Genomic DNA, 48,899 nt, shown 5'->3' on the forward strand with positions numbered 1-48,899 from the left:
TGATCGACGGTTTCTTCAAAAGGAAAGCTACTGGCAAATTGCGCATATTCTTGCGCTTCCAGTTTACACGCATCACCAGGCCTTGCTTGGCGTCTGGCATACACGTCCAGCAGTTCAGCCGCAACATCACGAATTTTCTCAATGGCTTTACGTTTGGCTTTAGTCCAGCTTTCATTACCCAATTTGTTAAGGGTGGCGTCTTCATCGGGCCCGACGCTGTAACGACTGATCAAATGCAAAGAGGCAACGGGCACATAGAGCTTATCACCGCCAGCATATTCAAGGACTAAATATTCAGCCACAAGGCCGCCTGTGTCTAAGGTTTCTAATCCTTGATAATGGGCAACACCGTGATCAAGGTGCACGATAGGTTGGCCGACCTTTAATTCAGCGAGGTTTTTAACTAATGCATCTGAGCTGATCTGTTTTTGTTTTTCGCGGCGCCTGTGCTGAGAAATTCGGTGTCCAAAGAGCTCTGTTTCACAAATTAAGCTAAAGTCATTGCCTGAAGGTGGGCTGATAATACAGCCTTGAGACAGGGGGGACACCATCAATGCCACGGGGGCAGGGTTGGCCAAATAATCATCGAAATGATCAAATAGTACAGGTTTGAGATTAATTTTACTTAAGAGTTCTAAAATGGCTTGGCGTCGCCCTTCTGACTCCGCACTGAATAACAAATGTACTTGAGTCGCCGCGTAGTCCTGCAATGCCGTTAATGGTTGTTTGAGTTTATGATTAGCAGTCAGTTCAGGTAACGGAGCGGTTTTCGCACTGATATGTGCGCTGGTAATGTCACCTGTTTTTATTTGTAATTGAGGCATTTGTTTAAATGCCGCAAAGACTTGTTCGGTGAGTAAGTATAAGTCTTTTGGTGGCAGCAAAGGCCTCAGTGGGTCAACTCGCCTTTCTTCATAGCGGGTGTGGACTTCTTTTAAGTGATTATTGGCTGCTAAGGTTAAATCGCCAAGTGAGACAAGTTGTGTTTGGCTGGGTAAATAATCAAATAAACTGGCGGTGTCATCAAAAAAGAGCGGCAGGTAATTTTCGATGCCCGCAGGCAGGGTGTGTTTACTGACCATTTGGTAGACAGAGCCGGGCTCTTTGACCAGTACTTCAAATTGACGACGATAACGTTGTCTAAAGCCTTCTATGGCTTTGTTGTCAGTGGGGAACTCTTTGGCAGGCAATAAACGAATACTGGCTATTTCATCGCTTGAGCGCTGGGTTTCTGGGTCAAAATGACGAATAGACTCGACGTCATCATCAAACAGCTCAATACGAAAAGGCTTATTGGATCCCATGGGAAATATGTCAACAATAGCGCCTCTGACAGCAAATTCGCCATGTTCGTACACTTGCTCGACTAAGTGGTATCCCGTATTAACTAACTGTTGCCTCATCTCACTAAGATGGTAAGTGTCCCCTTTTTTTAAGATCAGGACATTGCCGCTTAAAAAATCTTGTGGGGGCAAACGCACCATTAAGGTGGCCATCGGCACGATGACTAATCCTTGTTTGGCTTGCAATAGTTGTGACAAGGTGGCGAGACGTTGGGAGACCAAATCCCTATGGGGTGAGAAGGCATCATAGGGTAAGGTTTCTCTATCGGGAAATAACCAAATAGGAAGGTTTTTTTCTTTTAATAAATAAGCAAGCTCAGCTTCAAGTGCGATTGCGCTGGGGGTGTCATGGGTAACGACAAGCGTGAGTCCAGAATATTGCTGAGCAATATTGGCAAGGGTGATGGCTTGTGCAGCGCCCGCTGACGTTCTCAAGGTTTGTATTTGAGACGCAGTTTTAACGCCGGGTGGAGTTAATATTGAAAATGCATTCATGAAGTCGAGATAAACCAGTCAATTGACAACAAATTGGGTGGCCATAGTATACCCAAATGGTTGGAATATACTATAGCTAACCTGAAGCTTAGCTTGCCTGAGATGGAGAAAGCCGAATATTAGCCTTACAGCCCCAATTTACGTAATTTCAGTTGTTTTTGTTGGATATTTAAACTGGCTTTGACCAATTGTTCAATATCGCTGTCTTGTATCATGTTGAAGCTAAATTCGGTAAGGTATGAGCTTGTGGGGTCATCGCTTAATGAAGTCTCTTCATTTAAGGCTTCTTTATTTAATGCTTGTTTGCTGAAAGTTTGAGTGTCAATATCGCTTGTTCCGTCGACCAGAGTGGTCTGTTCGACTGAGTGGGAGTGAAGGACTTTGGCGAAACACATAATCGAAATCAGCTCTTCTTTTATATAAAGGGTGGCTTTAAATTGTGCTGTTTTAGAGAAAGGTGAACGGCTTAATATTTGGAACCCACTGCCGCCAAAACGAATGCCTTCAAAAGCGTCTCCAGAGTGTGGTGCTTGCGCAAGCACATGTTGTAATACCAAGTCTATTTTACGTGATTGTAATTTTAAGTAATCAATAATGGTCTTACTTTCATCATCTAAATGACGCAATTGAAGTAAGCAATCGGCTTCGAGTGCTTTGACATCACTCAGCAGTTGCATACCTGTGGGCAGCAAATGATGCAACTGAGCTTCCGTTGGAAGGGGGCGCTCTGCGGGCCATGTTTCAAGGAAAACCTCAAAAGCATGAGTGACACTAAAATAAGGGGTTGAGTCTGTGAACAAGGCATTGCCTCTTGTTTTTATATCTATTCCCTCTATTATTGTTCCTATCCCTATGATTTAGCAAGGCTGTACGATAAAAGTACAACATTGTCCATGAATTTAAAATTACCTTTATACATAGGCTTTCGATACTGGAAAGCAAGAAAAACCAATAGCTTTGCTTCTTTTATTACTGTTTTTTCCGTTTCTGGGATTTTACTCGGTGTCGCGGCGCTCATTGTTGTGAGTTCGGTCATGAGTGGGTTAGAAGGTCAATTAAAACAGCGTATTTTAGGTGCTGTGCCACAGTTAACCGTTCATGCGAATGCACCTTTAACGGATTGGAAAGCGCAAATAGAAAAGCTGACACATTTACCCGGCGTGATTGGGGCGACACCAAGCGTGTCGACTCAAGCGATGGTGCAATCAGCAAATAATATCCGTGCGGTTCAGGTTTATGGCGTTTATCCGCAATACGAAGATCCATTATTAAGTGCAGCAAAGCATACTTTTTCGGGTAATTTTGATGCATTAAAGCCTAAACAATATCACGTTATTTTAGGTGGTGAATTGGCTCGACTGTTAGATGTATCAACTGGGGATAAGGTGCGCTTATTAAGCGGTGATGGTGTGGTTTATTCGCCTTTGGGGCCTATGCCCAGCCAACGAAAATTTACGTTGGCTGGGATCTTTGAAATGGGATCTCAAGTCGATGCGAGTGTAGCATATGTGAATTATGAAGACGCGCAACGTTTAATGCGGCAGACTCCAGGAGAAGTGAAGCAGTTAAGGTTATATTTAACCGATCCTTTCAGTGCGGCTCAGTTAGCGCCTCAAGTGAAAGCTTTATTTGCTGATGAAGGCATTACAGTGACAACCACTGATTGGCGCCACACTTACGGGGATTTATTTAGCGCTGTTAAAATGGAGAAAAATATGATGTCGCTGATGCTCTGTTTGATCATTGCAGTGGCAGCGTTCAATATTGTGTCGGCATTGGTCATGATGGTGGTCGATAAAACCACCGATGTGGCTGTACTGAAAACCCAAGGATTGCCCACGAGCCATATTATGGGCGTGTTCGTTATTCAAGGGTCTTTAAATGCGATAATAGGTTTGATTGGTGGGTTAGCTATTGGTGCGATATTAACGACTTACCTCAATGAGATCACACAGGTTTTAGGCTTATCTATTTTGGGGGCTGGACAACGTTTACCTGTGTTGTTACAGACGAGCCAACTGATGAGTATAGGACTTGGCACGTTAGCAATTAGTGTGATTGCGACGATTTATCCAGCGATGAAAGCGGCCAGAGTCGAACCTGCGAGCGCATTAAGGTATGAGTAATGGAACGCAAAGATGTGAGCGTTACTTTGACATTGAATCATTAAGCTATCTGAATAATTATGTTATCACTAATCAGTGATAAGAAATGAGTCTAAAGATGAAGCCAGAAATTTTATTAGAAGTCAGTCAAGTGAGTAAGGTGTATACCGAAGGCCGTCTTGAGACAAAAGTATTGCATCAAGTGGATCTGCAAGTTTTTAAAGGTGAGCAGTTGGCCATTGTGGGCAGTTCGGGATCAGGAAAAAGTACTTTATTACATATTATGGGGACCCTCGATAGTCCAAGTGAAGGACAAGTGTTATTAGAGGGAGAAAATATTTATGCGTTATCGAACAAACGTCAAGCCATATTGAGGAATAAAGACTTAGGGTTTATTTATCAATTTCATCATCTTTTACCAGAATTTTCAGCCCTTGAAAATGTCGCAATGCCAGGATTCATTGATGGCCGAAATCGCCAACAAGTTTTGCTTGAAGCGAAGGCGTTACTTTCTCGAGTGGGACTTGAACATCGACTTAATCATACCCCCGCAGAGATGTCTGGCGGAGAGCGTCAACGGGTTGCGATTGCTCGTGCACTTATTAACCAACCTAAATTAGTCTTGGCTGATGAACCGACGGGAAATTTGGATGCGAAAAGTGGAGAAGATGTTTACGGGTTGATCAAAGAGTTAGCATTGCAATTGGGGACAGCCTTTGTTGTGGTCACTCACGACCTTCAATTAGCAGCAAGAATGGATAGGCAATTACATATGAAGGATGGCCATTTAAGCCAACCAAAGGTTACTGAAATAAAAGCGCATACTCAAATAGGTAATAATACATGAATAGAGGATTAGCGCTATGGGTGGGGTTACGATTTTATCTTGCTAGGCAATCTAATCGTTTTATTAGTTTCATTTCGTTTGCATCTACCGCAGGTATTGCGTTGGGGGTGGCGGTACTGATTATTGTGTTATCTGCGATGAATGGGTTTGAGCGTGAATTAGAACAACGCCTGCTTGCGGTTGTGCCTCACGGAGAACTTTCTGGAGTGAATAGCGGGATCAGTGATTGGCAAGAGATTGTCAAAGAAGCAACGAAAATTCCAGGTATCGTGGCAGCGGCGCCCTTGATACAAATTCAAGGGTTAGTGCAAAAGCCCAAAGGTTTCCAAGGTGTGTCAGTAATTGGTATTGAGCCTCAATTAGAGTCTAAGGTGTCCAGTATTAGTCAGTTTATGTCAGCAAAGAGCTGGCAGAGCTTAAGTCAGTCTGACAGTAATAATATTGTACTTGGAAAAGGGTTGGCAAAAGCTTTAGATCTCAAAGTGGGTCAGTCTTTGAGCCTTTATACGCCTGAATTAGGCACAAAATCGCCTAATGGGGAGATCCGTCAAGCCAAGAGTCATCGTTTTGTGGTGTCTGGGATTTTTTCCATTGGGGGAGAGCTAGATTTAACCACCGCTTATATTCCTATGGCATATGCTAGCCAGTTATTAGGTTTGGGCTCAGAAGTGACAGGCGTCCGCATTAAAGTGGATAAAGTGTTTGATGCGCCTCGTTTAATAAGAGAGTTGGGTTACAGTCAACAACAATATTTATATATTAATGATTGGACTCGAACCCAAGGTAATTTATATTCCGATATACAGATGGTTAGAATGATCATGTATTTAGTGCTTGCGCTAGTGATTGCCGTTGCCTGCTTTAATATTGTTTCAACATTGGTGATGGCGGTGCGAGATAAACAATCTGAAATTGCGATTTTATTGACCATGGGAATGAAACGAAGCAGTGTTATGGGCATTTTTGTCGTACAAGGTGCACTTAATGGTTTGTTAGGCTGTGTAATCGGGGCGATATCGGGGTGTTTAATTGCACTGAATTTAAGCAGTATCGCTAAGAGCATTGAAAGTGTACTGGGTATACAGTTATTATCTGCCGATGTTTATTTTATCGATTTCCTCCCCTCAAAACTACTCGGTTCTGATGTAGTCATTGTTATTTCTTTAGCGTTTATCATGAGCCTTATTGCGACACTTTATCCTGCTTTTAAAGCGAGTAAAACAGAGCCAGCCCGTGCATTAGCCGGATGGTAATGATGTGTAAAGTGGTCTCTCTTAAGGGGGAAATAAGCCTGAACTCGGGAGAGTAATTGCCAATGAGCTTGACTCGAGTTTAGGTTAATTAAGCATTAAAAGAGCTTGATTGATTAATGCTTTTTGCGATGTGAGATTGAGACTCTTGAACCGAGCCCATCCATGCTGACTGATCATTTAGTGAGAATGACGTAAAATAGGCAATTCTAGCGCCAATAATCACAGCAAGATAAAGAGAGATAAATAAAGTGACGAATAAAAGCACTGGAGTGATGATATTTTTCCATGACGTTTTTAGCTTTGGCTTGTGGAAAAAAAGTTTGGCTTTTCTTCTCGATTTATAAAGCGAAGATCCAGATATCGACGTTGGTTGATAATTTATTTTCTTTGCTGAATATATTTTACTTTTGATCATAATATTGAATCCAGTTAACGCTATTGCGGCTTGTGAAGATTGCGCCTTCAAAGCTGAATATATCCTGAATATTGCTTTCTACGGTACTGTCGATTGTAATTTTTTATGAATGAGTATTTATACTAACCGTCTTTTTATATGAAATAACAATGGACTAATTTAATCATAAATTTTAATTAATCCATTGTTATTTTTTCATTTATTTATTGTATGAGCATTAAAAATGGTGCTGATCCGTTCCTTTACCGTTATTTTGATTGGGCATTTTTGTAATGAAAAAAGTTTTGGATAAGTAAAATGCCGATGACAATGATCCCAATATTTCTGGGCATACCCTGAGTCAGTAAAAGGGTAAAATTTGCACTTAATAGTATTATTCGTTGCCAAATCAGTAATCGATGAAAAAAGACCCCTTCAATGGAGGCCGCAAAGCCGAGAATTAGCATGGTTGTGAGTAAGATAGCGTAAAGATATTGGCTAAGAGACACGTCACCATAAAAAATCAATCCTGAAAATGCCATCATCAATGGAATAAGGAAGAAACCTTGAGAGAGCTTAAAGGCTTGTATGGCAGACTTCATGGGTGAAGCTTTAGCTATCGCTGCACCAGCGAAGGCGGCGAGTGCGATAGGCGGGGTGACATTTGAGGTTTGTGATAACCAAAAAACAATCATATGAGCCGTAAGCAATCCAACGCCAAGATCAGTCAGTGAAGGAACAGCCATAATGGATAAGACAATATAGGCAGCAGTAACGGGTAATCCCATACCTAAGATGATGGCTGCTATGGCAATAAGTGCCAATACTGACCATAAGTATCCACCAGAAAGTACCATGAGAAATTGGGTAAATTGCAATCCAATACCCGTTTGTCCCACGACGCCGACAACAATACCTGCTGTACCACAAGCGACTGAGATAGGTAATGCTTGTAGGGCACCTTGCTTCATACCAGAGAAAAAGGTACTGATTGTAATACGGGTTGATTTTCGGCACATTGCAGAAATAATGACAGCGGCACAACCTGCAATACCCACCCAAACAGGTGAATAACTCAGTAAAAGTAAGCTGGTAATTAAAACTAACGGAATTAAAAAATGCCAGCCTTTAGCCATCACAGTTCGAATTTGCGCTATTTTATCCATGCCTTTGAGATCCAGCTTACAGGCCATTAAATGGACATAAAGCAAAGTACAACCGAAATATAAAATGGCTGGCGCAATGGAGACAAGTAAAATGTCACTGTAAGCAATTCCTGTGAATTGTGCCATGACAAAGGCCCCAGCGCCCATGACTGGAGGCATGATTTGTCCACCTGTTGAGGCTGATGCTTCAATGCCCGCCGCTTCTTCAGGTTTATATCCCAGCTTTTTCATCATAGGGATGGTTAATGCACCTGTGGTGACTGTATTGGCAATAGCTGAGCCTGAAATGGATCCCAGTGCCGCTGAGGCAATAACACTGGCTTTTGCTGGACCTCCTCGATACTTTCCTGCGATAGCAAATGCACAATCAATGAAGAATTGTCCAGCTCCGCAGACTTGTAGAAATGCACCAAATAACACGAAAATAAACACCACGCCTGCAGCGATGGCTAATGGCGTACCAAATACACCATTGGTTGAAAAAATATGAAAACGAATAATTTCTTCCAGTGAAAAGCTTTTACTGGCCACAACCGAAGGGAGCATGTCTCCAAACATGGCATAACCAAGGAAGAAAATCGCAATCCCAACCATTACCATGCCAACGGTACGGCGTGTGGCTTCAAGTAGTAAGAGGATTAATAGTCCTCCGGCGATCCTATCTTGTAGATTAAGCCCGTTAAATAAAAAGCTCAAGTCATCATAATCAAAAGAGATAATTGTCCAACCACTGTAAATTACGGTTGCAATTAAACCAAGATCGATTAATCGAGCTATTGGGTATAAACGGGGAGAGGTTTCATGTTTTATAGCAGGATAGACCAAAAATACCAGCACTAACACCCAAGTGAGATGGATGGGTCGAAAGCTGGTGGCAGGCAAGTCGGCGGTGAGTCCTTGCCAGAGTTGAAAAGCGGAAAGTAAAATGGCTATGAGACTGGCAAGTTGCACTAATTTATCGGTTAAAAAGCGGCCAGATAATAAAGGGTTGGACATACTTATCTCCATTTGTGGCAGATGCATTTTATTCTGAAAATAAATGAAGCATGCTGATGGTATCATTACTCTCAATAAATAAGAGGGGACGCTTAATGTCAGGTTCCCCTCCTGTTTAGATCATGTTTTTGTCATAAAAAGCGTCTTTAATTTCCTTAGGGGTTGTTGACCTTTAGCGATGATGATTGCTGTAAAAAGGCTGTTTGTCAGTTCAGTCTAAACGTGTTGTCCCCTTTACTGTAGACCGCTTCATTAAAGAAAAAGGGTTTAGATGGCCTGGCTATACTCACTGTGACACGATGAAAACACGTTTAGTTTGGACATCAGTTAATCATAAAAAAAACAATAACTCTTAAGTGCTATTTGAAGGTTTTATGCTCATCGAAATATTTTTGTGAACCCGGATGTAAAGGCACCCCAGCTAATTCATCCATATTATCAACTGTGGTGGAGTGAGTGACATGAATGGCACTGCGTAATGTCTCTATGTGTTCAAAAGCAACTTTGGTCATTTGATAGGCTAAGTCATCATTGAGGTTTTTATTTACGACTAACACATTCCACACAGCAGGCACAGTAAATGAACCGACATTATTATAACTTCCTGCTGCTGCATTGTAGGGATAATAAGCAGGGTTAACATTTGAAATTTGTTCAAGTTGCTGTTTAGTAAAAGATAGAATTCGAATTTCTCGTGTTAAGGATAATTCGGTGATAGTCCCAATCCCTAAGCTGCCAACAATGACGCCAGCATCAATTTGTCCATTGGCTAATGCGCGAGTCGTGGCACTAAAATTGAGGGCTTGGCTATCAAGGTCGCTTTTTTTAATTCCTAATATACGTAAAATATTTAAGGCACTGATCCGAGTTCCCGATCCCGGAGCCCCTAAAGATACTCGCTTTCCTTTTAAATCTTCGATGTTGTGAATATCTGAATTAGCGGGCACGATAAATTGGACTAAGTTAGGATAGAGTGCAAATAAAACCGATACATCCATTTTTTTGGGGAAAGGTTTGGTACCTTCATAAGCTTGCTCTATGACATTTCCCATACTTATCCCTATCAGTTCACGGCCAGATGCGACTTTAACAATGTTTTCTACTGAGGCTGAAGTGACTTCTGCTCGCATGTCGAAGTTAGGGATATTTTCAGTCCAGATTTTGGCAAGCATACCGCCCAGAGGGTAATAAGTGCCACTTTGACTTCCTGTACCGATAGTATGGGTTTCTGCCGCTGCATGAAAAGAGAAGGTCAGTGTTAAAATTAATGCAATATATTTAGTCAGCGCTATCATAGGAATAACTCCATGAGAGATTGTTTTTATAATAATTGTTAATGTATAAGCCTTTTGTGTATATCAGTCAATGAATGTACAGCCTAGAGACATTGAATTGGGTAAAAAAAGAGAGAGGTAATGTAAAGTTAAGGTGTTTTTTTTATGATTACTCAATGATAATTATAGCTAAATCTTAAAGGCTCATGATGGATTTTAGGCGAGGCATTGTTGGTGTTTCATTTATGATAAATTTGAAAGAATATGTGTTTAATAACGGGATTTTAATTTTTCATTGATGTTAGGGGCTGTTAATTTTGGTCTAAGAAGCTGCTCATGATCTTATTTTTGCTTCATAAATAGACTGATAAGAAAGACCTACCCCAGCGATATCAGCCGAGAACAATTTGAGCTTATTCGTCCCGTTCTTGAAAGTGCTCACAAAACAACCAAAACCCGTACTGTCGATCTTTACGAGGTGTTTTGTGCTGTGTTCTATTTTCTTAAAGTGGCTGCCAGTGACGTATGCTCCCCAAGAACTTCCCTAAAGGAAAACAACATACTCTTATTTCCTGTAATGGAGTGAGTCTCAGGAAGATGGCCAGCCTAGCTTACTTGAGTAGGCTTTAAAAAAATCAGGTCGCAGCACACAGGGCTAAATAACCTGAGCTTGGGATAAGCAGCGCCGCTTAATAGCGCTATTTTGCCCCTATCTATGTTGTGTTTTCTGCTAATAGCTCACTATTAGGCACGAAATCCTGTCTTGATATAGACAAAAATAGCGGTATTTAGCCAAATCAAACAATAAAGAATAGCTGGACTGATTTTAATCTATTGACTTTAAATGGATTATCAATGTTCTTTGACACTCATTATCCAGAGTTCAGGTTAAATAGGGCGAGAGGAAAAACGCGTTTTCTTATCGTCGATGCTCAAAGTGTAGAATACTGCCGATGCATTGAATAAAGGCTACGATGTCGAAAATAAAGTATCAAGAATTAAGCGACATATCACTGTTGATACAAACGGCTTGCCTCATGCCATTGCCGTTACGACAGCAGAGGTAAACGATAGAGCTGGAGCCAAAGAAGCATGCAAACACCACAAGTCAGCGCTGTCATCTGTTGAATCAGTCTTGGTTGATGGCAGCTATACTGGTGAGCCTTTTGCTAATACAACTAAAGAGCTTTTGGAAGCAACGGTACAGGTAGCCAAAAGAAATGAGCTCCATATTTTTGAATTAAGCACCAGTCTTCAATTTATACATTGTGCCTTCTTGGCTCTCTTATTGAGGAGATCATGAACAGCCTCAAGATAGCCAAGACTTGCTGTATCATACCAAACTGGAAAATTAACTGATCAACTTTGCCCAGTCTCTTGAACACATTTTCGTGATCTTTGCCGCACTCTCGGTAAAGCTATTCCAAGCATGACAAACACTATCGACAATATCCTAGTAATTTTTGAACACTCTATTGGCGAGACAATGCTGACGCATCCAATTCCATACTTGTTCGATTGAATTAAGTTTAGGCCAATAGGGTGGTAATTTGATAATGCAATTATTCTTAAATTCATCTGCAATGTCTTCAATATGCCAACCTGTGCCATCCATGATCCCGCCCTACCGTTTAGATAACATGCTGGATATTTAGATTATATTGTTGATATAGAATATTGAACGCCCTCTAGTATATTTCGAATTCAACTTACTTAAACAATTATATGACTCTTATCTATTAATTACATATTCTTGTTAACTTAAAATTCGGGTTTATTAATTTTTTATTGTATATGTTTAAATTATTAACCTAGAAATGTGATAATTTGTAATTATTCATTTTTTAAAATTCGGTAGATTTAAGCTTCCATTAAAAAGATTTTATAGGTAGTTAAATCAATATATTAATATATTTTCTCAGTTATTTTTCTTTCTTTTCAAGATATCATCATTGATAAAATACTTTCAAATTTATTATCGTATAGTATAAAGTTTTAGACTATTCAACTTTATACTGTAACTTATTATTATGTTTAATATTGACAAGCATAGGTACAACTATTTTTATAATTTTTATACTGTTATAGAACAACTAATACCAGAACGTATCTGTGATAATTTAGCAGAGTCTATAAATTTAGAAATTACTAAAGGTTCTATTCCTTTTGTTGATCATAGCGGCCTAGGAAATAATGCTGTGTCTGATTTTGGTGGCCAATATTTTCATCATATTTTTAAAGGTGAAGATGTTAGGCAATATTTGCCTGAGCTTAATGCTATCTATCATGCTATTTTACCTATAGTAAGCATGATCACTTGCACTGACACGATTGTTTCTCCATATCAGCATTCAGATATTAATATTAAAGCGTATCCTGCTGGAGGAGGAACGCTGGGGCTGCATTATGATACTAACGGTATTACGGTTCTGTTGTCGTTAACTGAGAACAAAGAAGCCCCATTAAGAGTTCAGATCCCTCGTTCTCACCCAAGTCGAGAGAAAAATTGGATTGAACATAAAAAAGTCTACGCGAAAAAAGGTGCCTTACTTATAATGCAGGGTAGAAAAGTACTTCATGATTCTGAGCCTACCTTCTCTGAGCAAAAACTTTCTGTGATTTTCAACTATTACGAGAGCCATGATACTTATCGGCATGAAGATTTTGATGACTTTGTCTATTTTGGTGTTCCACCCAAAGAGTTAAACACAGATTAGTTAACGATTCTAATACTATAAATTGTATTCAATTCACCAGCATGTCATTGGCTGTCACTATTGGTAATAAACAAGATGAATAAAACACTACTTATTATTGATCCTCTGCATTCAAATGCTTATTTTTACAATAAAATGAAGAATCGAAATATAAGAACAATTGCTATATTTTCTAATCTCGACAATATTATGCCATTTAATCGCCCTGGAAAAAACTTGTTCGATCGGCAAATATGTATTGAGAATGAAGATGTTGATGCAGTTATCGATAAGATTGGAGAAAAAATTGATTTTGTCCTCAATGGTTCGGATCAGCATCTCAACTTATGTGAAAAAATATCTAAAAAAATAACACCTAGTCTATCCAATGATCCCCAAACTTCTCACTATAGAAATGATAAATTCAGTCAGCAGGAGTTAATGAAAAAAAATAATTTCAATAGTATAGAACAAATATTAGTGGATATGTCTGACTTAGAGGTCATTGATTTTAGTCGACTTTCTTATCCTGTTTTTGCCAAACCCTCTAATGGGGGAGGATCAATCGGAATATTTAAAGCTGATGATCCCGTTGAACTAAAAGAAAAATTAGAAAGTGCACCCCAAATAGTGAATTTTGATCCGATTACACATTACTTGGTACAAGAGTATATCAATGGGGACGAAATTATTATTGACGCTTTTTCTCATGCTGGAAATCATCACATTGGACATATTTATACCTATACAAAATCTACTTATAAAAATGTGCCTATCTATAGAACCATGTCTACAATAACTCACCGAGAGATGTTAGAGAAAGCGTCAGAATTTACACGTAAAGTGCTAGATTGTTGCCTAGTTGGAAATGGATTTTCTCATATTGAATTGTTCTATGTTAGAGAGACCGAGCAATTTTATCTGATAGAACTTAATCCTCGAATCAGTGGCGCATCTGGTGTGCCAAACATTATGGCAGAAAGCGTTAACTTAAATACGCAGCCCGATATGCTAAGTGACTTTCTTTTTAGTGGAAAAGTAGAAGATAAACCTGTCTCGAACCCGATGGGTTTTGCTAGCAGTGTATTGATGTATAACCATCAGGAGGTTAACTTAGAAAGCATGGCTAGCGTTACTCAGTTGATTGAACTATCGGTTCAAAAACTTGATGTTGAGCGAGCACCTGATCTCACAGATCTACGTAAGATAGTAGTACTTGCTCATGACCAAGAAAATATTCTGAAAAGAAATGAGCAAAATATCATAGAAATGGATATCATATGACCAAATATAAATATACCTTTGCCTATATCCTGCTCAATGCTATATCGGCCGTTGTGATTACCTTTGTGGGGCATACCATTAGCGTAGAGGTCATGATTGCGTTAAGCAGTTTATATGCGCTACTTTTCTTCCATTGTCTTAATATTGGCAACTTTGTTGTTATGTATAAAAAAGTGCTGACGAACTTTAAGCTGTGTAGTTTGATGATTTCAATCTTTGGCTTGATGTGGTGGGTTTGTTTTCTTATTCCTGTCTATTATACACCAGCCATTCTTATGTTTTATGCCACTGCAATTCCTTCACTGCTTGGGCTTTTTTTTACTTTCAAGGCAAAAAAGCAAAGACAGGCTCAAATGGGCTTTTTTGCGATTTTATTGCTTATCATTGGATTTTATGTCGCCCTTAGCCAGTCAGAAACACTAACCTCGATGGCTTTGCTATTATTGCTCACTTTGACCGCTGGTATCACGATGTATATCTATTCGAGATTGTCACAATCGATGAATGAAATAGGATTCAAACCCAGTGAAATTCTAGCTATCAGGTTTACACTACTGACTTTTTTTGCTTTTGTGTATATATTCAAAAGTGGTGCGCTTTTCTCCATTTCAGGCCGTGATGCCATCTTTAGCTTGTTGGTCAGTATTATGAGTCTAATTATACCTATCTACTTTTCTCAGATATCTATATCAAAAGTAGGTGCCAATGATCATTCTATATTGATAGGGTTTACGCCTTTTTTCTGTTTCATCACAGAAGCTATTTATTATAAAGCAACCTATAACCACTCGGTGCCAGTACATGTTGACGGCTATTTTTCAATTGCTCTGGTGATAGTACTAGTGATTTATAGCGTTAAGAACGTCAGCTCTCAGAAAGCATCAATGGGTCTAAGAACACAAGCGGTAAAAAACGACAATATAAACAATCTAAGAGATTGATATTCAATTCCACTTTTTAGTGGTTTCATACTCTGCAAACTCTCCAGCGTTATCCAAAGTCATGGTGTGAACATTGTCTTTATAAGGCTTTATAGTTAAATCAATATAAAATGACATACTCAGCGGGAAAGAAAAGCGTTTTAGGCTAGAGGGGGTTGATCTTTGATGATAATTTCTACAGCCGTTTATGGGGTATTTATACAAGTCAGAGCTTGTGCAGTGTCGTTATTCTCGGCTTTGGTTCCAAACGTCGCTCTATCTTCCTCATCCATGGGGTAGTACATAAAAAATTGATAATGCTGTAAAAAGGCACCACACTCGCTGTTCTGATGATCCGCTAAACGTGTTTTACTCTTTGTTGGGAGCCCCTCGGTTTAAAGAAAGGGCTTAGATCACTAGGCATCACTCCTCCCGCCGAGATTAAAACACGTTTGTCTGAATATAATTTAATCACACAAGATCAATAGCCCCTAGCCGAATTGTTGAAGACATAGGGATTCTACCAAGAGACAAATCAACAACGCATCAATCGTTTTTTAAAACAGCCTTTCAGGCACGTCAGTTGAGTAACACTTCTTTGTTGCATGACTTCGAAAGGGACCCACATTTTATCATTAATGCGCCTCGAATTACTGCTCGCTCAGAGCACTATCATTTAATATTGATTTAGCTATATTATCCCCGAACTGATGTCAATGAATATGGAGTATTGACTGGGAACCGGAATATTTATGACTTGCTTGTTCATTGCGATTTCCGCCCAAAGCAAAGTGAATTGTTTTAATTCTTGTTTATATTGGGTCACAATTATTGCTTTGACCTTCTTGATTAAAAAAAGGAAACTGAAAAGAGTTGATTGTGCTCACTCTGGCGTGGCTAAAATACGTTGAATCTGGATGTAATTTAACCACAAAAAAGCAATCGTCTCTATTATTGGATATACCGACTCTAGGGTAATGTTCCCCTTTATATTGTTCCTTATGCAGGTTTAAGCTTCACTTTCTGAGCTGATGATAGTGTGAATATGGTGGGGGTGTATTTTTATACAAACATTATTCTTTTTAAAGGCGATAGTGGGATTAGCTAGTCGTTCTTTTTCGCCTTTTGGTGAGCTCATTTTGACTTGAATCGCTGTTTGGTTGGCAATAACCGGGGCTAAAGTCGGAATGGCTTGCTGTAGTTCATGACTGAGTGTTTGGCAGTCTTTCGCATGGGAAGGAAAGACTAATTCTATATGCTCCCAGCCTTCTATTGGATACCGTTTATGGCTGGGAAAAGGCAGTTCTAAATAGTCAATGATTAAGTGATTAAGTTGAAGTGATTGATTGAGTTTTATGATTAAAATCGGGCGGCCGTTAATCATGTTCTCGGAGATGATTTTACCGTATTCATGGACATGGGTTTTGAGCTGATTGGCAAGGGACAGCTGGTTAACGCGAATGGCAACATGATCGCAGATTAGTGAGTGAGAAGTGAGGCCCAGCTCTTCCATAAAAGCATCGATATTGGCACAAAAAGTAGGCCAAGAATCCAGTAAAAGTGAAAAAGGTGTTTTTGAAACCATGATGTTAAGTGCCTGCTATTTGCTAGTATGAAGTGTTATGGGTGGATGACTATTGGCGTGCCTTCATCGAGTAATTGCCAGAGTTCATCGATATCCTTATTGGTAAGGGCGATGCAGCCATCGGTCCAATTAAACTTTTGTCTCTTAGAAACGGGAATAGTGGAATTAGGATCTTGTCCATGGATCATAATTTGTCCGCCAGGATCAAGTCCATTGATTCTTGAGTGGCGTAAATCTTCTGCATTGGGGTAAGAAATATGGATTGCACGATAATAAGCGCTGTCTGTTTTCTTATAATCTAAGGTATAACGACCTTCAGGCGTGCGTTTGTCACCTCTTGCTCGTTTTGGCCCAATAGGGTTACGTCCTAATGCGATATGAAATTGTTTGAGTAATTTACCCTTTTGAAAAACGGATAACTCTAATTTAGATTTAGTTACAATGACTAAGTCGGCTTTATTGGGAGAACGGGCGTGTGCTGATAATGAGATGAGAAATAATCCAATAAAAACATAAAAACGAAACGCCATAAATTCTGCCCAATAAGGATGCTCTCAAAGTGAACTCATTATACTCAAAGCCAGTAAAATTACGAGTTTCCGTGAGATGAGTTGAATACTGCGTATTTTGCGGCGGTCATTTTTTGAAATAAAAACCTCAAAGTTCAACAGCCTCTACTACAAATAAATCATAGTCTATTTTTAAATGATTGATGCCCAGCTGAACCCTGCATCTTCAAGTATCACAGGTAATTAAGTGGATAAAATCCATTGTGATGTTGGATTTTTTGTTAGTATGACTGTCTATTCAGCGGAGATGATATTGCTATGCCAAAAGAGCGAGAGAAGACATTGGATTTGAGGTTAAGCTTAAGACGGATCATTTTTGGTACGGAAACACCACAAGGTCGTTATTTTGATATTTGTTTAATCATTTGTATAACGTTGAGTGTGCTCTTAGTGTTTTTAGATACCATAGTATCAATTCATGGTGCCTACGGTAATCTGATTATTAAGTTAGAATGGTTTTTTACGATTTTGTTTACCATTGAGTATTTTACTCGGTTGTACTGCTCTGCCAATCGATGGCAATATGCCAAAAGTTTCTACGGTGTGGTAGATTTATTATCCATTTTACCCAGTTACTTAATTTTATTTTTCCCTGGTGCAAATTTCGCAATGGTTATTCGAGTATTGCGCTTATTTAGAGTGTTCAGAGTGCTGAAATTGCTGCGTTATCTCAGTGAAGGCAATGTCCTTTTACAAGCGTTAACGCAATCTTCTCGCAAAGTGATTATGTTTTTCTTTTCGGTGAGCCTAATTGTGGTTGTATTAGGCTCTGTGATGTATGCAGTAGAAGGGCCAGATAACGGGTTTACATCGATCCCTAAATCTATCTATTGGACCATAGTGACCATCACGACAGTGGGGTATGGTGATATTACGCCTGTAACAGAGTTGGGGCAAGGTATCGCCGCACTGACGATGTTAATAGGTTATTCGATTATTGCCATTCCCACAGGGATTATTTCTGCTGAGATATCTCAAGAAATGCGCCGAAATAGGGATTTAAGGCGTTGCAGTAATTGCTTGAAATCTGGACATGATACGGACGCAGGTTTTTGTAATCAATGCGGTAATGAATTACAAGATGTTGTTTAACAATAATACTGAAAAAAGGAAGTGTATGGCAACGGCTAAGTTTGTACAGGGATCGATTTTACAACACATTCTAGTGATGAGTTCAACAGCTGCAGTTGGAATTTCAGCATTATTTGTCGTTGATTTACTCGATATGTTTTTTTTGAGCCTGCTGGGCGAAATAGAGTTAGCAGCTGCGGTAGGTTATGCAGGAACGATTTCATTTTTTACCACAGCAATCGGTATTGGATTATCCATTTCTCTTGGGGCGTTAGTTTCACGTTCGATTGGGGCTAAAAAGGTAGAAAAAGCAAAACGATTATTAGTAAACAGTGCTGTGGTGACTGCCATTGTCAGTGTGCTGGTGGCAATCATTGTGATGATTTTTATTCCTCAATTATTAGCATTGATTGGCGCGAAAGGGCGCACTGCAGAACTGGCGGCTGATTATTTATATATTTTAGTTCCCTCCTTGCCCATTATTTGTTTAGCCATGTCTTTTGGCGCCGCTTTGCGTGCAGTAGGTGATGCAAAACTGTCTATGGTATCCACGCTTGTGGGGGGGGGAGTGAATGCCGTTTTAGATCCCATTTTTATTTTTGCTTTAGCAATGAATATCGAGGGAGCAGCCATTGCTTCGGTATTGGCTCGTCTAGCCGTTTTAATCGTTTCTGGTCATGGGATCATTGTTAAACATAAACTTGTTGCTCGTTTTACCTTACATGAATTTAAGACCGATCTGAAGCCCATTTTTAGCATAGCCGGTCCCGCAATGTTAACCAACGTAGCGACGCCCATTGGTAATGGTGTGATCACACATACTATTGCTGATTTTGGTGATGGTTATGTAGCAGGTTGGGCCGTGATAGGTCGATTAATTCCTGTATCATTTGGGATGATTTTTGCTTTATCTGGCGCGATAGGGCCCATCGTTGGACAAAATTATGGTGCTTTATCTTTCATGCGAGTCAAAGAGACATTGACGAAAGCATTACAGTTTTGCGCGGTGTACGTATTGGGTGTCTCTCTTTTACTCCTAGTATTAAGACATGAGATTATCTCTTTATTTGATATGAAAGGTGATGCAGCAGATATTATTGACTTTTTCTGTCAGTATATGGCTATCTTTTTTGTTTTTTCCGGGGCTTTATTTGTTGCTAATGCGTCTTTTAATAATTTAGGAAAAGCAAAATATTCAACGGTCTTAAACTTGGGTAAAGCGACCTTAGGCACCATGCCTTTTGTTTATTTTGGTGCGAAGTGGGGGGGGATCCAAGGTGTGCTAATAGGTCAAGCATTAGGCTCAATTGCATTTGGCATTATAGGCATTTGGATTGCTTATCGCTTAGTTGATAAAGTCCATCTTGCTCATCAAACAGCTTCAACGGAGCAAGAAACCCTAGTTTATATTGAAGCGTCTAAGCTGAAAGAAGAAGCTGATTTTTGTGCCACTAGCCAAAATCCCTTATCGTCATCTTGTGCTCAGATGGCACAATTGACAGAAGAGCATGATTTTGATGGTAGTATCGATCTTATTAGTATTAAAGATGATACCAATCTAAGTAAATAAGTGATCATTCAGCGAGAATTAAAAATACGGTAGGCAAGGTCGTTAATTGCTCCTGCTTTAACTGACATTTCCACCATCCATGGCGGTCGCGGCAGTTTGACGCTAATCAACCTGAACTCGGGTTAAGCAGCGCCGTTAAATATCGCCATTTTGGCCCCTATCTGCGTTGTGCTTTCTACTAATAGCGAGCTATTAGGCACGACCCCCCGCCTTGATATCGACAAAAATATCGGCATTTAGTAAAAAGGAAAATAAATAAAAACAAGTAATAAGATTATGTAATTGATTTTAAAGGTATATCTTACACTCATTAACCTGAGTTCAGGTTAATCATTATTCTATATCGAAAAACAGACAACGCAGTATAACGTATTTTAAAACCCGCACAGAGTGAGTCACTCAGGCATTTCACTTCTGTGTTGTATTAATTTGAAAGGAAATGAGCCTTCCTGCATTAATGTGCCTTGAATTGAAAAGCCTGAGTGGCTCTGAACTGATCATTTACTTAGATTGGTATGAGAGGGATTTGAAATAAAATAAATCATGATATGTGCTAATTTAACGGTAATCAATATGACCTGAAATTCAGCTCAGGTCCTATTTTGGGGGATTTACTTTTCTGTTTGGGCGACTGTTTCATCTGCTGGTATCACAGCAGGATCATTCGCTTGGCTGTCGTTGGCTTCTTTTTCTAGCAATGCTTGATTAGCTGCACGTTCTGCTTTGGAAACATATTTTTTGATAGTCGGCGGCGTATGTTTATTGAGTTTGGCTTTAGCACGTTTTGCCGTTTTTTTAATGATCTTTTGTTTTCTATTCATAATCTTTTTTATCTAATACTGCATTCACTTAATACTAATTTTACCTCAAAGTGCTTATTGTCGCTATAGTGGTGTTGTTTACTGGATCTGTTGATTTTACAAATGTGAGGTTAATGGACCGTTTGACTGACAATAATAGTACTAACTGATTATACTTTATTGTTTTATTATAGTATCTTATGTGGACTTAATAGGATGAGTATAAAATGAAAGAATTAATCAGTTGTATTTCTTTTTTTGAACGATTTGAAGCCGATATTTTAGCGCAGCGAAAAACCATTACCTTGCGAGATGAGACTGAGTCACACTTTATTTCAGGACAAGAGTTAAGTGTTTATACTTTTGAATCAAAAAGAAAATTTTGCAATATTCATATTGAAAATGTCACAACCGTTGCCTTTGATGCACTTGACCAAAGTCACGCACAACAAGAAAATATGACATTAACGCAGTTGAAAGAACTCATCCAAGAGATTTACCCTGGGATCCGTGAGCTTTTTCTTATTGAATTTAGGTTGGTAAAATAATTTAGGTTTTTTATATTGAGCTTTTCATTTTAAATGGAAGCTTCTTCCGAGCCAAAGGTTTGTTTATCGAGTAAATTGGCACCTTCTAAACATTCGCCTCTTATCATTCCACGCTCATTTTCAATAAGCCTGTAGAGTTCAATATAACCTGTACGGCAAAAACGGGTCATTTCAAGTGTTTTTTGCAGGCCCAGTTCTGTTTGCTGGGTTAGCAGCTCAAGGGATGTTTCATTTTGTTTCCTTCGTATTTTTGAAGGTAATTGAGTGTTAGATTTGCTGTTCTTTTTCATTAAACCATCTAATCGTGTGGAGGAATGATTATCTATTGAAGGGAAAAATACTCGATACGTAAATAGTTTTAAACCATTATCTGCAATTGAAGTGGTAAATGAATCAGAGATTTTTCCTGAAAAATCTTGGGCATTGATGGGTTTATTACTGCAAGAAAATAGGCAAGGGAGAAAGAATAGTATTATGGGGAATTTATTCATTTTTTCCTTAGTCCTTAGTTTGCAACGTGGATTAACTGCAAGAAACATCTTAAACTAAGTATATATTATTTAAGTATATTTATACTAGTTTATTTCTTATTGATAAAGTGGATTTGTGAAGGCTTTTTATTTTGTGTTAGCGTTAACAGTAGAATGACACTTAAAATCGAGTGATGAATAAGGTGGAAGGAGAAGAGATGATCAAAACAGCGGATGTATTAATCGATGAAGCTAAACTACAAATAAGTTGTCTTGATATTGCTTCAGCAAAGGCACTACATGAACGTTCAGAAGCCAAGGTTATTTTAGATGTAAGAGAAAGTGATGCAGCTAAAAAGATGGCATTGAATGATTCTTTGAACATACCAAGGGGGTTAATTGAAATGAAAATGCCAGCATTATATACAGATCCTAGCACACTAATTTTAGTGCATTGCGCTGGAGGGGGGCGAGCAACGTTAGCGGCATTATCATTACAAAAAATGGGGTACAGTAATGTGCATGCCATTGTTGCTAAATTTGATGATATAAAAGCTGCTTTTGATTGATTTTATAGTTTAAGTCGTAAAGACGTTTATGCCTATTGTGTCCACTTTAAATCGCATGTGGGCACTAATGCAAATTGTTAAAATCACAGTGAACAATAGAGGATATGATAGATGTTCAGGTGGGGCGAAAAATAAGAGATACTGCCTAGATGATTTGTTGGCATGTATTGATAAATGTTAAATAGAAAAGTACGAGTGATTAAAATCAGTGGTTCATAATAATGGGTGAGAAAATGATTTATCCAGAAGATCATTAATGATCTGGTTTAACCATGTTTATTTTATTTGAAGGAATCATGTTTCAGTGTATTTATTTTTTAAGGGGAGAGAAACTGTATTCACTACTCTATTTATTATTATAAACGATTGTCAACAACAGAAATAAACAATGAAATTGACAACTCATCGTCTGTTTAGGTGATTATGATAATACTGTAAAATAAATCAAAGTAATTGATTGGTACTATATTGTTATATTGCAACGTAAAGTTAAGTCATTTAAATTTTATTAGCATAAATAATTGTGTATTTATATCTGATTTAAAATAAAAAATTAATATATAAGGCATTAATTTTTTTTAATAATCTGTTTTATAATTCACTGATTATTTGTTTTGTTTTTTTGTAACTTTATGTAATTATTGATTTTAAATTTATTATTAATGATTTCTAAATACTTTAGTATCAAGCCGTTAGACTTTAGTCTTATGTATTTTAATTCTGTGTTCCTTAATATTAGTCAAAGCTTATTTTCTGAACTGTTTTTTATGATAGTTAAAGAAGTGAAAGTCGCGATTTTGATTACGTTGAGTTTAGTTTTTTTTGATTAATAAAATAATTATAAGGGTATTATTTATGTCGACTGAGATTGATGGAACATCAAGGGATGATTATAATTTTTTTGGTTTGAAAATTGTTGCTGAATGCACTTTGGTTTATACCTATGGCAGTTATACATCACTGACTTTGGGGAATTTTAATGATGTTAAAGTCTCTGGTTCTGTTTCAGCTACATTGGGATTAAAGTTTGAACTTAATGCTGCAGCAAAATTCAGTATTGACTTAAATCTTACTAGTTATTCATTATCTCGAACCTTACTAGAAGGGAAATCTTCAAAAGTGGCTTTTGAACAAACAAAAGTATTGGGTTCAGTCACTAAAGTGGTCGCCGAAGAAGCAAAAGCCAAGTTATCAGATTTAACAGCGCTTCAACTTAAAGTGGGCGTAGTAGAAACGGATTTAGAATCAAAAACAACAGCGATAAAAACAACGGCGACTGAACTGGCGTCAAAAGTGACTAAAATTGGAACAACGGTGACTGCTGTTGAGACAAAAACCACTGCAATTGATGATATTGTGACGCGTATGGAGACTGCAGAAGCAAAAATCTCGGATGCTGGTGTTTATTTAGCGAATCATGAGGCTGCACTCGCTTCTGCTGATATCACAATTAATGATAGTGGTGTTAATATTTTAGGCTAGGTTGTGCTGTGTAAAATATAGCTTCCATATTTCAAATCTCGAATTGAAAAAAGGGCTAGCTTTTGATATTAAGTTTGATAGCACTGACTATGGCTTTGTTTATAATGCCCACTCTTAAATAGAGGCTTGTTACCATTCCAATCAAAGCGCAGCACATAAGCAGTGAAAATAGGTATTGGTAACCTTCTATACCAGAATAAGTATCCAGTAAATACCCTGCAATTGGTGCAAAGAAAACATCGGGAGTAAAACCAATAACAGATATTAAGCCGATGGTGATCCCTGTTTGATGATGAGAAACTTTATTTTCTTCTAACAGTGCAAAATAAATAGCTCGAACGGCAAATACAGTGATGAAGGTCATTATGAGAGTTAAATAGATAAGTGTCATATTCAATGTTAAAGGAGAGGCCATAGTCAATACCAAATAACTCAGTGCCATGATAGTGAAACTGATAGAGATGACTCTACTTGCTGAAAAGCGGTCGGCAAGATAGCCCGCCGTCACAGCGGCAACGGGACGTAAATAAGCCGATATTGCAGTAAAACTAGCAGCATCCAATGGATCAAGGTTAAGAATATCAACAGCATATATACTATAATAATCAATTCCTTTATATCCACAATATGCACTCACAACAATGGCAGTTTGTAGCCAAATGGACTGTTGCTTAAAAATATTGAGATGCTGCAAAATTTGAGGACGTTGTGTCATTGAACCTGAAGCTTTAATCTCGGGCAGCAGTAACCAGATGAAACTTGCACTAAGGGCCGTTATAAAGGTATAGAAATAAATCACTTTTTTAAAAGCAATGGTTTGTTCTTGAAGGCTAGATTGAGCAAGCGTATTTGGGAGTAACTGGCTTAATAGGAAAACGGCAAGTGATGCAGTAATGGCTGCGATTAGCCCTCGACCACCGTCAAGTAAACCAAATGCGCGCCCTTGAGTTGATTCATCACCCCATTCACGAGTGGCTTTTAGCATTGCAGCCCAAAAAAGAAAAATGGATGTCATGCCCCAATAACCATAAAGTAAAATAAGCATGTTTGCATTTGGAATTTGTGCAAGATAGAGTCCGCCGAGACTGGTGCTTAAAAGAGAAATAATGAGCAACTTTTTAGCTGAAATATAATCGGCGATTGCACCGCCCGGAAAGTAGGCTAACATGGCAACAATGCCATAGATGGCGTAAATTTTACCGAGTTCACTATTTGAGAGGGCAAAGACTTCTAAAAATGTCGGTCTAAAAAAACGTGCGATATGAAAAGGCAATGCAAAAATAATCTCACCAGCAAAAATGAGTGCAAAAAGAGATAAGTACTTAGTGAATGTGTTTCTCTGAGCTGTTTTTTTCATCATTAGTCGGCAGTCCTTTGAAACATATCATATTACGACACTTCGCAATGACTGAATACTGTAATTGAGTAAAATAGTCGAAATGGAATAGCAAAAGGATCCTATATGTTTATTGAGATAGTTTCACTGAGAGCTTGTGAATTTCAGGTCCGACAAAAAAAGCGATTATAGCGGCGACAGGCCAAGCCAGAGTGAAGGCATTAAACCACTTTAAATGAAATTCACTACTCCAACCTAAGTTGATCCAAGTCACCCAAAATGTCATAAGAATTGACAGTAATAGAGACATAATAACGGCGAAAATAATACGCTGTTTCATTGTTTAACTCCTTTATTTAAGTTTGAATAGATTTTATTTATTGGATCAGCATGGGCGTAATGGGTGGATAAAAAAGTATTTGTCACTACCCAAGATAAGTATTATTGGGGAAATGGCATCTGATGATGACGTTCAAGTGAATCAATATGCTGCAAAATTGATTCACTCGATGCCGCCTTGTTCCAAAGTCGTGAGCGCTTGTAATACGAGTACAATGGGTTTTATCGTCTCGAAGCTGTGCTTTTGAATGGTTGTTAAGCCCGCTGAAATCCTTAGTGAGGTCATCAATATCCCTTATCGTGTTATGTTATTGAGATAGTCAGTATATGTAAATGCACATTTTATAGATAGATTGATATAATCAATATTAAATTCCATAAATGAAATCATAACGGTATGTTTGATGACATCGCTTTGTTTGTTCATATTGTCCGTTGTCGCAGTCTTGCTCATGCAGCGAAAGAGCTGAATATACCTGCTGCAACCTTAACAAGACGCTTGCAAAAATTAGAACAAACCTTGGCTTGCCAGCTTATTCATCGTTCAGCAAGGCAATTTGTGCTGACTCAAGAAGGGGAAACGTATTACCAAGCTTATGCAGATCTTGTTGAACAATTTGAAGTGACTAAACATAATTTGTCGACACAACAATCTGACATGAGTGGTAAACTTAAGGTATTGGCACCGACAAACATCTCGATTGGTTTTTTACAGCCAATGTGGTCGGGTTTTATTGAGCAGCATTCAGAGCTGCAACTAGAATTGCAGTTAAATAATCAAGTTGAAGATTTATTATCATCTCAGGCGGATTTGGCTCTTCGAATAGGCCCTCAAGTGGATTCGAGTTTATATCAACAGAAACTGGGATCTGTGCCTACCGTCATGGTAGCGTCCCAAGCATATCGTCAGGCTCATGGATTGCCTGAGACTTTGGAAGATTTATTTGCGCATCAATTGATTGGCCATACACATAGTATAATGTGGCAATTGACGAATAAAATAACAGAAAAAAAGCAAGTGATGTACCCTAAATTTAGAAGTACGAGTAATGATATTAGCTTGCTGACTCAGTTTGTGTGCGATGGTTTAGGAATTGCATTATTACCGATGAGCCAAGTGAATACACAAATTAATCATGGTGTGTTAGAGCATATTTTACCCCAATGGCAAGGGCCTCCACGCGATCTGTTTGTGGTATGGCCAAGTGGACGGTTATTAAGTGTTAAGGCTAAGTGTTTACGGGACTATATGAAAGAGTTTATTGGCCAAACTCTCCGGCTATAAAGTGTCTTTGGCTCACTATGTCAGTCAGAGACACTTTTGGAGGGGGCATTTCACTCAATGAGCACGATATCACCATCGACTTCTCCCTCCCCAATATGCATATGCTGAGCCGGGTTTGCTATTGAATGGTATCGATAATTGCTGCCGTCAGAGTGATTTGGTCCATGAGTTTAGTGTTATCTGATATACCACTTAAGAGGGGGTCACTGATATCGGTAAAATCAAGGCACTGATTGGGATAGAGTCACATTTCCCAATGTTCATTATAAGCTCTTTGTACAAATCCAGAGGTGATGATAATTGATATATGACTATAAACGTTTAAAGAGATGGTTTGGGTGGTGAAGTTACTATTGCTATTGGTTCTTCGACTGTTTAAAGGTGTTTTTAAATGAAGTAATGACTATTTTACTCATGTACTCATAATTGGGATCATGCTCATTGAGTTTTTTAGTTAACCCGAGTTCAGATTAGTTAACGAATGTCGTTGATAGTGCTGTTATTTCGATTAATGAAACGTATTTCCATATCACTAGTATCAACATTGTGATTATTTAATATCATGACATAATTTGAACAGTTTAACATGATGATTTTTTTATGCTGATGTCAGACATTTTGACTCATGAATTGTAGTTATTACTGATATAACTTTTCAATAAATCAACTTGTGATAAGAGTAAATGGGAGGGGTATTATCATAAATATCAGTATTAGCTTAAATTAAAATGTATTTTTCAATACGAAAAATTGACGTAATTATTAACTCTGATTATTAATAATAAAATAAAAAATTAAGGTTTAAGGTGGTAAGTAAACCTTAGTTATAATACTTATTGATAATAATAACGTCAAAAAATACTTAATAGCGATTGTTGGATAGATGAAAGTATAATTTTAATACATTTGATGAGCATCTTTTGTGTTATTTAAAAGATTGATTATATGTTGTTTAATCGGGGAGGGAATTTAAATAATGATAAGTGAAACTACTGATTAAACTTCTTAGATTGAATAGGGATAAAGGGGATAGTGAATGAATGCTTTAAAAGTATTGTTGTTAGCGTCAAGTTGTTTGGCGGCTTGTGCTTTTTCGAGTATAGCCATAGCAGATCATCATAAACGCCATTCAGGAAGAATGTCTGAGCAAGGTATTTATGCTCAATTGTCAGTTGGTGCAAACTTTCAATCAAATCAAGATGTTTATTATAATGGTGATGTCACTGTTAGGGGGATTGGGGGCGGATTACAGATAGAATATGATCCAGGATTAAACTTTGGTGGTGCGGTAGGGTATCAAGCTCATGAATGGCGAGGGGCTTTTAGCATTGATCATTACAATAATGATATGAAAACGTCCCAAACTGGCTCTTCATCGCTATCAACAACCAAAAGTAGTGCAACCGCTTATTTAGGCAATATTTATTATGACTGGAAAATAAAACAGTTGCCGATTAAGCCTTTTATTGGTGTTGGAATAGGATTGATTGGTGTCAATATGGACATCAGTAATTATGTTTCACAAGATGATTATGTGATGGCCTATCAATTTACTATGGGTTTTAGTTATGATATTAACCCCAAGCTTAAATTGAGCTTTGAATATAAACACCTTAATTCAAATGAATTAAGTTATGAGATAGAAGATGATAGCGGTTATAAAGATTTTATGTATTATCAAATTAATAGTTTTGGCGTAAATATGAGTTACCGTTTTTAAAATAGTCGATGAAGTAGTCATAATTATATTGGCGTTAATATAAAATTTAATGAATAATTCAAGGAATAATGATGATACGAAAAAAATATTTGTCAATTATGCTGACCTCCATTTTGGCTTTTTTAACCTGCATCTGGGGGACAGGCCTTAATGCCGAAGAACATAAAAGAGGTGAAGCAGACGGTAAGGCAGGGCAAGATAATTTTAAAGTGTATAAAGTGGATTTATCAACCCAATTACAAGGCAAATTGAGTAATAAACCAGTAAGCGCTGAAACCCCCAAAGATGCTAGTGGTTTCGCCGTGGTGACACATGATATAAAGCAAGCAACATTGGCATTTTATATTGGTTATAGTGGATTATCTGGTGATGGATTAATCATGGCTCACTTTCATTCAGTTGATACAAATGGTAATCCAATTATTCAGACCATTTGTGGTAAGCCTATAAAGCCAGGCTTAATTCCAGATTGGCCTAAAAATCCCGTCGATAAAAATCAGCGAGCGTTAAGTGGTGATTGTCCAGTTGGAAACAGTGGTTATCTTGAGGGGCGGTGGGAAAATGTTGATTCGAGTTACCTTGAGATGCTAACGTCAGGAAAAATGAACATGAACTTACATACTCAATTGAATCCGAAAGGTGAAGTGGATGGGTATGTGTTGCCGCTAAGCCAATAAACAGCAATAGAAGCTGAGTATCGCTTGTCTCTTTATTTTGATGAGACAAGCGAGTAGTCATTGGCTATTCAAGCTCCTTTTTTACTTTAGCGAGTGCGGCTTGAATGTCTTTTTGTCTTCCTGCATCAGCTAGGGGACGGGAAGGCCGAGCGGGTGCATTGCGGGCTTTTTTTAAATAGCCTTGAGCTTGAGCATACTCATCCTCTTCCATTAAATATTGGGCATAAAAATAGTTACTATCAATCCCTTTGGGGTTAGCGTCAAGACCTTTTTTAAGTAAATCTTTGGCTTTATCATTATCGCCAAAACCGATTGGCCAACCGGGCACACGCAGATATAGCATGCCTAAGCTTGTATAAGCTGAACCTTTTAATGCCGAAGGGTCTAATGAAAGGGCTTTTTCAAAATCAGCTTTGGCAGATTTGGCGTATTTCAATGCACCTATTCCTCCAGTAATGCCTGCATAAGTCGAATAAATGATCCCGCGCCAAATATGTACCCCAGCATTATCTGAATAGGTTTGTATATCTTTATCTGCTTTATTCATTAGCTGAACGAAGGCACTTTCTTGTGTTGTTGATCAAACCTCTATACGATTTGTTCAACAATGCCATGTTTATTTATGCGATAGGATGATGGAATAAAAATAGGAGTGGATCGAGGATCGGGTGAAATTTTCTTTTAAAAGTAAGTAAAATTGTCCTGGTGAGGTTAAATTATCATCAATAGAGGTCTGTCTATTGATGATAATGAATATTGGTTCTTAAACTATTGTCTGGCCACTCTATGATTATCTGAGGGGGTTTCAAAATCACTGCGATATGGGTTGATATCTAAGCCGCCTCGGCGAGTATATCGAGCATAAACGGTTAATTTAGTGCAGCGACAAAAGCGTTTTAAGTCGACGAAAATACGCTCGACGCATTGTTCGTGAAACTCATTATGCTCTCGAAAAGAAATTAAGTAGCGTAATAACTTTTCTCGGTTAATTTTAGGGCCTTGATAACGGATCATAACACTGCCCCAATCAGGTTGACTGGTGATTAAGCAATTTGATTTTAATAAATTAGAACTCAGCGTTTCTGCTACTATGGTTTTATCATCGGTACTGTTTTGTAAATATTGGGGATTAAAGTCATAGTTATCCACTTCGATATCTAAATTGTCAATATAAGTACCTGGAAGATCGATTATTCGCTGATTCGAAAAATGTCTTGGTTCAATGATATTGACATCGACGTTATGTTTGGCGCAATCGCTAAGGTCTCGAATTAATGTATTTTTAACGCTGGCAAGATTGTCAAAGCGAGTTTGGTTAAAACTGTTTAGATACAATTTAAAGGATTTTGACTCAATAAGGTTATCGCTATCAAAAGGCACTGAAAACTCAGCAATGGCAACCATAGGTTTACCTTTGGCATTGAGCCAAGATAATTCATAGCCTGTCCAGATATCACTGCCATGAAAAGGTAAGCTATCCGCACTGAGTGCAATGGCGTCACGATTCAATTTTCTAGGCACACCTTGAAGCAGATCAGGGTTGTATTTAGATTGGTATTCGCTGGTTTTACCAAGTGAAAGCTCTGAAAGTTCATGAGCGTCACCATAGGGATCATGATCTTGTGTCATCAATACAATTTCCGTGTCAAAATAGGCCACCATTATAACTGATTTTGGAATTATCCTCAGTGTCTTCTTTACCCGCATTAACAAATTTTTTAAAAACCTACCAAGAGGCCTATCAAGCCCAATATAATGAGTTTCCTCGTTTCTTTGCCAAGGGTGAGTATTCTGCTTGTATTGTGAATGAAACAGAGTTAGATGAAGATGTGCCTGTTCAATGGGTTAGTGTAACTAGAGAAGATATTGGTGAGTTTGACAATGTTGCTAATGCATTAGAGATTACTTTGCATCAAGATATCACAAGGTTTTATGGGCACTATTTTTCAGGACCATTAATGTTTGATTCTCCATGGGGAATGGGTGAAGTTTTACAGGTCTGGAACCAAAATGACTTTGAATGTTTACAGCAAAATATCATTGGTCATCTAATGATGAAGAAAAAGTTAAAACAACCCCTAACCTGGTTTATTGGCGTGATGGATGACAATGACACTATGATCACTGTTAATAATGAAGAGGGCAGTGTGTGGATAGAAAAGCCAGGTGACGTGCAGTCCATTCATTTAGCGAATAGTGTGAATGATTTTTTGAGTCAATTAACCCCAAAAGTTATGCCAGCGAAAACTTATCATGAATTGGAAGAGTCCCTTGCTGGTGCAACCGAACACCCGGGTATTTGGCTGCGTCTTAAAATCATGTATCAGAACTTACGCGATATGTTTAAAGGTCGTTAAGTATAAGTTTTTAATCGATTAGTTAAATTGGTTACAAATGATCCCAAGAGATATTTGACACTATACGGCAGTTATCACATTTAAAGTGAAACAGATCCAATAAAGGCACATCGACTCGCCAATGAGGATTACCACAGTGTGGACAAGGCCGATTCATTTCATCTGCTAAACTCTCGCCACCGACACGATATAAGTAATAGTAAGTCGGTACTTGAGTAAGATATTCAATGCGTCCACGTATGTCCCAACCTCGTCTAAACAGATCGCTCTGTGGTTGGGTGAGTTCGTGTAATGCAGAGAATTCAGCTTTGCAACCTGCTGCCATTTGTAATTCATCGCAGGCTTGCCATTCAGTTTGCCAGCGGATAATTCGTTTATGATCGCCATTAAAAGTGGCTGGAATATGATATAGGGGAATGGGTTGTAGGGTATCACCGCTTCGAAGAGGCGAGCACATATGCACGTAGCTTGTATAAATAATTTGCCAAGAAGGGATCTCTGTGCAACTGACTTCAGAATTGATATCTTGACCGATATATTTCTCTCTTGGGGCCAATAGTTTTGCTTCTGTGAGGGAAGATAAAGCCTGTTTAACCCAAGTACTATGATATTTATGACTGAGACTGTGTTTTTCAGGCATTAATAATCTGACTTTAAATTCTCCTTCGTTAAAAGCAACGGCAAATTCTCTGCCCAATATTTGTCCGTTAGCACGTAATGCTTCAAGTAAGTGATTGATGGCTTTTTCTGCCGCAGTGAGAGTCGTGTCGGCAAAGCATTCAAACCTAAGTTCCATTACTTGCATGGGGGCATATTTCCTGTTGAGTATTGATAAACTGACATGCTACTGCATGACGATGGGGTTAAATCGGCTTTGAAGGATTATCTTTACCGATTGTTTTTAAGGTGTGTCACAGTCTCTTTTAAGGCAGAGTGTTCTTGGGTTAATACAGCCAGTTTTTCTGTCAGTGAGGCGACTTTTTGCTGCAGTTGTAAAATAGCTGCTTGTGTTTTTTCTGGTGTGGGCACTGCAGTTTCAAAGTTATGAATATTCGTTTCTTGTTTTATATGGGAGTCATTAAAGGTCAATATAGCTTGAGATAATGCTTGTTTTTCTTGAGCTGACATGGCTTTGTAGCTTTGTAAGCCTTGGATCAGCACAGGCATAGGATATTGAGTACCAAGTTGACGCTTGATTAACGCTAAACTCGGTTGCTTCCCACTGCTGGCAATGCGATGTGCGGTGATCATAATCGTGTCTAGTGGATCCATTAATGCTCTCGGTCGCAAGGTTATCGGTAAATATTAACATGTTTACTCTCTCTTTTTAAATGGCCTTTCTAGGTTGATGAATTTTTCTCAAATAATGTCTAAATATTTCTTAAAAGTGGCCGGAATATTGCTATCTCATTCAGTAGCAATTAATTGCTATCAAGGTGTCAATTTTTTGTCGCTGTATGTTGAAAGAGGCATTTTACTGGATAAATGATGACTCAATTAATAAAAAATGCATGCCAGTGGCTATTAAGGAGAGAATATGCAATTAGGTGGCAATCCCTTACTACAAGAAATGCAAGCTCTAAGTGAGCAACTTGGTACAACAAACAGCGCTGATGAAACACATAAAAGCAGTGTACTACCCAATGTAACCCAGACTATACAAAATACTGCGGGAAGTGATTTTGGTCAGTTGCTTTCAGAGGCGATTGGGCAGGTGAACAGTTTACAGTCTAATGCTGGGCAAATGTCGAAAAAATTAGATATGGGTGATACAAGTGTGACATTAACCGATACGGTTATCGCACGAGAAAAAGCGGGGGTTGCATTTGAAGCAACGGTGCAAGTCCGTAATAAATTGGTTGATGCTTATAAAGATATTATGAGTATGCCTGTTTGATAAATATCGATAAAAACAAGAAATAAATGAACGAAAACGTCAATGATTGTGAGGATAATAAGCGATTGTGAGTAATGATATTGTGTCAGGTAATGATCCTGCTTTAACAGCGAACAATCAGGGGAATGAGGCGACAGTCAACAAACCAGGTATGTTGAGCAGCTTGGGTGGAAGTGATGCACTAAAACAAGTCACCATGATTTTGGCGTTGGCAATTTGTTTTGCGTTAGCGGTGGCCATTTTGTTTTGGGCGCAAGAGAGTGAATTTCGTCCACTTGGCAAAATGACGACAGAGGAAATGATCAGTGTTCTTGATGAATTAGATAAAAACAATATCGAATACAAAATTCAAGGCGATGTGGTTAAGGTACCCGAAGAACACTATCAAGATGTTAAAATGCTTTTGAGTCGAGCAGGTATTGATAATTCGAGTCAAAATGAGGACTTTTTAAATCAAGATAGTGGTTTTGGAGTGAGTCAACGCATGGAGCGAGCACGGTTGAAATATAGCCAAGAACTCAATTTAGCCAGAGCGATAGAAGCCCTCAAAAATGTTGAACAAGCCAAAGTCATCTTAGCATTACCCAAAGAAAATGTTTTTGCCCGTAATCGAGCAAAGCCCAGTGCAACGGTGGTGATCAGCACGCGAAGGCGTCAGCTCGGACAAGAAGAAATTGATGCTATTGTCGATATTGTCGCTTCTGCTGTACATGATTTAACTCCGACAAAAGTGACAGTGACCGATGCCAATGGCCGTTTATTAAATTCAGGTAGTCAAGATGGTGCATCAGCCAGAGCAAGGCGCGAGCAAGAGTTAGTTCAACAAAAAGAAGCAGAATATCGGCATAAAATAGAATCGATTTTAATGCCAATTTTAGGGCCTGAAAACTTCACATCTCAAGTGGATGTGAGTATGGATTTCACTGCAGTTGAAAAAACGGCTAAACGATTTAATCCCCAACAGCCTTCTCTTCGCAGTGAAATGACGGTGGAAAATAATACCTTGGGGGGCATGAATGGGGGGATCCCCGGTGCCTTGTCTAACCAGCCGCCCATGGAGTCACAAATACCTGAAGAAGCCACGCAGTATGATAATACTTTGAACCAAACAGGCACCACCCATAAAGAAGCCACTCGAAACTTTGAATTGGACAGCACGATTAGCCACACTCGCCAACAAGTGGGCATATTAAGCCGAGTCAGTGTGTCTGTTGCTATTGACTTTAAAGCTGGCGCCCCCCTAGAAGATGGCACAATTAACAGAATTGCTAGAACGGAGGCTGAACTTGCGAGCATTCGCCGATTGTTGGAAGGGGCGATTGGTTATAATGCCCAGCGCGGCGATTTGATTGAAGTGGTGAGTGTGCCTTTTTTGAATCAATTGATGCAAGACACACCAGAAAAAGCTCTATGGGAACAAGCATGGTTTTGGCGGGCCATGAAGTTACTGTTAGGTGCCCTTGTTGTCTTGGTGCTTATTTTGGCTGTGATCAGGCCTATGCTGAAAAAATTGGTTTATCCCAATGAGTCTTTGGCGATAGAGGAAAAGCCTAGAGGGGATGAACTGGCTGAAATAGAAGATCAATATGCGGCTGATACCTTAGGCATGTTAGAAAGACCTGAGGCCCAATACAGCTACGCTGATGATGGTTCTATTCTCATTCCTGATCTTCATAAAGACGATGATATGATAAAAGCGATTCGAGCCATTGTGGCGAATGAGCCTGAATTATCCACCCAAGTCGTGAAAAATTGGTTATTAAACGATGAGTAGTACAGTGACAACAGAGACTAAAACCAGTGATGATATTAGCTTACTGACAGGTATAGAAAAAACAGCGATTTTATTATTGAGTTTAAGTGAGTCCGATGCTGCGTCGATTTTAAAGCATTTAGAGCCAAAACAAGTTCAGAAAGTGGGTATGGCCATGGCAAGCATGGAAGATTTTGGCCAAGAAAAAGTCATTGGTGTACACAAATTGTTTCTTGATGATATTCAAAAATATTCATCTATTGGGTTTAACAGTGAAGAATTTGTGCGTAAAGCACTTACTGCTGCGCTTGGGGAAGATAAAGCGGGTAACTTGATTGATCAAATTATTATGGGCAGTGGTGCTAAAGGGTTAGATTCACTGAAATGGATGGATGCACGCCAAGTGGCGACCATTATTCAAAATGAACACCCCCAGATCCAAACTATCGTTCTCTCTTATCTCGATCCTGATCAAGCAGCAGAAATTTTTGCGCAATTCCCTGAAAATACCCGCTTAGATTTGATGATGCGTATTGCTAATCTCGAAGAAGTACAACCCGCGGCACTGCAAGAATTGAATGATATTATGGAAAAGCAATTTGCCGGACAAGGCGGTGCACAAGCGGCGAAAATGGGCGGTTTAAAAGCGGCAGCCAGTATTATGAATTACCTCGATACTGGGGTCGAAAGCCATCTTATGAGTACCATGCGTGAAGCTGATGAAGAAATGGCGCAGCAAATTCAAGATCTGATGTTTGTTTTTGAAAACTTGAATATTGTTGATGATATGGGGATCCAAGTATTACTCAGGGAAGTGCAGCAAGATGTACTACTGAAAGCGCTGAAAGGGGCTGATGATCAGCTTAAAGATAAAATGCTCAATAACATGTCTAAACGAGCGGCTGAACTCTTGCGTGATGATTTAGAGGCCATGGGGCCAATAAGAATAAGTGAAGTGGAAGTGGCTCAAAAAGAGATTTTATCTATTGCGCGGCGATTAAGTGAAAGTGGTGAATTGATGTTAGCGGGTGGGGGAAATGATGAGTATTTGTAAATGGTATCGATCCATCGTGAGCAGTGCGATTGAGCGATGGGATGCAGGGTCAATATACCGTTATACAAATCATTTTTTAGAGTGAGGCAGAGAGGTTAAGCATGTCAGTCAACGATGTAAGTTGCAGTGATTTTAGTCATTGGGAGTTGCCCGATGTGACACTCAGTGTGGATGAAGAAACAGTTGATATTTTTGGTCGTCAGCCTATGCCTGTAGCCACTGACATAGACACTGAGTCTAGCACACAAGAAGAGAGCGTATTACCTCCAACTTTAAGTGAGATCGAGGCGATTCAACAAGCGGCTCAACAAGCCGGTTTTGAACACGGTCAAGCCCAAGGATTTGCTGAGGGATTGGAAAAAGGTCGACTGACGGGTCTTGAGCAGGGGCATAAAGAAGGTTTTGTGCAAGGAGAAAATCAAGGTTTCGATGCGGGTATGGAGCAAGCTCAAGCCAAAATTGATCAATTTGAGGCACTATTATCCCAATTTACGGAGCCCTTAGCCTTATTGGATTTGGATATCGAATTACAATTGATTTCCTTAGTGAACCAATTGGCAAAAGGTGTGATTATGCACGAGTTATCTCTGCCTTCAGAGCATATCGCCTATTTGATCCGTTATGGCCTTGATGCGCTCCCCATCAAAAAAAATAATGTCACTATTCGTGCTAACCCCCAAGATGCGAAAGTGATCAATCAATTATATCAACACACTGAACAAGCAAAGCAGGGCTGGCATCTTGAAGACGATCCCACTGTTACTCAAGGTGGGATCATGATGCACTGTGAGCCCAGTGAACTGGATTTAAGTGTGGAGAGTCGTGTCAAAGCCGTCTTTAGTGAATGGGAACAAGCCCAAGCCGCATTAGCTTTAAAAAAACAGCAAGTTCAACAAAATACTGCGCTTGTAAATGAAGTGAATGACAGTGATTGTCTTGAGTCGAATGGTGTGAAAACAGACAATACTGAGACTCATGGTTCTGCAGCTGACCGCGCTGAGAGTCAAGTTTGAATCATCTATTGACTCGCACTGAAAGGTTACATAACACATTAAACACTTATCAAGTTAAGGTGCCTGCCTTTATTGCCCAAGCCAGTGGGCAACTGGTGCGTGTTGTGGGGTTGACATTGGAGGCAAGCGGCTGCCGCGCGCCCATTGGTAGTTTGTGCGGCATTGAAACCTTATACGGTGAGTTAATGGCTGAGGTCATCGGGTTTAATGAAGGCTTATTGTACTTAATGCCCGTGGAAGAATTGCGAGGCGTGTTACCCGGGGCACGCGTGACGCCATTAGGAGAAAAAGAGAGTTTATCTGTTGGGCTTGAATTATTAGGTCGAGTATTGGATGGCAGCGGTAAAGCGATTGACGGTTTAGGTCCGCTGAATACTCAACGTAAAGCCTCTTCACACATGAGTACCATTAATCCTTTGTCACGTCGCGCCATCAGTGAACCATTGGATGTGGGAGTGCGCGCCATTAATGCCATGTTAACGGTTGGCAAAGGTCAACGTATGGGATTATTTGCGGGTTCTGGCGTGGGAAAAAGTGTGTTACTGGGTATGATGACCAAAGGTGCTAACGCTGACATTATCATTGTGGCCTTAGTGGGTGAGCGTGGTCGTGAAGTGAAAGAATTCATTGAGGATATTTTAGGTGAACAAGGACGGGCGCGATCTGTGGTTGTTGCGGCGCCAGCGGATACGTCGCCTTTAATGCGACTGCGTGCTTGTGAAACGGCCACACGCATTGCTGAGTATTTTAGGGATCAAGGCTATAGCGTATTACTGTTAATGGACAGTTTAACCCGCTATGCCCAAGCACAACGTGAAATGGCTTTAGCCATTGGAGAGCCGCCAGCAACGAAAGGTTATCCGCCTTCGGTTTTCGCAAAATTACCTAAATTGGTGGAGCGCGCTGGAAACGGTGGTGGTCAACAAGGCGCTATTACGGCTTTTTATACTGTGTTAACCGAAGGGGATGATTTACAAGATCCCATTGCCGATGCGTCTCGAGCTATTTTAGATGGGCACATAGTGCTATCACGGGCTTTAGCCGACAGTGGCCATTACCCAGCAATTGATATTGAAGCGTCGATTAGTCGTGTGGCCCCTATGGTGATTGATGCCACGCATTTAGAAAGTATGCGCCGTGTTAAACAAGTCTATTCCGCTTATCAGCAGAATAAAGATTTGATTGCGATTGGGGCTTACAGTCAAGGTAGCGATCCTCGAGTCGATAATGCCATACGTTTACAACCCGCGATGAATGCCTTTTTAAGGCAAAACATGAATGATCCCATTAATTTTGAAAGCAGTGCTTTGATGCTGTCTCAAATAGCAGCGCAATGTAAAGTCTAATGCAGTGAGTCGTTTAAGGAAGTACGAATGAAAGTTGAGCCATTAGCCAAAGTGTTAACATTAGCCTTTGAGGCAGAAGAGCAAGCCCGTTTACAGTTAAAAAATGCGCAATTTGAGTGGCAAAAACAGCAAGAACAATTGGATGCGCTGCAAGCATATCGTCTTGATTACATGAAACAAATGGAAGATAAGCAAGGACAGATGATCAGTGCCAGTCAATATCACCAATTTCATCAATTTGTAAAACAAATTGATGAAGCCATTACCAATCAGCTCAAGGCCGTCAAAGAAACGGACTCAATGAAGCTGCATAGGCAAAATCATTGGTTGTCTTGTCAGCAAAAACATCAAGCGATTAAGATTTTATTAGACAATAAAGCCCGCAAAGCGGCTCTGAAAGCGCAGTTACAAGAACAAAAAATGACAGATGAGTTTGCTATGCAGCAATTTTATCGAAAAAGTCTCTAATTGAGGACAATATACTTGGCATTAGATTTGCTTTTAATCACTTAATTGGCCGTTATTGTCAGCCCAGAGTGTGATGTGAGCCGATAATTTGACGTTAATGATGATCTAGCTTGTTTAAGGTAATAAGGTCGATTTCGTGGGTTGGGGAGTGATGATATAAATGATGAACATTGCCAATATAGGAAAAGAAGCAAGTGGAGCCTTGGGAGTCAAGGCGTCAAGCGTCCATAAAGAAACGGATTTCTCATCGCGTTTATCATTGGCGCTGTCCAGTGAAAGCGGCTCTCTTTCTAATGAAGTACAAGCATCAACGCATTCGACTAAAATGGCGGAAGCGCATGACAGTATCGTGCCGGTTAACAAAGAGGCATTGGAAGCCAGCGCCAATACGACTGAAATGCAACTCAATCATCACCATGCTTTTGAAGATAAAAGCATTGAAAATCCCAACATTAAAAACCCCAGTGCCAATGAAGACCAAGATTTAGAAGAAAAGGAGCAAGTGACGCAGCTATTGTCTCAGTTAGCGTTGGCCAGTCGATTAAATAAAGACCAAGGTGTAGCTGAGGCTGGTAGCATGACCAATGCAGATAAGAGTCAAAGCGGTAATGGTACTGCTAGTGAGACGATAGTTCAGAGTCAAAATGGCGGTAATGAGAAGCTTAAAATTAGAGCTTTTCAACAGGATCATCAGACATCACCAACACCGTTAGATGAAAAAGGCTCGCAGTCTTTTACTTCACAGAACTCATCAAAGAAAGCGGTTACCTTGAATGCACAAGGACAGTGGCACAGTGGTGCGGCGCTTGAGCCATCAGAGCAAGGCAAGCTGAACACGGGGCATGAAAACAATAAAGCCTCGTTGGATATCACGATGAGTTCGAGTCAAACCCAGAATATCAGTACGATATTGAATGCAAATGGTGTCTCAGCGAATGAACAGACTTTGCCTCAGACCCTTAATAGTGTTGGAGAACAGCCAGCTACAGAAGGGATTAATGGACAGAGAAATGCACTTTTGAACACAAATACATCGGCATTAATGTCGCTGAAAGCCCCCAATGATAATCTGCCTTCGATGCAAAATATGATCGCACGTTTTTCACCTGTCATGCAGCAGCAACTCGTCACTATGATCAGTCAAGGTGTCCAACAAGCTGAAATCAGGTTAGACCCTGCTGAACTTGGGCAAATGATGGTGAAAATTCAAGTACAAGGCGATACTACCCAAGTGCAATTTCAAGTTACGCAAGCACAAACTCGCGATTTAATTGAGCAAGCCTTACCACGATTAAAAGACATGCTAGCAGAGCAAGGCATGCAATTGAGTGATGGGCAAGTTTCTTACCAAGGACGGGGTAACGATCAACAGCAAAATCCTGAACAATCAACATCTTCATCTCAAGAGCAGATTGAGCATGACTCTGGAGGAATGGCGATGAGTGAGCATGATCAAAGGGGAGCGTCTCAAAGCAGTAGGGGGGATAGCATATCTTCTCTATACGGGGTTGATTATTATGCTTAAGTACTGAGGTTATTGATAGAAAAGTCAGTGTAGCCCATTAATAAGCACTAACGGTTAAAGGATGAAGGATGGCAGAAGAGTTTTTAACGCTTGAACAAAATGCGCAAGCGACAAAAGGGGAAGCCGAATTGGTGATGAAAAACCAGAAAAAATGGTTAACAGCGAAGCCTTTCATGATTGGGGCAGGGGTCACCAGTTTACTGATATTGGCTGGATTATTAGCTTGGTTGTTTATTGGAACACAAGCTGATAACACTCAAGGGATGATTGAGAGCAATGGGCAAGAGAAGCTGGTAAAAGAAGCCTTGTATGTGGCGATGCCAAGACCCTTTTTATTTAATTTGCCCGGTCATCATCGTATCGCATTAGTTGAAATAAAAGTGCAGTTAATGGTACGCGGTGATGAGCATGATTTACTTGTGAGAAAACATATCCCCCTTATCGAGGATGCTTTACTCACGACTTTTAGTAGTAGCGATCTACAAAGTTTGAGTACGCAATCAGGTAAAGATGAAATGCGTCAGTTAGCTCTGCGACATTTACAAAATACATTGCAACCGGTAACGGGACAAAAAGTAATAGATAAATTATTGTTTACGGGCTTTATTATTCAATAATGAGCCATCCGTTAAACAAGCGTCATTAGCGAGAAATAAACATAGGCATAATTGTGACTGATTTATTGAGCCAAGATGAAATCGATGCCTTATTACACGGGGTCGATGAAGAAGAGGTGGCGGTTGAAGAAAACCAAGATCTGCGGGCATATGATTTTTCTTCTCAAGACCGCATCGTGCGGGGGCGTATGCCCACTCTGGAAATTGTCAATGAACGCTTTGCGCGTCATTTACGGATCAGCATGTTTAACATGATGCGCCGAGCGGCAGAAGTGTCAATTAATGGCGTTCAAATGCTCAAGTTTGGTGAATATGTTCACACACTCTTTGTACCAACCAGTTTAAATATGGTGAGGTTTAGTCCATTAAAAGGTACGGCCTTAATTACCATGGAAGCTAGATTAGTCTTTATTTTAGTTGATAATTTTTTTGGTGGTGACGGTCGATTTCATGCCAAAATAGAAGGGCGTGAGTTTACGCCGACTGAGCGGCGGATTGTACAGTTATTATTAAAAATCATTTTTGAAGATTATAAAGAAGCTTGGGCACCTGTGATGGATGTGGAGTTTGATTATTTGGACTCAGAAGTGAATCCTGCTATGGCGAATATTGTCAGTCCAACCGAAGTTGTGGTGGTGAGCTCTTTTCATATTGAAGTGGATGGTGGCGGTGGGGATTTTCATATCACTATGCCTTATTCAATGATTGAACCCATACGGGAGCTATTGGATGCAGGAGTGCAAAGTGATACTCAAGATACCGACATGCGTTGGTCTCAAGCACTGAAAGATGAAATTATGGATGTGGATGTGGCGATGAATGCCACTGTGGTTGAGCATAAGATGAGTCTTAAACAGGTCTTTGAACTGAATACTGGGGATGTGATCCCCGTTGAACTCCCTGAGCATGTGGTATTAAAAGTGGAAGATTTACCGAGTTATCGCTGTAAAATGGGGCGATCAGGTGAAAATTTAGCATTAAAAATCTGCGAAAAAATCCCTAGGCCTGAAACCGTTAAATCGGAATTGCAATTAGTGACTCGTCATGGACGCACTCGAGAAATGCTGGATATTTAGTATGGGGATTGAATGATAGGTGTGGTATCGAGAATGGTAAGATATAGCTGGGTTGAGTCAGTAAAGACAAGGTAGCGACAAGATGAAAGATGAAGCAGTAACGGATGAATGGAATGCGGCCATGTCTGAGCAAGCAATGAATGAAACAGAAAAAGTGGCCTTAGATGATTTTTCGACAGGTAAAAAAACCCTAAGTGATGATGAAGCGGCAAAGCTTGATGCCATCATGGATATTCCTGTCACTATATCAATGGAGGTCGGACGCAGTTATATTAGCATTCGAAATTTGTTGCAGTTAAATCAAGGATCGGTGGTAGAGCTTGATAGAATTGCAGGTGAACCACTTGATGTCATGGTCAATGGTACTTTAATTGCCCATGGTGAGGTGGTGGTTGTCAATGATAAGTTTGGTATTCGGTTAACCGATGTGATCAGCCAAACTGAGCGAATTAAGAAGCTTAAATAACCCGGAGAGTCTATGAGTACCCTGTTCGTTGCAAGCAGTGCTGCGAGTCAAGTAAGTAGTGATGTCAATCTTGCTGAAAAAAGCCAAGTCGTTACTAGCCAATCGGTAGAGAGCCAAGCAGTAACCCGCCCGGCACTGAAAAGTGAAGTCGCAACGGATAGCGCGAACCAAACGAAGATGGATAGTCCTTACACATTAGCCGCCGATCCTGTGATGGTCGATAATGCTAAGAGCACAACTCAAGCTCAAATGTTAGTCAACCCAAGTCCAGTCAATCCTTCTGCTGTGGATAAAGCAGGTACCGATCCTTCCAGCATTGCCAGCTTAGCGAGCATGTTGGGTGGTTTGGTGGTAGTACTATTGATCATTTTCTTTCTAGCCTATTTAGTGAAGCGTTTTAATTTGGCGCCCAATAGCAATGGTGTTATTAAAACCATTGCCGCCTCTCCATTAGGCCAAAAAGAAAAACTCATGATTGTTGAAGTGGAAGGGCGACAATACTTATTAGGTGTCACCCCCCATCAAGTGAATTTAATTGATAAATTAGAGACGCCCATAGAGCAACAAGCTGAATCTTTTGCGAGTCGATTACGACAAGCAAAATCCAATAAGTCGTAATATCGTCCTAAGGGCTTATCGCTAAGATTTTTCTTAGCGATAACAGCACATTTTTTATGTATAAAAGAATAATAATAAATCGATTTCAGTCTTTAATATCGCTGATTAATAAGCCGTTTTTACTCTTGGCGCTTGGGAGTTTATTGTGTCCCTCTTTGGCTTCAGCCAATAATGGTATTTTACCGGCAGTGACGGTCAGTACTGGGGCAGATGGCTCAACTCAATATTCAGTGACAATGCAAATTTTATTGTTGATGACGGCGCTGAGCTTCATTCCTGCGATGGTCATTATGCTGACGTCATTTACGCGCATTATTATTGTGCTGTCTATTTTACGCCAAGCGATTGGATTGCAGCAGGCGCCATCAAACCAAGTATTGATTGGGATCAGCTTATTTTTGAGCTTTTTTATTATGACCCCAGTATTTGAAAAAATTTATGATGATGCGGTTAAGCCTTATATCGAGCAAGACATGCCCATAGACACAGCATTTGAGCGTGGAAAAGCCCCGCTAAAAGCTTTTATGTTGTCTCAAGTGCGCATGACAGATCTCGATACATTTATGGAGATCTCAGCTTACCCTGATATTAGTCAACCCGAAGACGCCCCTTTAAGTGTGATTATTCCCGCCTTTATTACCAGCGAGCTTAAAACGGCTTTTCAAATCGGTTTTATGTTATTTGTGCCTTTTCTCGTATTGGATTTGGTGGTGGCCAGCATTTTAATGGCCATGGGCATGATGATGCTATCTCCTATGATAGTGTCATTACCCTTTAAAATTATGTTATTTGTGTTGGTGGATGGCTGGAGCTTAGTCATGGGAACCCTTGCTAACAGTTTTGGGTTATAGTCTTAGTGTCTGATGTTACAACAATAAGTCACGTTGCCTTGGCTGGTAAATGGGCCTAAAAATGCCAATAAAAAGGAATGGTTTATGAGCCCTGAGTCGTTAGTGGATGTGTTTCGTGAAGCCTTGAGTGTGATTGTTATCATGGTGTCTATGATTATTGTCCCCGGACTGATTGTGGGTTTAGTCGTGGCTGTTTTTCAAGCCGCCACCTCGATTAATGAGCAGACTTTAAGCTTTTTACCGCGTTTATTAACAACTTTATTTGCATTGATGTTACTTGGGCACTTACTCATTCGCACCATGATGGAGTTTTTTTATGAAATGGTGAACATGATCCCTATGGTGATTGGCTAGTCTTTATGCCAAGAATGATTAAAAAAGTAGTAAGTGCTTACTATCTGTTTTTTGCTTGCATAGTTGAGGGTTAGATGAGTAATGTGTTATAAAAAAGAGTCGCGAGCTAATCAATGTTCTTTCTTCTAGATACTCTTATGCAAGGCATTGCCAGCTACCTTTGGCCCTTTATTCGTGTGAGTAGTGTGTTTATGGTGATAGCTGTGTTTGGTGCGACGACCACGCCAAAACGCATACGTTTATTACTATCCGTTGTTGTGACCTTTACCATTGCGCCGATATTACCGCCAATGATAACGATAGAGCTACTGTCTTTGAGTGCCGTTTTTGTGATTGCTCAGCAAGTGATCATTGGGGTGGCTATTGGGTTTGTGAGTATTTTATTAATGCAAACCTTCGTCCTTGCAGGGCAAATTATTGGTATGCAAACCAGTTTAGGGTTTGCCTCTATGGTCGATCCCAGCTCGGGTCAGCAAACACCGGTGATCAGTAATTTCTTTCTACTGCTGACGACGCTTATTTTTTTAAGTGTTGATGGCCATTTAGTGTTTATTCGTATGTTGGTTGCCAGTTTTGATACTTTACCAGTCTCGATGGCGGGATTGCATTTAAGCGGTTATCAAGCCCTGACGGAGTTTGTGAGTTATATGTTTGGCGCTGCGTTAACCATGTCTTTGTCTGCCATTGTGGCGCTGCTGACCATCAACTTGGCATTTGGCGTGATGACTCGCGCATCACCGCAGTTGAATATTTTTTCCATTGGTTTTCCAGTGACTATGGTCAGTGGCTTGTTTATTTTATGGTTCACTCTTTCGCCTATTATGGCCCACTTTGATGAGATTTGGCGTCAAAGCCAGTTACTCTTATGTGATGTCCTCTTGCTCAGTTGTAATATAAATGGTGGCATGCAATAAGTTGTTTGGTAGTAATAGTTTTTACTTTTTTAATTAGTTCAGTTGCTTAGCTTAGAAAATTAAAAAGGGAGAGCTAAGCAGTCGATAAATCTAAGCTTAGTAAAACCCTGTGACAGAGGAGCTGGAATAAGTTAAAGGGATAAAGAGTGGCAGAGAATGGCTAGCCGCTAAGAGAAAAGTTAGGTAAAACCGCTCAGGTAAAGGTTGAAGGGATAGACAGTGGCAGAGAATGACAGCAGTCAGGAAAAAACCGAACAGGCTTCCGCCCATAAGTTAGAAAAAGCGAAAAAAGACGGTCAAGTTGCTCGCTCGCAAGAGCTAGGCACGTCAGCGGTGTTGATCTCAGCAGGCCTAGGCTTGATGATGACAGGGCAAGAGCTTGCCCTTGCAATGAAGCACATCACCTTTTCACTCATGAGTTTAACCCGAGATCAAATTTATAATGAACAAGCCAGTTTGTTGATTTGGCCTGAAATAGGGCGTGAACTGGTATTGCCATTGTTGGGGTTTATTGCTTTTCTTGCCTTGATTGCCTTTGGAGGAAATATCGCCTTGGGCGGGCTGTCTTTTTCAGTCAAAGCGTTTATGCCCAAACCGAGCAAGATGAGTCCAATTGCTGGATTTAAGCGTATGTTTGGCACAAAGGCCTTGGTTGAATTAACTAAAGGTGTTGCAAAATTCTCAGTGGTGGCCTTCATGGCTTATGCATTATTAACCCTTTACTTAGATGAAATTTTGGCTCTGTCTCAGGAGCATCTGCCTGGAAATATTTATCATGCGCTGGATTTAGTGGTTTGGATTTTTATTCTTTTGTGCGCCTCTACCTTAATGATTGTGGTGATTGATGTGCCTTTTCAGATCTGGAATCACAACAAACAACTAAAGATGACCAAACAAGAAGTTAAAGATGAGCACAAAGACATGGAAGGCAAGCCTGAGGTGAAAGGTCGTATTCGCCAAATGCAGCGTGATATGGCCCAGCAACGTATGATGCAAGATGTGCCTCAAGCCGATGTGATTATAGTCAACCCCGAACACTATGCCGTGGCGGTTAAATATGAGGCTAATCGCTCTAAAGCGCCTTTTGTCGTGGCCAAAGGCGTGGATGAAGTGGCCTTTAAAATTCGTGAAATAGCCAAGCATCATAAAGTGGCAGTTGTATCTGCGGCGCCACTGGCACGAGCGGTGTATCACACCACCAAAATTAATCAAGATATTCCTGAAGGACTCTTTACGGCTGTGGCGCAAGTGTTAGCTTATGTGTATCAATTACGAGAATATCAACAAGGTAGGGGCCGCAAACCGACGGCTATCCCGTTAAAGCAAGACATCCCCAAAGAGTTGGAGCATTAGCCGACATTACGGATGTTTGGTCAGTGAGTCGTTTGAGTTAAAATACCAGCGATAACCACGGTTTATCACTGGTAGCACCCAATTTGAGTACACTGAGAAATCAATCTAAGTGGGACTATTTTCCCGTCGATTCACAAGTAATGCTGCTATCAGGAAGGTATATCTCACACTTCTGTTCATTCCAAGGTGCTGCGACATTAAAAAAAAGTGTTGAACCGAGTAAATACATTCTAGTTGGATAGATTGAAGGTGCATCTCGTTTTAAATTAAAGGGGCTTTCACCCATTTGGCAAAATTCTTGTACTTTATCCTTTTTAAAGTCTTTGATAAAAATGCATGGATTATCATTTTTTATATAAGCTGCATAATAAGGTGACGAGTTGTTAGATATAATGTTATCTGTCTGATAATATTTATAATTATCAATATTTCCTGCCATACTGTACAGGGGAATCAGCAGTAAAAATAATAATGTTTTCATTTTAAATGTGTAATCCTTCTTTGGTATCGGTTATCGTCAACGTTAAAACTTGAAAGCCATAACTTGCTATTTGAGATAACTTTGTGGAGTTTTGAACCCGCTCCACTGTTTCCTTCTATTTGGTCTTGATATACAGCAGGCACGACGGATTTTCTGGTATTGCCTCTGGGGTCTTCAGTACCTGTGTAATCTCCACGATAGGTTAAGTCGACCAATACATCTTTTACATTTTGTGGTAACGCATCCCAATCGATTTTTTTACTATTTAAATAAGTATCGCAAACATCCTGTTTGGTTGTTGTCTTCTTAGTATTTGTTATGTATTCAGCATATACCACATTGAATAGGTGATGTTGCATCTTACGGGTGATTTCTTGTTCTGCTTTTGGCACCTTATCATCTAAGGTTTTCCAATACTCATAACCTGCTTGTCTTCTTTTATTTGCGGCGCCTTTTAGCCAAGTTAACAGAGCGGGTGAAATCGGTTTAGCATGAAGAGCGGCCTGGTTAAATAAATCTTCAATTTCACTGGCATCTCGACTCCCTACGTCGAGCCCTCTACCTATGGTAATACCTGAGTTATCGAATACATTACCTTGATCGTCATGTGGAATATGAGGCGTACGTGTAAATAGAAAATGATCATCAATATCATTTCCTTCTGAATTAAAAGTTAATTGGCCTTCTGGCACAGTCAGCCATTTTAGTTCCATTTCATCATCAAGATCATCATCATTATCTTCTTCACTCGCCGCCACTGCTGAGCTGGTCGCTGCTAAGCCAGCCGTTGCTAACGTCGGGGCTAACATTGATTGCTTTTGGGTAGACGCCGCTTGTTCTGCCTCAGCTCGCCTTTTCGCTAATATCCTTTCTCTGTGGGCAGCGTGTCGAGCGTCATTCTCAGGATCAGGTTTACTGTTCTCTTCCGCCTCCATTAGCCTAGCTTTTTGCTGTTTTAGAACGCGCTCTTTGGGGGTTAGCTGACACTTTGGTGGAGTTTCTGGCCGACTTTTCCTTGTGGGGTTACAGAAATAGCATGTACAACTCATCACAATCCTTTGTTAATGAAAAAGAGGACAGAGTTACAGTTAACACATTGCTAATTCAAGGATTATTTTCATAAATGATAAAAAGTGAGGGTTGTGTCGCAAAGTTGAAAAGCTAATTTCAGAAATTGAAGCAGCGATAAGTACTATTATCACTGGTAGAGGTAAAGCTAATTTTTATTCTTTATATCTATAACGCATTCCCATACTTAAGTGAATTTGTTCTTTTACAATAGATACTTAGTGGTGATATCTTGTTGCTACTGAATAAGCTGTTAAGGGTCTAAGGGTTGATATGAATTCGTTGAATATAAAAGTTATAAATAAGGAAGACTGGGCAATATATAGAGAACTTAGACTCTTATCTCTACAAGATTCACCGGATTCGTTTGGTAGTACTTATGAACAAGAGGTTACGTTCTCTAAAGAAGAGTGGCTTTCTCGTCTTGATCGAGATAATCAATCGAAATATGCATTGCCACTTATTGCAGAGTTAAATGGTATTGCGATTGGTCTGGCTTGGGGAGTGCTACACCGTTCAAGTGATAAAACGGCTCATATATATCAAATGTGGATTTCTCCTAGTGTTCGGGGTCAAGGTGTTGGCCGTTTATTGCTAAAAAAAATCATCACATGGGCAAAAGAATTTGATTTGGATTATGTTTCTTTAGCTGTCACAACTAACAATATGGCTGCGGTTAATTTATATAAAACTACTGGGTTTGAGCCTTATGGGGCATTAAAAAGTCTCCGAGAGGATTCAGTATTGTCTGTTCAACCAATGAAATTTAAGTTGTGCACTAATTTTGCTTAATAAGGCCATGATTACCAGTGATAACGAGCCTTATCACTGGTAGATAAATGGGATGTCGTTGAACCCATACTGTGGGTATAGCGGCTGGGAGCTAATTTCTTT

General features: G+C 39.6%; 49 protein-coding genes and 2 pseudogenes (1 of these 51 only partly in view). 33 read left to right on the plus strand and 18 right to left on the minus strand.

The features are described 5' to 3' along the window. Both mfd and Q0976_RS17020 read right to left on the minus strand, forming a co-directional pair. Window positions 1-1,838, minus strand: the 5' portion of a protein-coding gene (gene mfd, locus Q0976_RS17015) for a transcription-repair coupling factor (RefSeq protein WP_299495065.1). Its footprint begins 1,636 nt before the window's first position; the window shows 1,838 of its 3,474 coding nt (coding positions 1-1,838); the start codon lies at window positions 1,836-1,838; its stop codon lies beyond the left edge, outside the window. A gap of 125 nt (window positions 1,839-1,963) precedes the next feature. Continuing rightward, the gene (locus tag Q0976_RS17020) at window positions 1,964-2,638 is read right to left on the minus strand and encodes a hypothetical protein (RefSeq protein ID WP_299495066.1); all 675 of its coding nucleotides are present in this window, start codon (window positions 2,636-2,638) and stop codon (window positions 1,964-1,966) included. A 93-nt stretch (window positions 2,639-2,731) separates the two neighbouring features. Between Q0976_RS17020 and Q0976_RS17025 the strand changes: the two genes are divergently transcribed. The 3 genes from Q0976_RS17025 (at window position 2,732) to lolE (ending at window position 6,043) form a co-directional block, all read left to right on the plus strand. Further along, entirely contained in the window at window positions 2,732-3,964 is a 1,233-nt protein-coding gene (locus tag Q0976_RS17025; protein WP_299495067.1) for a lipoprotein-releasing ABC transporter permease subunit, read from the plus strand. A gap of 97 nt (window positions 3,965-4,061) precedes the next feature. Beyond that, the gene (gene lolD / locus Q0976_RS17030; protein ID WP_299495068.1) at window positions 4,062-4,790 is read left to right on the plus strand and encodes a lipoprotein-releasing ABC transporter ATP-binding protein LolD; all 729 of its coding nucleotides are present in this window, start codon (window positions 4,062-4,064) and stop codon (window positions 4,788-4,790) included. Then, entirely contained in the window at window positions 4,787-6,043 is a 1,257-nt protein-coding gene (gene lolE / locus Q0976_RS17035; protein ID WP_299495069.1) for a lipoprotein-releasing ABC transporter permease subunit LolE, read from the plus strand. The genes lolD and lolE overlap by 4 nt, the downstream gene beginning before the upstream one ends. A gap of 88 nt (window positions 6,044-6,131) precedes the next feature. Here the strand turns inward: lolE and Q0976_RS17040 are convergent, their stop codons facing one another. The 3 genes from Q0976_RS17040 to Q0976_RS17050 all read right to left on the minus strand — a co-directional run bounded on the left by Q0976_RS17040 (window position 6,132) and on the right by Q0976_RS17050 (window position 9,894). Beyond that, on the minus strand, window positions 6,132-6,458 hold the full coding sequence (locus tag Q0976_RS17040) for a hypothetical protein (protein ID WP_299495070.1): 327 nt from the start codon (window positions 6,456-6,458) through the stop codon (window positions 6,132-6,134). 248 nt (window positions 6,459-6,706) lie between these two features. Next, entirely contained in the window at window positions 6,707-8,599 is a 1,893-nt protein-coding gene (locus tag Q0976_RS17045; protein WP_299495071.1) for a TRAP transporter fused permease subunit, read from the minus strand. A gap of 359 nt (window positions 8,600-8,958) precedes the next feature. Beyond that, window positions 8,959-9,894 carry a TAXI family TRAP transporter solute-binding subunit gene (locus Q0976_RS17050; RefSeq protein WP_299495072.1) on the minus strand — a complete coding sequence of 312 codons (936 nt, stop codon included), beginning with the start codon at window positions 9,892-9,894 and terminating at the stop codon, window positions 8,959-8,961. Between the two features lie 346 nt (window positions 9,895-10,240). Here Q0976_RS17050 and Q0976_RS17055 point away from each other — a divergent pair. Beyond that, a pseudogene (locus Q0976_RS17055) lies at window positions 10,241-10,493 on the plus strand (transposase); the annotation flags it as partial. Between the two features lie 289 nt (window positions 10,494-10,782). Further along, window positions 10,783-11,176: pseudogene (locus Q0976_RS17060) on the plus strand (transposase); the annotation flags it as partial. A gap of 150 nt (window positions 11,177-11,326) precedes the next feature. Here Q0976_RS17060 and Q0976_RS17065 read toward each other — a convergent pair. Next, complete coding sequence (locus Q0976_RS17065) at window positions 11,327-11,488, minus strand: transposase (protein WP_299495073.1); 162 nt, start codon at window positions 11,486-11,488, stop codon at window positions 11,327-11,329. 415 nt (window positions 11,489-11,903) lie between these two features. On the opposite strand from Q0976_RS17065, the gene Q0976_RS17070 reads away from it, so the two are divergent. The 3 genes from Q0976_RS17070 (at window position 11,904) to Q0976_RS17080 (ending at window position 14,794) form a co-directional block, all read left to right on the plus strand. Further along, window positions 11,904-12,590 (plus strand): hypothetical protein, encoded by a 687-nt coding sequence (locus tag Q0976_RS17070; RefSeq protein WP_299495074.1) that lies wholly within the window; start codon window positions 11,904-11,906, stop codon window positions 12,588-12,590. 75 nt (window positions 12,591-12,665) lie between these two features. Beyond that, window positions 12,666-13,853 (plus strand): ATP-grasp domain-containing protein, encoded by a 1,188-nt coding sequence (locus tag Q0976_RS17075; RefSeq protein ID WP_299495075.1) that lies wholly within the window; start codon window positions 12,666-12,668, stop codon window positions 13,851-13,853. Then, a complete protein-coding gene (locus tag Q0976_RS17080) occupies window positions 13,850-14,794 on the plus strand; it encodes a hypothetical protein (protein WP_299495076.1) in 945 nt (314 codons plus the stop codon). The genes Q0976_RS17075 and Q0976_RS17080 overlap by 4 nt, the downstream gene beginning before the upstream one ends. Window positions 14,795-15,782: 988 nt before the next feature. Here Q0976_RS17080 and Q0976_RS17085 read toward each other — a convergent pair. Beyond that, window positions 15,783-16,358, minus strand: coding sequence for a VOC family protein (locus tag Q0976_RS17085; RefSeq protein WP_299495077.1), 576 nt, complete (start codon window positions 16,356-16,358; stop codon window positions 15,783-15,785). A gap of 35 nt (window positions 16,359-16,393) precedes the next feature. Then, window positions 16,394-16,888 carry a L,D-transpeptidase family protein gene (locus Q0976_RS17090; protein WP_299495078.1) on the minus strand — a complete coding sequence of 165 codons (495 nt, stop codon included), beginning with the start codon at window positions 16,886-16,888 and terminating at the stop codon, window positions 16,394-16,396. 297 nt (window positions 16,889-17,185) lie between these two features. Here Q0976_RS17090 and Q0976_RS17095 point away from each other — a divergent pair, with 297 nt between their 5' ends. Together Q0976_RS17095 and Q0976_RS17100 are read left to right on the plus strand one after the other, a co-directional pair. Continuing rightward, the gene (locus tag Q0976_RS17095; RefSeq protein WP_299495079.1) at window positions 17,186-18,019 is read left to right on the plus strand and encodes an ion transporter; all 834 of its coding nucleotides are present in this window, start codon (window positions 17,186-17,188) and stop codon (window positions 18,017-18,019) included. A 25-nt stretch (window positions 18,020-18,044) separates the two neighbouring features. Then, complete coding sequence (locus tag Q0976_RS17100; RefSeq protein ID WP_299495080.1) at window positions 18,045-19,568, plus strand: MATE family efflux transporter; 1,524 nt, start codon at window positions 18,045-18,047, stop codon at window positions 19,566-19,568. A 611-nt stretch (window positions 19,569-20,179) separates the two neighbouring features. Here the strand turns inward: Q0976_RS17100 and Q0976_RS17105 are convergent. After that, a complete protein-coding gene (locus Q0976_RS17105) occupies window positions 20,180-20,389 on the minus strand; it encodes a DUF2986 domain-containing protein (protein ID WP_299495081.1) in 210 nt (69 codons plus the stop codon). A 206-nt stretch (window positions 20,390-20,595) separates the two neighbouring features. Between Q0976_RS17105 and yqfB the strand changes: the two genes are divergently transcribed. Continuing rightward, on the plus strand, window positions 20,596-20,916 hold the full coding sequence (gene yqfB / locus Q0976_RS17110) for a N(4)-acetylcytidine aminohydrolase (protein WP_299495082.1): 321 nt from the start codon (window positions 20,596-20,598) through the stop codon (window positions 20,914-20,916). A gap of 29 nt (window positions 20,917-20,945) precedes the next feature. Here yqfB and Q0976_RS17115 read toward each other — a convergent pair whose 3' ends face one another. Beyond that, entirely contained in the window at window positions 20,946-21,407 is a 462-nt protein-coding gene (locus Q0976_RS17115; protein WP_299495083.1) for a hypothetical protein, read from the minus strand. Window positions 21,408-21,604: 197 nt separating this feature from the next. Between Q0976_RS17115 and Q0976_RS17120 the strand changes: the two genes are divergently transcribed. Both Q0976_RS17120 and Q0976_RS17125 read left to right on the plus strand, forming a co-directional pair. Then, a complete protein-coding gene (locus tag Q0976_RS17120; RefSeq protein WP_299495084.1) occupies window positions 21,605-21,955 on the plus strand; it encodes a rhodanese-like domain-containing protein in 351 nt (116 codons plus the stop codon). 855 nt (window positions 21,956-22,810) lie between these two features. Next, on the plus strand, window positions 22,811-23,437 hold the full coding sequence (locus tag Q0976_RS17125) for a hypothetical protein (protein ID WP_299495085.1): 627 nt from the start codon (window positions 22,811-22,813) through the stop codon (window positions 23,435-23,437). A gap of 55 nt (window positions 23,438-23,492) precedes the next feature. Here Q0976_RS17125 and Q0976_RS17130 read toward each other — a convergent pair whose 3' ends face one another. Together Q0976_RS17130 and Q0976_RS17135 are read right to left on the minus strand one after the other, a co-directional pair. Beyond that, the gene (locus tag Q0976_RS17130; protein WP_299495086.1) at window positions 23,493-24,797 is read right to left on the minus strand and encodes an MFS transporter; all 1,305 of its coding nucleotides are present in this window, start codon (window positions 24,795-24,797) and stop codon (window positions 23,493-23,495) included. 106 nt (window positions 24,798-24,903) lie between these two features. Continuing rightward, entirely contained in the window at window positions 24,904-25,113 is a 210-nt protein-coding gene (locus tag Q0976_RS17135; protein WP_299495087.1) for a DUF2798 domain-containing protein, read from the minus strand. Between the two features lie 396 nt (window positions 25,114-25,509). Here Q0976_RS17135 and Q0976_RS17140 point away from each other — a divergent pair, with 396 nt between their 5' ends. From Q0976_RS17140 to Q0976_RS17150, 3 genes are all read left to right on the plus strand, one after another. Beyond that, window positions 25,510-26,397, plus strand: a complete 888-nt coding sequence (locus tag Q0976_RS17140; RefSeq protein WP_299495088.1) for a LysR family transcriptional regulator — start codon at window positions 25,510-25,512, stop codon at window positions 26,395-26,397. Window positions 26,398-27,433: 1,036 nt separating this feature from the next. Further along, window positions 27,434-28,117: an outer membrane beta-barrel protein gene (locus tag Q0976_RS17145; protein ID WP_299495089.1), complete on the plus strand. Its 684-nt coding sequence runs from the start codon at window positions 27,434-27,436 to the stop codon at window positions 28,115-28,117. Between the two features lie 68 nt (window positions 28,118-28,185). Then, complete coding sequence (locus Q0976_RS17150; protein WP_299495090.1) at window positions 28,186-28,794, plus strand: CHRD domain-containing protein; 609 nt, start codon at window positions 28,186-28,188, stop codon at window positions 28,792-28,794. A gap of 64 nt (window positions 28,795-28,858) precedes the next feature. Here Q0976_RS17150 and Q0976_RS17155 read toward each other — a convergent pair whose 3' ends face one another. Continuing rightward, complete coding sequence (locus tag Q0976_RS17155; RefSeq protein WP_299495091.1) at window positions 28,859-29,341, minus strand: hypothetical protein; 483 nt, start codon at window positions 29,339-29,341, stop codon at window positions 28,859-28,861. Window positions 29,342-29,562: 221 nt separating this feature from the next. Next, window positions 29,563-30,423, minus strand: coding sequence for an NADPH-dependent 7-cyano-7-deazaguanine reductase QueF (gene queF, locus Q0976_RS17160; RefSeq protein ID WP_299495092.1), 861 nt, complete (start codon window positions 30,421-30,423; stop codon window positions 29,563-29,565). Window positions 30,424-30,482: 59 nt separating this feature from the next. Here queF and syd point away from each other — a divergent pair, with 59 nt between their 5' ends. Further along, window positions 30,483-31,151 (plus strand): SecY-interacting protein, encoded by a 669-nt coding sequence (gene syd / locus Q0976_RS17165; protein ID WP_299495093.1) that lies wholly within the window; start codon window positions 30,483-30,485, stop codon window positions 31,149-31,151. Between the two features lie 31 nt (window positions 31,152-31,182). Here the strand turns inward: syd and Q0976_RS17170 are convergent, their stop codons facing one another. Further along, the gene (locus Q0976_RS17170; RefSeq protein ID WP_299495094.1) at window positions 31,183-31,956 is read right to left on the minus strand and encodes a Zn-ribbon-containing protein; all 774 of its coding nucleotides are present in this window, start codon (window positions 31,954-31,956) and stop codon (window positions 31,183-31,185) included. A gap of 83 nt (window positions 31,957-32,039) precedes the next feature. Then, window positions 32,040-32,423: a hypothetical protein gene (locus Q0976_RS17175; RefSeq protein WP_299495095.1), complete on the minus strand. Its 384-nt coding sequence runs from the start codon at window positions 32,421-32,423 to the stop codon at window positions 32,040-32,042. A gap of 265 nt (window positions 32,424-32,688) precedes the next feature. Between Q0976_RS17175 and fliE the strand changes: the two genes are divergently transcribed. The 15 genes from fliE (at window position 32,689) to flhB (ending at window position 46,456) form a co-directional block, all read left to right on the plus strand. After that, complete coding sequence (gene fliE / locus Q0976_RS17180) at window positions 32,689-33,048, plus strand: flagellar hook-basal body complex protein FliE (protein ID WP_299495096.1); 360 nt, start codon at window positions 32,689-32,691, stop codon at window positions 33,046-33,048. A 79-nt stretch (window positions 33,049-33,127) separates the two neighbouring features. Then, window positions 33,128-34,822: a flagellar basal-body MS-ring/collar protein FliF gene (fliF, locus tag Q0976_RS17185; RefSeq protein WP_299495114.1), complete on the plus strand. Its 1,695-nt coding sequence runs from the start codon at window positions 33,128-33,130 to the stop codon at window positions 34,820-34,822. Then, on the plus strand, window positions 34,815-35,855 hold the full coding sequence (fliG, locus tag Q0976_RS17190; RefSeq protein ID WP_299495097.1) for a flagellar motor switch protein FliG: 1,041 nt from the start codon (window positions 34,815-34,817) through the stop codon (window positions 35,853-35,855). Before fliF ends, fliG begins: the two co-directional genes overlap by 8 nt. Before the next feature lie 101 nt (window positions 35,856-35,956). Further along, entirely contained in the window at window positions 35,957-36,868 is a 912-nt protein-coding gene (locus Q0976_RS17195; RefSeq protein WP_299495098.1) for a flagellar assembly protein FliH, read from the plus strand. Between the two features lie 8 nt (window positions 36,869-36,876). Beyond that, window positions 36,877-38,214 (plus strand): flagellar protein export ATPase FliI, encoded by a 1,338-nt coding sequence (gene fliI, locus Q0976_RS17200; RefSeq protein WP_299495115.1) that lies wholly within the window; start codon window positions 36,877-36,879, stop codon window positions 38,212-38,214. 27 nt (window positions 38,215-38,241) lie between these two features. After that, on the plus strand, window positions 38,242-38,682 hold the full coding sequence (fliJ, locus tag Q0976_RS17205; protein WP_299495099.1) for a flagellar export protein FliJ: 441 nt from the start codon (window positions 38,242-38,244) through the stop codon (window positions 38,680-38,682). 160 nt (window positions 38,683-38,842) lie between these two features. Continuing rightward, window positions 38,843-40,207, plus strand: coding sequence for a flagellar hook-length control protein FliK (locus tag Q0976_RS17210; protein ID WP_299495100.1), 1,365 nt, complete (start codon window positions 38,843-38,845; stop codon window positions 40,205-40,207). A gap of 68 nt (window positions 40,208-40,275) precedes the next feature. Then, window positions 40,276-40,824 (plus strand): flagellar basal body-associated FliL family protein, encoded by a 549-nt coding sequence (locus Q0976_RS17215; protein WP_299495101.1) that lies wholly within the window; start codon window positions 40,276-40,278, stop codon window positions 40,822-40,824. Between the two features lie 53 nt (window positions 40,825-40,877). Then, entirely contained in the window at window positions 40,878-41,900 is a 1,023-nt protein-coding gene (gene fliM, locus Q0976_RS17220) for a flagellar motor switch protein FliM (protein ID WP_299495102.1), read from the plus strand. An 82-nt stretch (window positions 41,901-41,982) separates the two neighbouring features. Then, window positions 41,983-42,366 (plus strand): flagellar motor switch protein FliN, encoded by a 384-nt coding sequence (gene fliN / locus Q0976_RS17225; RefSeq protein WP_299495103.1) that lies wholly within the window; start codon window positions 41,983-41,985, stop codon window positions 42,364-42,366. Between the two features lie 249 nt (window positions 42,367-42,615). Then, window positions 42,616-42,984, plus strand: coding sequence for a flagellar biosynthetic protein FliO (gene fliO / locus Q0976_RS17230; protein ID WP_299495116.1), 369 nt, complete (start codon window positions 42,616-42,618; stop codon window positions 42,982-42,984). Between the two features lie 143 nt (window positions 42,985-43,127). Further along, on the plus strand, window positions 43,128-43,835 hold the full coding sequence (gene fliP / locus Q0976_RS17235; protein ID WP_299495104.1) for a flagellar type III secretion system pore protein FliP: 708 nt from the start codon (window positions 43,128-43,130) through the stop codon (window positions 43,833-43,835). An 84-nt stretch (window positions 43,836-43,919) separates the two neighbouring features. Beyond that, complete coding sequence (gene fliQ, locus Q0976_RS17240; protein ID WP_299495105.1) at window positions 43,920-44,189, plus strand: flagellar biosynthesis protein FliQ; 270 nt, start codon at window positions 43,920-43,922, stop codon at window positions 44,187-44,189. Window positions 44,190-44,302: 113 nt separating this feature from the next. After that, the gene (gene fliR / locus Q0976_RS17245; protein ID WP_299495106.1) at window positions 44,303-45,103 is read left to right on the plus strand and encodes a flagellar biosynthetic protein FliR; all 801 of its coding nucleotides are present in this window, start codon (window positions 44,303-44,305) and stop codon (window positions 45,101-45,103) included. Window positions 45,104-45,322: 219 nt separating this feature from the next. After that, complete coding sequence (gene flhB, locus Q0976_RS17250; RefSeq protein WP_299495107.1) at window positions 45,323-46,456, plus strand: flagellar biosynthesis protein FlhB; 1,134 nt, start codon at window positions 45,323-45,325, stop codon at window positions 46,454-46,456. 115 nt (window positions 46,457-46,571) lie between these two features. Here flhB and Q0976_RS17255 read toward each other — a convergent pair whose 3' ends face one another. Together Q0976_RS17255 and Q0976_RS17260 are read right to left on the minus strand one after the other, a co-directional pair. Beyond that, window positions 46,572-46,937, minus strand: a complete 366-nt coding sequence (locus Q0976_RS17255; RefSeq protein WP_299495108.1) for a hypothetical protein — start codon at window positions 46,935-46,937, stop codon at window positions 46,572-46,574. Next, on the minus strand, window positions 46,934-47,986 hold the full coding sequence (locus Q0976_RS17260) for a pesticin C-terminus-like muramidase (protein WP_299495109.1): 1,053 nt from the start codon (window positions 47,984-47,986) through the stop codon (window positions 46,934-46,936). Before Q0976_RS17260 ends, Q0976_RS17255 begins: the two co-directional genes overlap by 4 nt. Window positions 47,987-48,278: 292 nt before the next feature. Here Q0976_RS17260 and Q0976_RS17265 point away from each other — a divergent pair, with 292 nt between their 5' ends. After that, the gene (locus tag Q0976_RS17265; protein WP_299495110.1) at window positions 48,279-48,797 is read left to right on the plus strand and encodes a GNAT family N-acetyltransferase; all 519 of its coding nucleotides are present in this window, start codon (window positions 48,279-48,281) and stop codon (window positions 48,795-48,797) included. Window positions 48,798-48,899 lie beyond the last annotated feature (102 nt).

Source organism: uncultured Shewanella sp., assembly GCF_947501665.1.
Taxonomy (GTDB): Bacteria; Pseudomonadota; Gammaproteobacteria; order Enterobacterales; family Shewanellaceae; genus Shewanella.

Bases quoted from the DNA above. Each gene is read 5' to 3' on its own strand.
- Q0976_RS17195 (WP_299495098.1), top strand. From the start codon at position 35,957: ATGTCAGTCAACGATGTAAGTTGCAGTGATTTTAGTCATTGGGAGTTG.
- Q0976_RS17120 (WP_299495084.1), top strand. From the start codon at position 21,605: ATGATCAAAACAGCGGATGTATTAATCGATGAAGCTAAACTACAAATA.
- Q0976_RS17025 (WP_299495067.1), top strand. From the start codon at position 2,732: ATGAATTTAAAATTACCTTTATACATAGGCTTTCGATACTGGAAAGCA.
- yqfB (WP_299495082.1), top strand. From the start codon at position 20,596: ATGAAAGAATTAATCAGTTGTATTTCTTTTTTTGAACGATTTGAAGCC.
- Q0976_RS17085 (WP_299495077.1), bottom strand. From the start codon at position 16,358: ATGGTTTCAAAAACACCTTTTTCACTTTTACTGGATTCTTGGCCTACT.
- Q0976_RS17050 (WP_299495072.1), bottom strand. From the start codon at position 9,894: ATGATAGCGCTGACTAAATATATTGCATTAATTTTAACACTGACCTTC.
- Q0976_RS17145 (WP_299495089.1), top strand. From the start codon at position 27,434: ATGAATGCTTTAAAAGTATTGTTGTTAGCGTCAAGTTGTTTGGCGGCT.
- Q0976_RS17095 (WP_299495079.1), top strand. From the start codon at position 17,186: ATGCCAAAAGAGCGAGAGAAGACATTGGATTTGAGGTTAAGCTTAAGA.
- Q0976_RS17065 (WP_299495073.1), bottom strand. From the start codon at position 11,488: ATGGATGGCACAGGTTGGCATATTGAAGACATTGCAGATGAATTTAAG.
- Q0976_RS17135 (WP_299495087.1), bottom strand. From the start codon at position 25,113: ATGAAACAGCGTATTATTTTCGCCGTTATTATGTCTCTATTACTGTCA.
- lolE (WP_299495069.1), top strand. From the start codon at position 4,787: ATGAATAGAGGATTAGCGCTATGGGTGGGGTTACGATTTTATCTTGCT.
- fliN (WP_299495103.1), top strand. From the start codon at position 41,983: ATGAAAGATGAAGCAGTAACGGATGAATGGAATGCGGCCATGTCTGAG.
- fliR (WP_299495106.1), top strand. From the start codon at position 44,303: ATGTTCTTTCTTCTAGATACTCTTATGCAAGGCATTGCCAGCTACCTT.
- fliJ (WP_299495099.1), top strand. From the start codon at position 38,242: ATGAAAGTTGAGCCATTAGCCAAAGTGTTAACATTAGCCTTTGAGGCA.
- Q0976_RS17105 (WP_299495081.1), bottom strand. From the start codon at position 20,389: ATGAATAGAAAACAAAAGATCATTAAAAAAACGGCAAAACGTGCTAAA.
- Q0976_RS17170 (WP_299495094.1), bottom strand. From the start codon at position 31,956: ATGCAAGTAATGGAACTTAGGTTTGAATGCTTTGCCGACACGACTCTC.
- Q0976_RS17175 (WP_299495095.1), bottom strand. From the start codon at position 32,423: ATGGATCCACTAGACACGATTATGATCACCGCACATCGCATTGCCAGC.
- Q0976_RS17260 (WP_299495109.1), bottom strand. From the start codon at position 47,986: ATGAGTTGTACATGCTATTTCTGTAACCCCACAAGGAAAAGTCGGCCA.
- Q0976_RS17040 (WP_299495070.1), bottom strand. From the start codon at position 6,458: ATGATCAAAAGTAAAATATATTCAGCAAAGAAAATAAATTATCAACCA.
- fliG (WP_299495097.1), top strand. From the start codon at position 34,815: ATGAGTAGTACAGTGACAACAGAGACTAAAACCAGTGATGATATTAGC.
- Q0976_RS17215 (WP_299495101.1), top strand. From the start codon at position 40,276: ATGGCAGAAGAGTTTTTAACGCTTGAACAAAATGCGCAAGCGACAAAA.
- Q0976_RS17080 (WP_299495076.1), top strand. From the start codon at position 13,850: ATGACCAAATATAAATATACCTTTGCCTATATCCTGCTCAATGCTATA.
- Q0976_RS17255 (WP_299495108.1), bottom strand. From the start codon at position 46,937: ATGAAAACATTATTATTTTTACTGCTGATTCCCCTGTACAGTATGGCA.
- queF (WP_299495092.1), bottom strand. From the start codon at position 30,423: ATGACACAAGATCATGATCCCTATGGTGACGCTCATGAACTTTCAGAG.
- Q0976_RS17070 (WP_299495074.1), top strand. From the start codon at position 11,904: ATGTTTAATATTGACAAGCATAGGTACAACTATTTTTATAATTTTTAT.
- fliE (WP_299495096.1), top strand. From the start codon at position 32,689: ATGCAATTAGGTGGCAATCCCTTACTACAAGAAATGCAAGCTCTAAGT.
- Q0976_RS17155 (WP_299495091.1), bottom strand. From the start codon at position 29,341: ATGAATAAAGCAGATAAAGATATACAAACCTATTCAGATAATGCTGGG.
- lolD (WP_299495068.1), top strand. From the start codon at position 4,062: ATGAAGCCAGAAATTTTATTAGAAGTCAGTCAAGTGAGTAAGGTGTAT.
- fliO (WP_299495116.1), top strand. From the start codon at position 42,616: ATGTTAGTCAACCCAAGTCCAGTCAATCCTTCTGCTGTGGATAAAGCA.
- Q0976_RS17265 (WP_299495110.1), top strand. From the start codon at position 48,279: ATGAATTCGTTGAATATAAAAGTTATAAATAAGGAAGACTGGGCAATA.
- Q0976_RS17100 (WP_299495080.1), top strand. From the start codon at position 18,045: ATGGCAACGGCTAAGTTTGTACAGGGATCGATTTTACAACACATTCTA.
- Q0976_RS17075 (WP_299495075.1), top strand. From the start codon at position 12,666: ATGAATAAAACACTACTTATTATTGATCCTCTGCATTCAAATGCTTAT.
- fliQ (WP_299495105.1), top strand. From the start codon at position 43,920: ATGAGCCCTGAGTCGTTAGTGGATGTGTTTCGTGAAGCCTTGAGTGTG.
- Q0976_RS17150 (WP_299495090.1), top strand. From the start codon at position 28,186: ATGATGATACGAAAAAAATATTTGTCAATTATGCTGACCTCCATTTTG.
- Q0976_RS17090 (WP_299495078.1), bottom strand. From the start codon at position 16,888: ATGGCGTTTCGTTTTTATGTTTTTATTGGATTATTTCTCATCTCATTA.
- Q0976_RS17130 (WP_299495086.1), bottom strand. From the start codon at position 24,797: ATGATGAAAAAAACAGCTCAGAGAAACACATTCACTAAGTACTTATCT.
- Q0976_RS17045 (WP_299495071.1), bottom strand. From the start codon at position 8,599: ATGTCCAACCCTTTATTATCTGGCCGCTTTTTAACCGATAAATTAGTG.
- Q0976_RS17210 (WP_299495100.1), top strand. From the start codon at position 38,843: ATGATGAACATTGCCAATATAGGAAAAGAAGCAAGTGGAGCCTTGGGA.
- Q0976_RS17115 (WP_299495083.1), bottom strand. From the start codon at position 21,407: ATGAATAAATTCCCCATAATACTATTCTTTCTCCCTTGCCTATTTTCT.
- Q0976_RS17125 (WP_299495085.1), top strand. From the start codon at position 22,811: ATGTCGACTGAGATTGATGGAACATCAAGGGATGATTATAATTTTTTT.
- Q0976_RS17140 (WP_299495088.1), top strand. From the start codon at position 25,510: ATGTTTGATGACATCGCTTTGTTTGTTCATATTGTCCGTTGTCGCAGT.